45 protein-coding genes and 1 pseudogene (2 of these 46 running past the window's edge) are annotated in these 57,421 nt (G+C 63.2%); 21 read left to right on the top strand and 25 right to left on the bottom strand.

The window, feature by feature from the left end:
* Positions 1-539, top strand: the final stretch of a protein-coding gene (locus HHL22_RS05060; RefSeq protein WP_169529858.1) for a pyridoxal phosphate-dependent aminotransferase. 640 nt of this gene lie to the left of the window's left edge; the window shows 539 of its 1,179 coding nt (coding positions 641-1,179); its start codon lies beyond the left edge, outside the window; the stop codon is at positions 537-539.
* A gap of 148 nt (positions 540-687) precedes the next feature.
* Positions 688-1,683 (top strand): Hint domain-containing protein, encoded by a 996-nt coding sequence (locus tag HHL22_RS05055; RefSeq protein ID WP_169529857.1) that lies wholly within the window; start codon positions 688-690, stop codon positions 1,681-1,683.
* 202 nt (positions 1,684-1,885) lie between these two features.
* On the opposite strand, the gene HHL22_RS05050 is transcribed toward HHL22_RS05055, so the two are convergent.
* Positions 1,886-2,662, bottom strand: a complete 777-nt coding sequence (locus HHL22_RS05050; RefSeq protein WP_169529856.1) for an acyl-CoA desaturase — start codon at positions 2,660-2,662, stop codon at positions 1,886-1,888.
* Positions 2,663-2,922: 260 nt separating this feature from the next.
* Between HHL22_RS05050 and HHL22_RS05045 the strand changes: the two are divergent.
* Positions 2,923-3,849, top strand: a pseudogene (locus HHL22_RS05045) (DUF6624 domain-containing protein).
* 5 nt (positions 3,850-3,854) lie between these two features.
* Here the strand turns inward: HHL22_RS05045 and HHL22_RS05035 are convergent.
* From HHL22_RS05035 to panB, 4 genes are all read right to left on the bottom strand, one after another.
* Positions 3,855-4,571, bottom strand: coding sequence for an RluA family pseudouridine synthase (locus HHL22_RS05035; RefSeq protein WP_169529853.1), 717 nt, complete (start codon positions 4,569-4,571; stop codon positions 3,855-3,857).
* A 158-nt stretch (positions 4,572-4,729) separates the two neighbouring features.
* Positions 4,730-6,202, bottom strand: coding sequence for a cell envelope integrity protein CreD (gene creD, locus HHL22_RS05030; protein ID WP_169529852.1), 1,473 nt, complete (start codon positions 6,200-6,202; stop codon positions 4,730-4,732).
* 118 nt (positions 6,203-6,320) lie between these two features.
* On the bottom strand, positions 6,321-6,593 hold the full coding sequence (locus HHL22_RS05025) for a hypothetical protein (protein ID WP_169529851.1): 273 nt from the start codon (positions 6,591-6,593) through the stop codon (positions 6,321-6,323).
* A gap of 128 nt (positions 6,594-6,721) precedes the next feature.
* Entirely contained in the window at positions 6,722-7,537 is an 816-nt protein-coding gene (gene panB / locus HHL22_RS05020; protein WP_169529850.1) for a 3-methyl-2-oxobutanoate hydroxymethyltransferase, read from the bottom strand.
* A 144-nt stretch (positions 7,538-7,681) separates the two neighbouring features.
* On the opposite strand from panB, the gene HHL22_RS05015 reads away from it, so the two are divergent.
* Positions 7,682-9,163, top strand: coding sequence for a TlpA family protein disulfide reductase (locus tag HHL22_RS05015; protein WP_169529849.1), 1,482 nt, complete (start codon positions 7,682-7,684; stop codon positions 9,161-9,163).
* Between the two features lie 96 nt (positions 9,164-9,259).
* On the opposite strand, the gene HHL22_RS05010 is transcribed toward HHL22_RS05015, so the two are convergent.
* The 10 genes from HHL22_RS05010 to HHL22_RS04965 all read right to left on the bottom strand — a co-directional run bounded on the left by HHL22_RS05010 (position 9,260) and on the right by HHL22_RS04965 (position 24,180).
* Positions 9,260-10,600 (bottom strand): LysM peptidoglycan-binding domain-containing protein, encoded by a 1,341-nt coding sequence (locus HHL22_RS05010; RefSeq protein ID WP_169529848.1) that lies wholly within the window; start codon positions 10,598-10,600, stop codon positions 9,260-9,262.
* 96 nt (positions 10,601-10,696) lie between these two features.
* Positions 10,697-13,633, bottom strand: a complete 2,937-nt coding sequence (locus HHL22_RS05005) for an outer membrane beta-barrel protein (protein WP_169529847.1) — start codon at positions 13,631-13,633, stop codon at positions 10,697-10,699.
* 47 nt (positions 13,634-13,680) lie between these two features.
* The gene (locus HHL22_RS05000; RefSeq protein ID WP_169529846.1) at positions 13,681-14,325 is read right to left on the bottom strand and encodes an O-methyltransferase; all 645 of its coding nucleotides are present in this window, start codon (positions 14,323-14,325) and stop codon (positions 13,681-13,683) included.
* 107 nt (positions 14,326-14,432) lie between these two features.
* Entirely contained in the window at positions 14,433-14,888 is a 456-nt protein-coding gene (locus tag HHL22_RS04995) for a YDG/SRA domain-containing protein (RefSeq protein WP_169529845.1), read from the bottom strand.
* Complete coding sequence (locus HHL22_RS04990; RefSeq protein ID WP_169529844.1) at positions 14,885-15,787, bottom strand: YDG/SRA domain-containing protein; 903 nt, start codon at positions 15,785-15,787, stop codon at positions 14,885-14,887. Before HHL22_RS04990 ends, HHL22_RS04995 begins: the two co-directional genes overlap by 4 nt.
* Positions 15,780-16,331 (bottom strand): hypothetical protein, encoded by a 552-nt coding sequence (locus tag HHL22_RS04985; RefSeq protein ID WP_169529843.1) that lies wholly within the window; start codon positions 16,329-16,331, stop codon positions 15,780-15,782. Before HHL22_RS04985 ends, HHL22_RS04990 begins: the two co-directional genes overlap by 8 nt.
* A gap of 24 nt (positions 16,332-16,355) precedes the next feature.
* On the bottom strand, positions 16,356-17,591 hold the full coding sequence (locus HHL22_RS04980; RefSeq protein ID WP_169529842.1) for a M16 family metallopeptidase: 1,236 nt from the start codon (positions 17,589-17,591) through the stop codon (positions 16,356-16,358).
* A 208-nt stretch (positions 17,592-17,799) separates the two neighbouring features.
* Positions 17,800-20,370: a M1 family aminopeptidase gene (locus HHL22_RS04975; RefSeq protein ID WP_241737966.1), complete on the bottom strand. Its 2,571-nt coding sequence runs from the start codon at positions 20,368-20,370 to the stop codon at positions 17,800-17,802.
* A 175-nt stretch (positions 20,371-20,545) separates the two neighbouring features.
* Entirely contained in the window at positions 20,546-23,050 is a 2,505-nt protein-coding gene (locus HHL22_RS04970; RefSeq protein WP_169529840.1) for an excinuclease ABC subunit UvrA, read from the bottom strand.
* 53 nt (positions 23,051-23,103) lie between these two features.
* Positions 23,104-24,180 (bottom strand): glycosyltransferase family 9 protein, encoded by a 1,077-nt coding sequence (locus HHL22_RS04965; protein ID WP_169529839.1) that lies wholly within the window; start codon positions 24,178-24,180, stop codon positions 23,104-23,106.
* Between the two features lie 83 nt (positions 24,181-24,263).
* Between HHL22_RS04965 and HHL22_RS04960 the strand changes: the two genes are divergently transcribed.
* Both HHL22_RS04960 and HHL22_RS04955 read left to right on the top strand, forming a co-directional pair.
* Entirely contained in the window at positions 24,264-24,464 is a 201-nt protein-coding gene (locus tag HHL22_RS04960) for a hypothetical protein (RefSeq protein WP_169529838.1), read from the top strand.
* Positions 24,461-24,727: a type II toxin-antitoxin system RelE family toxin gene (locus HHL22_RS04955; protein WP_169529837.1), complete on the top strand. Its 267-nt coding sequence runs from the start codon at positions 24,461-24,463 to the stop codon at positions 24,725-24,727. Before HHL22_RS04960 ends, HHL22_RS04955 begins: the two co-directional genes overlap by 4 nt.
* 91 nt (positions 24,728-24,818) lie before the next feature.
* Here the strand turns inward: HHL22_RS04955 and HHL22_RS04950 are convergent, their stop codons facing one another.
* Positions 24,819-25,832, bottom strand: a complete 1,014-nt coding sequence (locus HHL22_RS04950) for a vWA domain-containing protein (RefSeq protein WP_169529836.1) — start codon at positions 25,830-25,832, stop codon at positions 24,819-24,821.
* Positions 25,833-25,996: 164 nt separating this feature from the next.
* Between HHL22_RS04950 and HHL22_RS04945 the strand changes: the two genes are divergently transcribed.
* A complete protein-coding gene (locus HHL22_RS04945; RefSeq protein WP_169529835.1) occupies positions 25,997-26,653 on the top strand; it encodes an HAD family hydrolase in 657 nt (218 codons plus the stop codon).
* A 139-nt stretch (positions 26,654-26,792) separates the two neighbouring features.
* On the opposite strand, the gene HHL22_RS04940 is transcribed toward HHL22_RS04945, so the two are convergent.
* The gene (locus HHL22_RS04940; RefSeq protein ID WP_169529834.1) at positions 26,793-27,623 is read right to left on the bottom strand and encodes a DUF4846 domain-containing protein; all 831 of its coding nucleotides are present in this window, start codon (positions 27,621-27,623) and stop codon (positions 26,793-26,795) included.
* A gap of 202 nt (positions 27,624-27,825) precedes the next feature.
* On the opposite strand from HHL22_RS04940, the gene HHL22_RS04935 reads away from it, so the two are divergent.
* The gene (locus HHL22_RS04935; protein WP_169529833.1) at positions 27,826-28,740 is read left to right on the top strand and encodes a DUF2167 domain-containing protein; all 915 of its coding nucleotides are present in this window, start codon (positions 27,826-27,828) and stop codon (positions 28,738-28,740) included.
* Positions 28,741-28,829: 89 nt separating this feature from the next.
* Here the strand turns inward: HHL22_RS04935 and topA are convergent, their stop codons facing one another.
* Positions 28,830-31,322, bottom strand: a complete 2,493-nt coding sequence (gene topA, locus HHL22_RS04930) for a type I DNA topoisomerase (RefSeq protein ID WP_169529832.1) — start codon at positions 31,320-31,322, stop codon at positions 28,830-28,832.
* A 279-nt stretch (positions 31,323-31,601) separates the two neighbouring features.
* Here topA and HHL22_RS04925 point away from each other — a divergent pair, with 279 nt between their 5' ends.
* The 7 genes from HHL22_RS04925 (at position 31,602) to HHL22_RS04895 (ending at position 40,691) form a co-directional block, all read left to right on the top strand.
* Entirely contained in the window at positions 31,602-35,429 is a 3,828-nt protein-coding gene (locus tag HHL22_RS04925; protein WP_169529831.1) for a methyl-accepting chemotaxis protein, read from the top strand.
* Between the two features lie 3 nt (positions 35,430-35,432).
* Positions 35,433-36,008, top strand: coding sequence for a chemotaxis protein CheW (locus tag HHL22_RS04920; protein WP_169529830.1), 576 nt, complete (start codon positions 35,433-35,435; stop codon positions 36,006-36,008).
* A 57-nt stretch (positions 36,009-36,065) separates the two neighbouring features.
* Positions 36,066-36,428 (top strand): response regulator, encoded by a 363-nt coding sequence (locus HHL22_RS04915; protein ID WP_169529829.1) that lies wholly within the window; start codon positions 36,066-36,068, stop codon positions 36,426-36,428.
* 173 nt (positions 36,429-36,601) lie between these two features.
* A complete protein-coding gene (locus HHL22_RS04910; protein WP_169529828.1) occupies positions 36,602-38,257 on the top strand; it encodes a chemotaxis protein CheA in 1,656 nt (551 codons plus the stop codon).
* A 67-nt stretch (positions 38,258-38,324) separates the two neighbouring features.
* Positions 38,325-38,963 carry a chemotaxis protein CheC gene (locus HHL22_RS04905; protein ID WP_241737965.1) on the top strand — a complete coding sequence of 213 codons (639 nt, stop codon included), beginning with the start codon at positions 38,325-38,327 and terminating at the stop codon, positions 38,961-38,963.
* Between the two features lie 175 nt (positions 38,964-39,138).
* Positions 39,139-40,236: an agmatinase family protein gene (locus tag HHL22_RS04900; protein ID WP_169529827.1), complete on the top strand. Its 1,098-nt coding sequence runs from the start codon at positions 39,139-39,141 to the stop codon at positions 40,234-40,236.
* A gap of 116 nt (positions 40,237-40,352) precedes the next feature.
* Complete coding sequence (locus HHL22_RS04895; RefSeq protein ID WP_169529826.1) at positions 40,353-40,691, top strand: phage holin family protein; 339 nt, start codon at positions 40,353-40,355, stop codon at positions 40,689-40,691.
* A gap of 75 nt (positions 40,692-40,766) precedes the next feature.
* On the opposite strand, the gene murA is transcribed toward HHL22_RS04895, so the two are convergent.
* The 3 genes from murA to HHL22_RS04880 form a co-directional block, all read right to left on the bottom strand.
* The gene (murA, locus tag HHL22_RS04890) at positions 40,767-42,071 is read right to left on the bottom strand and encodes a UDP-N-acetylglucosamine 1-carboxyvinyltransferase (protein WP_169529825.1); all 1,305 of its coding nucleotides are present in this window, start codon (positions 42,069-42,071) and stop codon (positions 40,767-40,769) included.
* 188 nt (positions 42,072-42,259) lie between these two features.
* A complete protein-coding gene (locus HHL22_RS04885; protein WP_169529824.1) occupies positions 42,260-42,982 on the bottom strand; it encodes a DUF4290 domain-containing protein in 723 nt (240 codons plus the stop codon).
* A gap of 108 nt (positions 42,983-43,090) precedes the next feature.
* The gene (locus HHL22_RS04880; protein ID WP_169529823.1) at positions 43,091-45,337 is read right to left on the bottom strand and encodes an ATP-dependent helicase; all 2,247 of its coding nucleotides are present in this window, start codon (positions 45,335-45,337) and stop codon (positions 43,091-43,093) included.
* A 224-nt stretch (positions 45,338-45,561) separates the two neighbouring features.
* Here HHL22_RS04880 and HHL22_RS04875 point away from each other — a divergent pair, with 224 nt between their 5' ends.
* Entirely contained in the window at positions 45,562-46,137 is a 576-nt protein-coding gene (locus tag HHL22_RS04875; protein WP_169529822.1) for a DUF3109 family protein, read from the top strand.
* 138 nt (positions 46,138-46,275) lie between these two features.
* Here the strand turns inward: HHL22_RS04875 and aspA are convergent, their stop codons facing one another.
* Together aspA and HHL22_RS04865 are read right to left on the bottom strand one after the other, a co-directional pair.
* Complete coding sequence (aspA, locus tag HHL22_RS04870) at positions 46,276-47,685, bottom strand: aspartate ammonia-lyase (protein WP_169529821.1); 1,410 nt, start codon at positions 47,683-47,685, stop codon at positions 46,276-46,278.
* A 155-nt stretch (positions 47,686-47,840) separates the two neighbouring features.
* Entirely contained in the window at positions 47,841-49,634 is a 1,794-nt protein-coding gene (locus HHL22_RS04865) for an alpha-amylase (RefSeq protein ID WP_169529820.1), read from the bottom strand.
* 353 nt (positions 49,635-49,987) lie between these two features.
* On the opposite strand from HHL22_RS04865, the gene HHL22_RS04860 reads away from it, so the two are divergent.
* From HHL22_RS04860 to HHL22_RS04840, 5 genes are all read left to right on the top strand, one after another.
* Positions 49,988-50,710 (top strand): pirin family protein, encoded by a 723-nt coding sequence (locus tag HHL22_RS04860; protein ID WP_169529819.1) that lies wholly within the window; start codon positions 49,988-49,990, stop codon positions 50,708-50,710.
* Between the two features lie 8 nt (positions 50,711-50,718).
* On the top strand, positions 50,719-51,426 hold the full coding sequence (locus tag HHL22_RS04855) for a GAF domain-containing protein (RefSeq protein WP_169529818.1): 708 nt from the start codon (positions 50,719-50,721) through the stop codon (positions 51,424-51,426).
* An 89-nt stretch (positions 51,427-51,515) separates the two neighbouring features.
* Complete coding sequence (locus tag HHL22_RS04850; RefSeq protein ID WP_169529817.1) at positions 51,516-52,454, top strand: alpha/beta hydrolase; 939 nt, start codon at positions 51,516-51,518, stop codon at positions 52,452-52,454.
* A gap of 68 nt (positions 52,455-52,522) precedes the next feature.
* On the top strand, positions 52,523-52,978 hold the full coding sequence (locus HHL22_RS04845) for a peroxiredoxin (protein ID WP_169529816.1): 456 nt from the start codon (positions 52,523-52,525) through the stop codon (positions 52,976-52,978).
* Positions 52,979-53,024: 46 nt separating this feature from the next.
* Positions 53,025-53,333, top strand: a complete 309-nt coding sequence (locus tag HHL22_RS04840; protein WP_169529815.1) for a SemiSWEET family sugar transporter — start codon at positions 53,025-53,027, stop codon at positions 53,331-53,333.
* Positions 53,334-54,405: 1,072 nt separating this feature from the next.
* On the opposite strand, the gene HHL22_RS04835 is transcribed toward HHL22_RS04840, so the two are convergent.
* Together HHL22_RS04835 and HHL22_RS04830 are read right to left on the bottom strand one after the other, a co-directional pair.
* A complete protein-coding gene (locus tag HHL22_RS04835; RefSeq protein ID WP_169529814.1) occupies positions 54,406-55,998 on the bottom strand; it encodes an efflux transporter outer membrane subunit in 1,593 nt (530 codons plus the stop codon).
* Positions 55,999-56,097: 99 nt separating this feature from the next.
* Positions 56,098-57,421, bottom strand: partial view of an efflux RND transporter permease subunit gene (locus HHL22_RS04830; protein ID WP_169529813.1) — the 3' portion only. 1,967 nt of this gene lie beyond the right edge of the window; 1,324 of the gene's 3,291 nt are visible here — the last part of the coding sequence; the start codon falls outside the window, past its right edge; it ends in the stop codon at positions 56,098-56,100.

The following is a 57,421-nucleotide window of genomic DNA, read 5'->3' as shown; positions in this document are numbered from 1 at the left end:
CGCCCAAGACGCCTATTTTCATTGATGAGGCCTACATCGATTACCTGCCCGACCCGCGCGGCGCCAGCATGATGGCCGCCGTGAAGCAGGGCCAGAACGTGCTGGTGGCCCGCACCTTCTCGAAGCTTTACGGCTTCGCGGGCCTGCGGGTAGGCTACGTGGTGGGCCAGCCCGACACCATCAAGCTGTTGAGCCAGTATGCGGTAGGTCCCATGAGTATTTCGGCCCCGGCCGTGCAGGCGGCCCTGGTTAGCTACCAAGACCAGACCTATATGCAGGAAGCGTTGCAAAAGACGCTGGCCTCTAGGCAATTCCTCTGCGACACGCTCAAGCGCGAGGGCTACGAGTACATTCCGTCGTCGGCCAATTTTGTGATGTTTCCGCTGAAAATGGACGGCAAGCGCTTCGTGGACGAGATGATGAAGCGCGGCGTGGGCGTGCGCAACTGGCAGTTTGCCGGCAAGCAGTGGTGCCGCGTCAGCATTGGCCGAATGGACGAGATGCAGGCCTTCGCCGCCGCCTTCGGGCAGGTGTCGTAGGGCCTCAAACCTTCTATGTAACAATCAAAAGAACGTCCTGCTGAGCTGGCCGAAGCATTTCTGCTGCGCCCCCAGGGGGATGTTTGGTAGAGATGCTTCGGCCAGCTCAGCAGAACGTTCTGATTTAGTAGTTATAACCAATTACTCCATGCGAAATACCTTACTAGCCGGCCTACTTCTGCTCGGCGGCAGCAGCGCGGCCCTCGGCCAAACTATCAATCCGCGTCCGCTTACGCTTGATGAGTATAAAAAAGCCAAAACCTTTGCCATCAAGGATTTGGATGCTGATAGCTACGTCAAGTTCGAGAATGCCTACATCCTAGACCGCTACGAGGCGCGCAAACCCTACTTCATCACGGGCGACGACGGGCTGAAAAAGCGCATCGACCTCTATAAGCTCCTGGCCAAGGATGGGATGCAGGAAATTGGCACGCTGGTGTTTTACACCAACGAAAAAGGCAAGCGCTACCAGGCGTTGCTGCCCGATTTCACGGCCGATGGCAAGGTGTGGGCGCAGTACTTCGAGGACATCCACGCCATCGACCGCGAGGAAAAGAATTTCGTGCTGAAGCTCTCTTACGTGCTGTCGAAGGAACTGGCTTACCAGCAATTTAAAGCCCTCAACCAGGGTAAGAATCTGTCGGCTGAGTCGGGTACCTATGGCAACGACATCTGCTTTCCGGGGGAGCAGCTGGTGGCGCTGGCGGCCGGCGGCCACCGCGCCTTGCACGCGGTGCAGCCCGGCGACCAAATTCTGGGCCTCAATGCCCGCACCGGGCAGCCGGCCGCCGCTACGGTGTGCGCCGTGCACGCCCACGCCGCTCAAAACTATGCGCTCACGCAGTTGCACGTAGTAGCCGTGCGCGAGCAGGCCAGCGCCCACGCCACCACGGCCCACCTGGCCAGCCGCGTGCTGGAAGCCACCCCCAACCACCCGCTGCAAACCCTAGCGGGGCCGAAACCAGCCGGCGAGGTAGCAGTCGGCGACCAGATTTTGTGCCTAAACCCTGCTACGCTGACCCTGGAGCCGCACATAGTGTTGCGCACGCAGGAGTATGCGGGCGGCGTGCAGCCGGTCTATAATCTCACTACTACTGCCGGCGACAATTTCCTGCTTAATGGCGTACTAGTGCTGCAGAAGTAGCCCTAGGGGTGTATGAATGACGCATATAACAGGCGGTCATGCTGAGCTTGCCGAAGCATTTTTACCACGCAGTACTGTTCGGGAGAGATGCTTCGCCAAGCTCAGCATGACCGCCTGTTAGTTCTTGATTTTCTATTGCGTTGAGCGTAAAAAAGCCCCGCTACCGAGTTGGTAGCGGGGCTTTTTTTTAGGTTAAGGCGGCCTAGGCGGCCTGCTTCAACTCCTTCTTAGTGCGCTGCTTCGGCTGCACATTTTTGCGCTTAATCTTAATGATGCGCGCCTTGTCGAGCGTCCAGATGGCGACGTAGGTGGGGTCAAACTCCCACCACTTTACGCCGAAGTTGACGCGCATGGGCAGCTTGTGGTGGTTGTTCTGGAACAGCTCGCCGAAAGCCAGGAAGTCCAGGGCCAGCGTGTTCTTGCTGTGGTCGTGATTGTCGAAATTCTGGTAGCCGTATTTGTGGCCGCCCCAGTTCACGATGGCGCCGTGAATGGGGCCCATCAGGAAGTGGATGGGCAGCAGCAGGTACATCCACCAGGCGGTGGCAAACTGGATGTAGAACAGCACGTAGAGCGTGCCCCAGCCCAGGCGCGAGTACCACTTATCGCCAAAATCCTCCACGGCCTGCCACACCGGGTAGTCGCCCTCGAAACGCTCGGCCAATTCGTACTTGTTGTTTAGTACGTCATTGTAAATGTTCTTCGTCTTCCACATCATGTCGAAGGCGTTGTTGGAGAACAGCGGCGAGTGCGGGTCCAGCTCCGTGTCGGAGTAGGCGTGGTGCATGCGGTGCAGCAGAGCATAGGCCCGCGGCGACAAAAACGAGCTGCCCTGGCAGATGTACGTGAACAGGAAGAAGAATTTCTCCCAAAACTTGTTCATCGTGAACATCTTATGCGCCGCGTAGCGGTGCAGGTAAAACGTCTGGGTGAACAGCGACAGGTAGTAGTGGGCAACGAAGAAAACCAGGATGGCCATTCGATGAATTTAGAACGTGAGTGGAGTGCCGCCCGCACTAAGGAAATCCCTTCGGGCTTGGTTCACCAGTAATACAAATTTACGGCCCTTGTTTAGCGTCTAGGCCCCTAGGGCTGCACAATGCCATAATGTTACACCGCCCCGCGCCCCGCACCCTGGTGGCGGCTGGTCTGCCGTGGGCACTAAAACTGTGCGCCGCCAGCAAGTGAAATGCAAGCTGAGCAGGTACTGCCAGCTAGGAGGCGGGCGTTAGGCTAGGTATGAAAAACTACTTACTCCTGGCCCTAGGGCTCGGCTACGGCTTGGTGGCGCAGGCGCAGGCATCCTTTGCTGCCTTGCGCACGCAGGCGCTGGCGGCCTACCACAACAAGCAATACCGCGAGTCGGGCCAGCGCTACGACGAAAGCTTTCGGCAGCCGGCGGCCCAGCCCGCGGCGGGCGACTTTTACAACGCCGCGTGCAGCTGGGCCCTGGCGGGCGAGCCGGCCAAGGCATTCCGGGACCTTGACCGCGCCACCCTGGCCGGCTGGGACGATGTGACGCACCTCAAAACGGATAGTGACCTGGCCGCACTGCACGCCGACAAGCGCTGGCAACCCATGCTGCGCAAGCTGGAAGCCCGCGTGGCCCAGGCCGAGGCCAACATCAACCAGCCCCTGAAGCGCGAACTGGCCGAAATCCTGGAGTCAGACCAGGGGCTGCGCCGCCAGATAAGGCCAATAATGAAGAAATTCGGCCTGAAGTCGCCACAAATGGATTCGCTGAACCAGGTGATTATGCAGGCCGACGCCCGCAACTTACCCCGCGTTACGGCCATTATCGACCAGTACGGTTGGCCGAGCAAAAGCCTGGTAGGCAGCGATGGCAGCCTGACGGCCTTTTTTGTCATTCAGCACTCCAACCTGGCCACAAGGCAGAAATACCTGCCCATCATGCGGTAAGCAGCGGCCAAGGGCGAGCTGGCCAAGCAAAACCTGGCGCTGACGGAAGACCGGGTGCTAACAGACCAAAACAAGCCCCAACTCTACGGTAGCCAGTACCACTATAACGCCGCAATGGGCAAGCCCGAGTTTTTCCCCATTGCCGACGAAGCCCACGTGGATGAGCGCCGCGCCAGCATGGGCCTCGGGCCGCTGGCCGACTACGCCAAAGGCTTCGGGCTGGAGTATAAGCCAGTGGCGAAGTAGCCGGCCTACTTGGTATCCATGAGCTGCCGGGCCGCATCCCAGTGCGGGGCGGCGGGCAGGGGCGCCACGAATTTCAGCTGCTCCTTGGTAACGGGGTGCTGAATTTCGAGCTGCCGCGCGTGCAGGGCAATGCTCACGTCGGGCAGCGGGTTGAGGAAGCCGTACTTCACGTCGCCCACGATGGGGGTACCCAGGCCGGTGGCCAATTGCACCCGAATCTGGTGGGGGCGGCCCGTTACGGGGTTCACTTGCAGCAGCTGGCGGTTGGCGGCGGGGCCCAGCACCTGGTAGCTCAGCTCGGAGCGCTGGCCCTGGGTGTGGCGCTCGGCGTACGCCTTGGTCACGTTGCGAATGGGGTCTTTCACCAGCCAGTGCACCAGCGTGCCGCTTTCAACCTGGGGCGGCTTGCCGGTGAGCGCCCAGTAGGTTTTCTTCACCAGGTTGTCGCGGAACAGCTCGTTGAGCCGGCTGAGCGCTTTGCTGGTTTTGGCCAGGATAACGATGCCCGACACCGGCCGGTCGATGCGGTGGCACACGCCCACGAAGGCCGCGCCGGGCTTCTTGTACTTGAATTTGAGGTATTCCTCGGCTTTTTTCGACAGCGGCTCGTCGCCGGTTTCGTCGCCCTGCACCAAAATGCCGGCGGGTTTATTGATGACGAGCAAATGGTTATCCTCGAACAAGATTTCTTCTTGTTCCGACCACAGGTTAGGACGGTTCACGCGCGGGGGCAAGGGGCCCTAGGGCCAGGCTACTACCAGAAATGAGAAAGCGGAGGCGAGAGCCAGCCGGCCCCAGGGCCCGCCAGCGGCACGTGCATCGGCAGAAATCATCCAATGGCCCGCGCTCCTTGCGAGCAAATATACACTGCCCCGCCGCACTACGCCACCTCCGGCGCCGGCTCGGTGGCGGTGTACCAGTCAATATTGCGCGAGAGGAACATGACGGCCGCCAGTACCACTACCAGCCCCAGGCTGCCCACCAGCAGGGCATAATCCTGCAGCTGCAGCACCACAAACACGAAGCCGTAGACCAGCGCCAGCACGCCGGCCGTAGCCAGCGCCGGTCGCCGCTGCCGCAGGCTGGCCGCCGCGTAGGCCGTCACCAGCCCCACAATGGTAAGCGTGGCCACGGCGTAGGCGGCATCGAAGGGCATGTGCTCGGCCAGGGCCAGCAGCAGCACGTAGAAAATGACCAGCGCTAATCCTACTAGTAGGTACTGGAAGGGATGGATGCGGCGCCGGTTCAGCACCTCGACGAAGAAAAAGACCAGGAATGTGAGCGCCAGCGGCAGCAGCGCGTACTTGGCGGCGCGCATGGTTTTTTGGTACTCATTGACTGGCACCAGCAGGCGCACGCCAAATGTGGAGGCGTCCACGCTGGGGCGGCTGTCTTCGGTGCGCCAGTGCTGCGGGTAGTTGCGGTTGAGGTGAAACACCCGCCAGTCGGCCGCGAACTGGCTTGCGCCCAAGGAGCGCCGCACCGGTAAAAAGGCGCCGATAAAGCTGGGGTCGGCCCAGGGCGCGCTCAGCTGCAGGGTGGTTTGGCGGCCTAGGGGCGCTTGCAGCAGGCCGTTGCTGCCGTTCAGGTCGAGGTCGAAGGCGAAGGTGTGGCGCTGGCCTAGGGCCGCCGCGTTGGGCAGCGGCACCAGGGCGTTGAGGCCGTTGGCAGTAGCGCCATTCTCGTTAGTGCCTTCCTCGTTGCCGCCCGCAAACTTGGCGTAGCGGTGGCGCTCCTCCACCACCGTATTTACCTGGGTGCTTACCGAGGGAGCCGAGCCGGCGGGCAGCACCTCGCCACTGGGCAGGCCGGGCTCGAAAGGATGCGCCTGCCCATCCCAGCGCAGATTCAGGCTGTTGCGAATGCCCTTGAGGTCGGAAATACCCAGGGCCACGAAGGCTTCGGGCCAGCGCACGGCCGCCGGGCTCACGCCCAGGTCGGCGAGCGGTGGCGCCTGAAAAACCCCCTGCACGTGCAGGCGGGCCCGGTACACCACCGCTTCGTAGATGCCCCGGTGGCGGCGCTCGGGCGTGAGCGTGCCGCGGCTGCTGAGCGTATCGGGCAGCAGGCAGAGGTAGCGCGTCACGGTTGTGGTTTGTCCCTGCTCTACTTGCGTGGCGGCGTAGGGCAGCACCAGCACCGGCCCTAGTAGCAGCTGCGGCCCGCCCCACTGCGCCCCGATGGCTTCGGTGGCTTCGTCGCGGCTGGCGGCGCGCTCCGTTATCAGCCCCTCTACCATATTGCTCGGAATGAGTAGCAGCAGCAGCAAAAAGCCAATGAGTAGTAGCTTCAGCGTCACGGAATTACGGGCCCAACTGCTGGCGCGAGCGGGTAGAGAGGCGAGGGGCTGCATAGTTTTTAGAAGAACTTTGAGATGCAAAGCAAATGTAGGTGCTAACATCGCTTTGCAGAAAACCACTACCAAAAAAATAAACGGTACTTCGAGTGCTACGCTGCCCGGCGCCGAGGGCCTAGGCGCCGGGCAGGTGCCGCCCGCCCGAAAAGACGATGGCGAAGTAGAAGTAGTTGACCAGCGTAACCCCTAGGGCTACGTAGAGCGCCGCCGGCACCGGCTGCTGCGCGCGCACGGCCCGGAAAATGCCTACCAGCGCCAGCAGCGTCCACAGCGCCGGCAGCTGGAAGCCCAGCAGCGCCTTGGCCCAGGCTTGCACGGGGGCGGCTACTACTAATAGCAGCAGGGTGAGGAGGGCGGCGGCGAGCAAAGCGAGGCTGAAAGGGCGCATGGTAAAGTAAATTTCCCGCAGAGGTACGCAGTGGTAGAGCGCCGAGGTTCGCTGAGTCGTTCAACAACCTCAGCGAACCTCGGCGCTTTACCACTGCGTACCTCTGCGAGAAATTCAACCCGCGCCGCCTAGTACGCTTCTTCGCTCGAAGGAAACTCGCGGCTTTTCACGTCGGCTACGTAGTGCTGGATGGCCTGGGTCATCACGTCGTGCAGTTCGGCATAGCGGCGTAGAAAGCGGGGCTGAAACTCTTTGGTGATGCCCAGCACGTCGTGCACTACCAGCACCTGGCCGTCCACGTCGGGGCCGGCGCCGATGCCGATAACGGGAATTGTCAACTCCTGGGCCACGCGCTTGGCCAAGGCGGCCGGTATTTTTTCGAGCACCAGCCCGAAGCAGCCTAGTTCCTGCAGCAAATGCGCGTCTTCGATAAGCTTGTTGGCTTCGGCTTCTTCCTTGGCCCGCACGTTATAAGTGCCAAATTTATAAATACTTTGGGGCGTCAGGCCGAGGTGGCCCATCACCGGAATGCCGGCCGTGAGAATGCGCGAAATAGATTCCTTAATCTCGGCGCCGCCTTCCACTTTCACCCCGTGGCCCCCGCTTTCCTTCATGATGCGAATGGCCGATTGCAGGGCGATGGACGAATTGCCCTGGTAGGAGCCGAAGGGTAAATCGACGACCACGAAAGCCCGCTTCACGGCCCGTACCACGCTCTGGGCGTGGTAAATCATCTGGTCGAGCGTGATGGGCAGGGTGGTTTCGTGGCCGGCCATCACGTTGGAAGCCGAGTCGCCCACGAGTAGCACGTCGATGCCGGCGCCATCCAGAATCTGGGCCATGGAATAGTCGTAGGCCGTGAGCATGGCGATTTTTTCGCCGCGCTGCTTCATGGCCAGCATCTGGTGGGTGGTAACGAGTTTAACTTCTTTGTGCTGCGACATGGAACGAAAAAATGGCACTTACGCCGGGTTGTAAGTGCAAAGCTGAGTACAATTTGGGAAACCTAGGGTGTATCTTGGGCGTTGCTAAGACTGCTGCCGTTGCTAAGCTCGGCTGTAGTTTATACTCTACCCAACTCAATAGGCATGAGAAACCCGATGCTGGGCCTGGCAGTAATGCTGCTAGCCCACACCGCGATTGCGCAATCTACGACCGGCGCCGAGCTGAGCGGGCGCCTCGACAACGCCCTCGGCGACCCACTGGTGATTAGCTGGCGCGCCCAGCCGCTGGCCATCCGCCAGCAGCAGCGCACGGTGCACCCCGATATGGATGGCAATTTTCGCCTTCGCATTCCGGTGCAGCAGCCCACGCTGGCTCAGCTCACGTTTGGCGATGAGGAAATGGCCGTTTTCTTAGAGCCTGGCGATGACCTTGAGCTGCGCGGCGACGCCATCGAGCTAACCAGCACGGCTAAGTTTGCGGCCGCCGGCGGGGCCTCGCAGCCGGCCGCCGCCGCCAACAACTACCTGGCCGAGCAGGGGCGCCGCTTCACCAACAACGAGGCCTACCAGGTACTGCCCGAAAATATTAAGCTGCTACCCACCGGCTTTCTGTCGTTTCTGAATTACCGGCGCGAGCACGAGGAAACGCTGCTGAAGCAAGCCAGCCGCCGGGGCCATTTTACGCCGGCTTTCGAGAGCTTTGCCCGTACCGACATCGCCTACACCTACGCCGGCGACCGCCTGAGCTACGCCGACCTGCGCGAGCAAACCGTGGATGGCCAGGCGCGCATCGAGCTACCCGCCGACTACTACGATTTTCTGCAGGACGTGAACCTGGTGCCGGGCCAGCAGAGCGCCGCTACCAGCACGCGCTACCAGGATTTTTTGCTTGACTACGTGCACTACCAGGCCCGCACCACGGGCCACCGCCCCACCGACCCTGACTACTTCCTGACGTGCTACCGCCTGGCCGACAAGCTGCTACCCACTGGCCCCATGCGCCCGGTTGTGCTGGGCCGAGTGGTGCGCGAAACCATTGAGCAGGGCCACGTGGCCCATGCCCAGTCTTTGCTCGCAACCTACGCTGCCTCCAACCAGGTGCCCGCCAGTTGGGTGGCCCTGCTGCGCAGCGATTTTGCCGACCACCAGTCGCTGGCCATTGGCAGCCCCGCCCCACCGCTCACGCTGCGCGCAACTGATGGGCGCAAGCTTACGCTGGCTGATTTTAAGGGTAAGCTGGTGTACATTACCTTCTGGGACAGCCGCTTCCCGGCCGGGCAGCGGCTGCTGCCCTTTGCCAAGGAGCTGGTGCAAAACCTGGCTGGCCAGCCCATCGTGGTGGTGATGGCGGCCCTCGATGATGCCCCTACCTACTGGCAGCAATCGGTAGCGGGGGCCACGCCCGGCCTGGGTGGGGTGCAGGCCTACGTGCCGCTGGCTGAGCAGCGCGCCGTGCGGCAGGCGTACAACCTCAACCGCCTGCCCAGCGCCGTGCTCATCGCCGAAGACGGCACCCTGCTCGACTTGCACCCGCGCGACCTCAGCAGCCGCCCCCTGCAAGATGACCTGCGCGCCGCCGTGGGCCGCGCCGCCGCTTATAAGGCCGTGGCGCTCAGTCAGCTGTAGCATTATTGCGTGCGCAAAACAGGGCGGGCCGCGCGGAGCAAGTTACTCCGAGCGGCCCGCCCTGTTTTGCGCAGCAGCCCTAGGGCTGCCGCCTGCTTAGTATAGAGGCACCCGAATGGTTTCGCCCACGCGCAGGGTGGGGGCGGGCCGGTCGTTGTGGGCCAGTAGGTCAGCCACGGTGCAGCGGTAGCGGCGCGCAATGTTGTAGAACGTATCGCCGGTAGCTACTACGTACTGGCCGGCCGAGGGAGCAGGCGGGGCAGTGGGCGGGCTCAGGCGCAGTAGCTGCCCAGCTTGCAGGCTGGCGTTGGCGGGCAGGTGGTTCCAGGCGGCCAGCACGGCGGGGCGCACGCCCTGGCGCCGGGCCAGGCTATACAGCGTTTCGTGCGGCGCCACCAGGTAGAGCGCCGGACTAGCCACTGCTACGGGCGCGGTGGGCCGGGCGGGGACCGGTGGGGCGGCCGGGCGCACTACCACTGGCACCGGGCGGGGCGCGGGGGCAGCGGGCACTACCACCGGCGCGGCAGCCACCACGGGGCGGCCGGCGGGCAGCTCGCGCACGGGCGGGCCGGGCACTTCGGTAGGTAGCTCGGCTGGCGCTGGCACGGGCGCGCTGGCCAGCGGGGCCGCCCCTAGGGGTACTAAAATGGTGTAGGGGCGGCCATCGTCGGGCACGGTGCTGGCTAGCAGCCAGGTGTTTAGCTGGGCTACGGCGGCGGGGTCGGCGCCGAGGGCGGCGGCGTGCTGGGCCAGGGTTTGGCCGGGGGTGGCGGGCACCTCGCGCCAGGGCGTAAAGGGCACGGTGCCCGCCGCCGTGGCGGGCTCGAACACCAGCTTCTGGGCCACGAAGTCGAGCAGGTAGGGGTTGGTATGGGCCGTGAAATTCATCTCGTCGGCGCCGGCGTCGCCGGGGGCGACGTAGGCCAGCGCGCCGGTGGGGCCCAGGTTGTAGCTCAGCAGGGCGTCGGCCCAGTTGCGCAGGTCGGCGTTGTTGCGGGTGAGGTAGCGGGCGGCGGCGCGGGTGCTGGCGGCCAGGTGGCGGCGCTCGTCTACCTGGCTGTTCACGGCCAGGCCCAGCCCTAGGGCCGTTTCGCGCTTTAGCTGCCAGTAGCCCACGGCGCCGTGGTTGCTCTCGGCGTCGCCCACCAGGGCACTTTCTTGCAGCACCAGGTAGCGAAAATCACCCGGCAGGCCTTCCTGCGCCAGCACCTGGTCGATGATGGGGAAGGCGGCCTCGGCCCGCGCCACGCGCTCATCCAGCGAGGGTTGGTGGCGGCACAGGCTGTTGACCTTGGCTTGCACCAGCTGGCGGGCATCCTCGTCGAGGGTTAGGTGCAGGCCCAGGGCGTCGAGGGCGGCGGGCACGGTGGGCGGCGTGGCCGCCCAAACTGGGCGGGTGGCCAGCCCCAGCAGCAAAACCGGGAGCAGGTGCTTCATAGGGTGGTGAGAGGCAGGGTATTGGCAAAAATGGGGGCAGCAAGATAGGTAGAAACGCAGCTAATCCGGGCAAGTTGCCCCCGCCCGCCGCCGGCCCTAGGCCCCCGGAGGGCCGCCAAAGCCCCCGCCGCCGGGGGGCGGCCCCCCGCCAGGAGGAGGACCATCGAAGCCGCCGCGCCCGCGCCGGCCGCCGCCGGGACCTTCGGGCGCTTCGGGCAGGGTCATGTTGGCCGAGCGGATGTTGTAGGTGAACATAAGCATGAAGTAGCGCTGCAGCACGGTGGTCTGCACATCCTCCACATAGGCCACGTTCACGTTGCGCTGGATGGCGCGGTTTTGCTGCAACAGGTCGAAGGCGTAGAGCTGGATTTCGCCGCGCTGCTTGAAGATTTTCTTGCCGATGCTGGCGTTCCAGAGGGCGTAGTTCTGGTTGTAGGCGCTGCTCAGGCCGCGGTAGAGCTGGTGGGCCACGTCGCTCTTGATGGAGATGCCCGGCCCCACTATCCAGCTTAATCTTAAGCGAGTCAACTGGTTGAAGTAGCGGCTATTGAGCTGCGTATTAAGTGTATTATACACGTAGCTCTGCGTCGAGTTGGAGGAGAGCGTGAAGTCCAGCCGCTCGCTGATGTTGCTGCTCAGCGTCAGGCCCCCCGTAAAAGCCGGCGTGCGGGCGTAGTTGAGGCCGAGGTTCACCAGGCCGGGGGTTTGGCTAAAGCTGGCCCCTAGGTTGACGTTGAGGTTCAGCTTCGAGCCGAACAGCGGCTGGCCGTAGCTGCCCAGCGTGCGCAGCGAGTACTGGTCCGAAAGGTTGGTGCTTTGGGTGAGCTGGCCGCCGGCGGGCAGGCGCACGGCCAGGTTGGTGCCCTCGGGCGTCACGGTGGTGTCGCGGGTGCCCAGCAGCGTGCGGTTGGCAATGGGGTTTTGGGTGAACGAGCCCGAGAGCAGGGCGAAGAAATTGCCCTTCTTCTCGGGGTTCGAGCCGCTGTAGCGGGCCACCAGGTTGTGGGCGTACTCCTGGCGCAGGGCCGGGTTGCCGATGGTGAGCTGCAGCGGGTTCGAGTTGTTCACCACGGCCTGCAACTGGTTGATGCTCGGCGCGTTGGTATTGGTGCGGTAGAACACGCGCAGGTTGTGCGTGCGGTCGATGCGGTACATCAGGTTGGCCTGGGGCAGCACGTTCACGAAGGTATAGCGCACGGGCCCGGCCACGGGAAAGGTCTGGTTGCCGCGCAGCTGGGCCACCTGCCCGGTGGCGCCCACCGAAAACTGAAACTGCCGCGTGTTGTAGCGGTAGCTCAGCCCGCCGCCCTGGGTGAGGTAGTAGTTGTCGAACACGTTGCTCAGGGCCGGGTTCAGCGTCTGCTGGTCGTTGCCGCTCAGGTCGTAGGTGTACTTTTCGGAGTTGTTGGGGGCGTAGTTGAGGGTGTAGTTGGCTTGCAGCTGGGCGTGCTGGCCCACGGGCTCGGTGTAGGCCAGGTTGCCCCCTAGGGTGCCGCTGTGCTGGGTAAGGTCGGCGCGCTGGTTGAGGTTGGTGCTGGTGCCCGTGCCGGTGCTGGTGGTGCGCAGCAGGCTGCTGCCGTTGCGGTTGTTGAGCGCGCCCGTGATATCGAGCGAGAGCGTGCGGCCGGCGCGCTTGCCCAGGCGGCGGCGCAGCAGCAGGTCGCCGGCCGGGTTGGCAGCCATGTTGTTGCTGTTATACAGCGTGTTGAGGTTGCTAAGTGCCGCGCCTTCGCTCGATGTAACGCCGGCCAGTACCTGGCTGGCGTTGTTTTGCTGCCACGACACCCTAGGCCGAAATAGCAGCGAGGTAGCCGAGTCAATGCGCTGCTCGAAGCGCAGGTTGGCCCGGTGGTTCTGGTTGATGCTGTTCGAGGCCGAGTTCTCCTGGTAGAGCGTGCCGTTGACGAACTGCCGGTTGGTGGTGCTGTTGAGCTGGTTGTTGGAGCGGTTGAAGAAGTAGCTGCCCGTCAGCTCGGTATGCTTGTTGTTCCACGAGTTGGAGTAGTTGAGCCCCGCCGCGTTGGTGGTGCTGATGCCCCCGTTCTGGCTGGTCAGGAAGTCGCCGGGGTTCGAGCCGCTGCCCCCGCCACCGCCGGCCCCGCCGCGGCCGCCGCCGCGCCCCCCGCCACCACCGCCCCCCGAGTTGCCAATGACGCCCAGCAGGTCGTCGGGCGAGAAATTCTGCTCATTCACGTTGTTGCTCTGGGCCAGCACCGTGGTGCGCCGGTTGTCGTGGAAGTCGTTGAGGTTCAGGCTGGCCTTGTAGCGGGTGCCGCTGCCGGTGCCGCCGCCGTCGGGCCCCGCGCCGGCCACCGCCCGTCCAAACTGCCCGTTGCGGAACTGCGGCTTGGTAATGATATTCAGCGTTTTCTGGGTATTGCCGTCGTTGAAGCCCGAGAAGCGGCTCTGCTCGCTCATCTGGTCGAAAATCTCCACCTTGTCGATGGCCTCGGCGGGCAGGTTTTTGAGCACCGCGTCGGGGTCGGTCCCAAAGAAGGGCTTGCCATCCACGAGCACCTGCTGCACCTGCTCGCCCTGGGCCTGGGTCTTGCCCTGGGCATCTACCTGAATGCCGGGCATCTTGCCGATGAGGTCGCCCGCCGTGGCGTCGGGGTTGACTTTGAAGGCCTTAGCATTGATGCTGGTGGTGTCGCCGCGCTGGGTTTGCTGCACGGCTTGGCCGGTCACGACCACCGTTTTCAGGGCCACGCCGCCCACGTTCAGGCGCACGGCCCCTAGGTCGAGGGGCGCACCGCCGGTAGGCACCGTCACGGGCTGGCGCTGGTCCTGGTAGCCGATGAACGAAGCCTGAAATAAGTAGCGGCCGGGCGCCACGCCGCTTATCTCGAAGCTGCCGTCGGTGCCCACGGCCGTGCCCGTCTTCACCGAGTCGGGTAGGTGGATGAGCACCGCGTTGGCCCCGATAAGCGGCGATTGGTCTTTGGCATCGAGCACCTTGCCGCGCACCGCGCTTTGGGCAAAAGCGCTAAAGGTCAAGAGCCAACCTAGGCCGGCAAGGAGTAAGAAACGCATGTTCGGGGTAGGTAAGTAGGCGTTAGGCAGTCTGGTAGGTAATCGCCTCAGACGCGGCGCAGCAGCAGCAGGCCGTCGCGCACGGGCAGCAGCAGCGGCACCACCCTAGGGTCGTGGCGCACCTGCTCGTTAAAGGCGATTACGGCGCGGGTATCGTGGTCGTTGGCTTTGAGCGGGTAGCCGGGCAGCACCTTGCCGCCCCACAGCACGTTATCGACGATGAGCAACCCGCCGGGACGCACCTGGTTGATTACAAGCTCAAAGTACCGGCCGTTATTGACCTTATCGGCATCGATAAAGACTAAGTCCCACACTTCACCGACCAACCCGGCTAGAATGCCGCCCGCGTCGCCCAGGTGCAGCTGCACGCGCCCTTCCAGGCCGGCCGCCGCCACATAGCGCCGGATGCGGCTCGCGCGCTCGGGGTTGATTTCGATAGTATGCAGCTGCCCGTCGGGGGCCAGCCCCTCGGCCAGGCACAAGGTAGCGTAGCCGGTGAAAGTGCCAATTTCGAGCACGCGCCGCGGCTGCAGCAGGTGCGAAAACATGCTCAGCAGGCGGCCCTGCCAGTGGCCGGTGGCCATGCGCGGCATCAGCAGCTGCAGGTGGGTTTCGCGCCAGAGCTGGTGCAGTAGCGGCGGCTCGGGCTCGGAGTAGCGGTCGGCGTAGGCCTGGGTTAGGTCGGCGGGCATGGCGGGCAAATGGATGCAAAGGTGCACCCTAGGGATGCCTGGCGCAGTAGCGTGGACTTGCAGCCCGCAAGTAAGAGCCGCTGAAAACGCGCGGGCTGCAGTCCGCGCTACCCGCGCCACGGCTCCAGCCGAAACCGGAATACCTGGAAGCCCGAGCGGCCCGGCCCGTAGGTGTGCGCCACCACGCGCCACAGCCCCTCGTAGCGGAACTGCCGCTCGCCAGCGGGCGCGATGCGCCAGAACACGCGCACCGGCTGGCCCGTCTGCTCGCTGCGCACAAGGCCTTGGTTGCGGTAATCGCTAGGGTCTTGGTCGGTTATCTGGCGGCCGGTTTTGGCGTCGCGCCCGCCGCTGCCCGCGTACCAGAAGTAGTCGTCGTGGTACTCATCGTCCTCGTAAGCCTCGGCCAGCACAATGCTCTCGGCCCCTAGGGCCGCCGTGGCTGCCACGCCCGCCCGCCGCGGCCGGTGCTGCCCGAGTAGCGATAGCTCCAGCCGCGAGTGGAACAAGTCGCCCGGCTGGGCCGTGCCCACGTGGCCGAAGCGGGGAGCTGGTGGCTTCACAGCTGGGGCTCGTAGAAGCGGGTGCGGTGGTAGGCCAGAAACTCCGGCCCTATGGGGTGCCGGGGGGCCACCAGCAGCCGGCCGGGCAGGCCCAGCAGCTCGCCGCTGTCGGCCACGGCGAAGCTGCCGTAGTCGAACAGCACGTGGTGGTTGGGGCAGAGGCAGAGCACGTTGGCCAGCACGTCGGGGCCGTGGTGGGGGGCGCCCAGGGGCTGCACGTGGGCGGCCTCGGCGTAGGGGCCGGCTGGGCTGCTCAGGCGCGTCTGGCACACCTGGCAGTGGTAGTCGTAGAGGGTTTTCACCTGCCGGGTCACGGCCGTGTCGCGCACCAGGCGCAGTACCGAGGCTGCCCGGCGCGGGGCTGGCCCGTAGCCGGCGGCCGGCGCCTGCACCAGCCCTAGGGGGGTGGGCTGGCTGGTAGCCGGCCCGGCTGCCGAGCTTTCGGCCAGCTCGGGCAGCGCCTCCAGCTGAAAGCGCCACACCCGATGCCCCGAGCGGCCCGACTCGGCCCAGTAGCGCACGATGCGGTAGAGGCCGGCGTAGCGGTAGAAGCTGCGGCTGCCCTCTGTGACTTTGCGCGTGACGCGCACGGGCAGGCCCAGCAGCACGTTGCGGGCCAGCTCCGCGTTGGCGCCGGTCAGGGTCTGGTCGGCTATCTGCTGCTGGCTCTCGGCGCTGCGCCCGCCCCGGCCGGTGTAGAGGATGGTGTCGCCCAGGTCCTCGTCGTCCTCGTAGCCGCCGCTCAGCACGATGCTCTCGGCCCCCTCGCCCTGACGAGCGCTGATGCCGGCCTGCGTCTGGCGGTGCACGCCCGCGCCCCACAACTCCAGCCGCGAGGCAAACTCGTGGCCGGGCCGGATGCCGGGGACGGGGCCGAACATGGCAGTCGATTTAGCCATTGAAAGAGGACGTGGGGCCCTCGTCGGCCGCGTCAAGCTGCCCGCTGTTGCGAGCAAGCACCGGGGGCATATTGAAGGTAACGGGAATATTAAATGGCGCGCCCAACAGATTGGTGCCGCCCAGAAAATCATTGTCCGTAATCACCACGGCGCTTTCATACCAACAATCAAAGAAATTGACGAAGCTAGCAAACCGACTATTTGTAATGCGTACCGGATTACCCAGCTGGTTGTGCCCTCCCGCCTGAAAATCCAGGTAGCTATCGAAGTAACAAGCGTCCACAATCAAACCGCCCAGAAAGTAGCTGAACGTAAACTGGCACTGCTGGAATCGGCAGTTGCGCAGTTCAACGCCCTTGCTGAAGCTGGTACATGGGCAGTAGAAGCGCTCGACCACGCAATTCTCCAAAACTACCTGCTGCTCCCAAGTTTCGCCAGGAGCAAGCGCCAGCTCGCCGCTGATGTAGCAGTCGGTTAGCGGCTGTCCAGTCTGCAATAGGGCAACGGCTTCTTCGGCAATCAGGCGACGAGTGGGCGTGTACATGCTACTGACCTACTACGCGAGCCGCTACTTCTCCGGCACGTATTGCAGGATGCTCAGGTTGTCCTCACTCAGCACGTCGTTGGCCATCTCGCGCAGCTGGCCGGCGGTGGTGCGCTCAATGCGGCCAAAAATCTCCGAGAGCGGCTCCACGCGGCCCAGGTCGAGGGTGCTCTTGCCCAGCAGCTGCATCAGGCCCGAGTTGCTTTCCTCGCTCATGGCCAGCTGGCCCATCAGCTGGTTTTTGGCTACGTGCAGCTGGCTGGTGGTCAGCTCCTTGTCGCGCAGCAGCTTCAGCTCCTTCTGCACCAGCCCTAGGGTGCGGTTCAGCTGCTTGGCCTCGGTGCCGAAGTAGATGCCGAACAAACCCGTGTCGGTGTAGGGCGAGTAGCTGCTGTCGATGGTGTAGACCAGGCCGTACTTCTCGCGCACGGCCAGGTTAAGGCGCGAGTTCATGCCGGGGCCGCCTAGAATGTTGTTGAGCATGAAAAACGGCACCCGGCGCTCGTCGGAGAGGGCGTAGGCCGGGCCGCCCACCAAGGCGTGCGCCTGCTGAATGGGGCGGTGCTCGGTGTGGTCGCGGCGCTGGTAGCCGGCGAAGGGCAGCCGCTCGTGCAACCCCAGCCGGGCCGGCAGCGGCGCCAGAAAGCGGTCGGCCAGCCGCTTCACCTCCTTAAACGGCAGGTTGCTGACCGAGCTGAACACCAGCCGGTCGGTGCGCACGTTCTCGTTGTAGAAGGCGTGGAAGTCCGCGCTTTGGAAGCCACCCACGCTCTCGCGGGTGCCCAGAATGTTGATGCCCAGGGGGTGCTGCCCGTACACCACGGCGTCGAAGTCGTCGATGATAGCGTCCTCGGGCGCGTCCTGGTACATGCTCATCTCCTCCAGAATTACGCCGCGCTCCTTTTCCACCTCGCGCTCCGGAAATACCGAGTTGAAGGTCAGGTCGGTGAGCAGCTCGAAGGCGCGCTCGAAGTGGGTGCTGAGCAGCGTGGCGTAGAAGCAGATTTTCTCCTTGGTGGTGTAGGCGTTCAGCTCACCGCCCACGGTTTCGAGGCGGTTGAGGATGTGAAACGACTTGCGCTTGTGGGTGCCCTTGAAGGCCATGTGCTCCCAAAAGTGGGCCAGGCCCTGCTGGTGCGTGCGCTCGTCGCGCGAGCCAATATCCAGTAAAAAACCGCAGTGGGCAATCTTGGTGTGCGGCACCTCCTTGTGTAAAAGCCGGATGCCGTTGGGGTACTCGAATTGATGATAATCAGCCATTGCAGCTATAACAAAATCTGGGCGCAAAGTTCGCCCGAAAGCCCGCGCCATTTGTCGAGGCGCGCTTAGTGGAGAGAATAGTAGCAAAAACGGTCATTCCGAGCTTGCCGAGGAATCTCGCTCGCGCCGCCTATGGGTCGTTGTGGCGATTACTTAAACGGCGCAAGCGAGATTCCTCGGCAAGCTCGGAATGACCGCCTATTATACGCTATTTCACCAGCTTCTCCGCCCGAAACAAGTCGTCGGCCGCTTGCAAAATCTTGCCCCGCAGCTGCGGGTTGTAGGTTTTGTGGGTGGCCAGGAAGTCGCGCACCACCTGGGCGGCGGCCGGCGACTGGTAGGGCCCTAGGGTGGCTTGCAGCCAGGCGGCGGGAAAAAAGATGTCGCCCGTCAGCTGGATTTCCTGCAGCAGCGCCAGGCTCTGGGGTAGGTATTTTTCGGAGGTGGCCTGGCGCAGTGGGTGGTGCAGGTAGCCCAGGGCCGAGGTCACCCAGGCTTCCTTCTCGCGGTTTTTCTCCTGCGCCAGCCCGGCGAAAAACTTGTCGCGCACGGCTACGTCGGGCGAGAGGGCGGGCATGAGGTACTCCAGGCGGGCGCGGCGGTCGGGGTTCTTCACGCGCGCTAGCTGCTGGGGTAAAATAGGCTGCGGGGCGGGGTAGTCGTGCACGGCCAGCGCCAGGGCCAGGCTGGTGTAGTCGTCCTCGGTCAGCTTCACTTGGGCCGGGGCCTGCTGGGTGTGCCACACCTCATAGAGGCGCCCTAGGGCCGCCGGGGTAAGCGCCACGCGCTGGTAGGCCTGGAAAAACAGCTTCTGCGCGCCCGGCGTGGCTGCCGCCTGCAGGGCCTGCCACAGCGCCGCCTCCACGGCCGGGGCCTGCGCCGCGCGCTCGGCGGGCGTGAGGAACTGCCAGTAGATGGCGCTGAGCTGGTTGGTTAGCAGCTTGATATTCAGCTCGGCATCTTCGTGGGGTAGCTGCGTTGCGTAGGCTGCCAGCAGCTGCCGGGGCGTATTATCTGCACCGCGCAGCATGTTCTCATAGAGGCTGATGTAGAGCGCGGCCCGCTGGCTGGGTTGGCCCCGCAGCCAGCCCTCGGCGGTGAAGGCGGGCAGCTGCTGCGCCAGCCCGGCCGATACCGAAAACAAGCCGTACCCCAGTCCATCGGCGTTCAGCACCACGTAGGCCGGGGCGGGCACGCCCACGGCCCACGGCAGCGGCGTAGCGCTGCCCTCGTCATGAACAGTACCCCGCGCCAGCACCTGCCCGGTGGCCGATAGCAGCACTGCCGAGTAGCGCTGGGGCAGTGGCTTCGAGCCGTTCTCTGAAAACTGCGCAACCGTTAACTCAGTAACCTTGCCGCCGGCCGTTTTTAGGGAATAATCCACTACCGGCCGGCCGGGCTCGTTCACCCACACCTGGTTCCAGGCGGCGAGGTCGGCGGGCGTGTGGGCATCCAAAATCGTGATGAGGTCGGGCCAGCTGGCGTTGCCGCCTGCGTACTTGGCCAGGTACTCGCGCACGCCGGCCCGGAAGTTTTCCTCGCCCATCAGCGTTTCCAGCTGGTGCATCATAATGGGCGCCTTGTGGTAGATGATATTGCCGTAGAGCGAGCCAGCATCCTGCAGGTTGTTAAGCGGTTGCCGGATAGGGTTGGCCCCTAGGGTCCGGTCCACGGCGTAGGCAGCGGGGTAGTGGTCGGTGAGGAACTTGAGCAGCTGGCCCTCAGCGTCTTCGGTGCCGGCGCTCAGCTTGTCGGCCATGAAGTTGGCGAATACCTCCTTCATCCACACGTCGTTAAACCAGCGCATCGTCACCAGGTCGCCAAACCACATGTGGGCCGTTTCGTGGCCGATGAGGTTTTGGCGGGCCACCAGCTGGTCTTTGGTGGCGCCCTGGTCCAGAAACAGGCTGCTGGCCTTGTAGTCGATGGCCCCCACGTGCTCCATACCGCCGTACTGAAAGTCGGGAATGGCCGCGAAATCAAGCTTTTGAAACGGGAATTTCAGGCCCGTATACTCCTCCATAAAAGCCAGCGCCCGACCGTGGGTTTCGAAAATAACGGGCGTGCTCAGGCGAATCTTGGCCGAGTCGGTTTCGCGGTGCAGCAGGGCCATGGTGCGGCCCCGCACCGGCTCGAAGGTGTGGGTAAACTTGCCGGCCACGAACGAGAACAGGTAGGTGCTCAGCGTATCGGAGGGCCGGAACTGCATGGTTTTGGTGAGGTCGCGCTCGATGTGGCCGGCGGGCTTGGCGTTGGCCAGCACCTGCCAGGCACGGGGCACGGTAAGCGTGAGCGTGAAGCTGGCCTTGAGGTCGGGCTGGTCGAAGCAGGGAAACACCGTGCGGGTGCGGTCGGGCACGAGCAGGGTGTAGAGGTAATCGGCGTTGCGGTTGAGCGACTGCTCGCCCAGGCGCAGCTGCAGGCGCACCACGTTGTCGCCCACCCGTAAGACCTTGGCCGGCAGCAGCAGGTGCTCGGCCCGGTGCTCGATGGGCACCGGCTGGCCGTTGAGGTTGAGGCTGTAGAGGTAGCCGGCCGGCGCCTTAAAATCGAGCTGCACCGGCTCGCGGGCGTCGCGTAGCCGGAAGCTCACGATTTCGCGGCCCACGATGGCCGAGTCCTGCTGCGCGGGCACCGTAACGTCCAGCTCGTAGCCCACCCGGCTGATGCGCGCCTTACGGGCCTCGGCCAGCGCCCGCGACACGCCGGGCACCACCGGCACGGGGCCGGGCGCGGGCCTAGGGGTAAGCAGGGCGGCGAGGAGAAGTGCAGGTAGCATAGGATTAAGTGGTAATGGGCCGCCCTCCGCGGGCGACCCCATCCCCGGCCCTTCCCCGAAAGGGAGGGGAGCCGGACGATTACCGCCTAGGGCCGCAGTGGCTCCCCTCCCATTCGGGGAGGGGCCGGGGGTGGGGTCGCCCGCGGAGGGCGATACCCTAGCAAATGTAGCTCGGCTATTCGCTCAGATAAGCCCGCAGATATTTCGCCAGCGCGCTTTTTTTGCTGCTGGCTACGGCGGCGGGCGGGCCGGCCACCACCACGCGGCCGCCCTCGTCGCCGGCGCCGGGACCGATGTCGAGCACCCAGTCGGCGGCGGCAATGACGGGCAGGTTGTGCTCGACCACGACCACCGAGTGGCCGGCCGCCACCAGGGCGCGCAGCTGCGTTAGCAGGCGCTCGACGTCGGCAGGGTGCAGGCCGGTGGTGGGCTCGTCGAGCACGTAGAGGGTGTGGCCGCGGGCGGCGCGCTGCAGCTCGGTGGCCAGCTTCACGCGCTGGGCCTCGCCGCCGCTCAGCTCGGTGGCAGGCTGGCCCAGGCGCAGGTACCCTAGGCCCACTTCGCGCAGCATGGTGAGGGCGCGGCGCACGGGCAGTTCGTCGGCAAAAAACTCCCAGGCCGCGTCCACCGTCAGGTCGAGCACCTGGGCGATGTTTTTCTCGCGGTAAGTGATTTCCAGCGTCTTAGGGTTGTAGCGGGTGCCGTGGCAAACGGGGCAGGGGGCGTACACGCTGGGTAGAAACAGCAGCTCTACCATCACCTGGCCCTCGCCCTGGCAGTGGGGGCAGCGGCCCTTAGCCACGTTGAAGGAGAAGCGGCCGGCGTCGTAGCGGCGCTGCCGGGCCAGTGGCGTGCTGGCAAACAGCGCTCGTACCGGGTCGAACAGCCCGGTATAGGTGGCCAGGTTGGAGCGCGGCGTGCGGCCAATGGGCTTCTGGTCTACTTGCACCAGCCGGCTGATGTCGCCGAGGCCGCCCGCGAGGTAGCCGCCGGTGGCTTCGGGGGCAGGCTGCTCCAGCGGGTCGGCCTCGTCGGCTTCGGGCAGCTGCTGGCCTAGGGCGTCGAGCACCAGCTCCACCAGCACCTGGCTGATGAGCGTGCTCTTGCCCGAGCCCGACACGCCCGTGACGGCCGTGAGCACGCCCAGCGGCACGTCCACGTCGAGGCCGCGGAGGTTGTGGCGGCTCACCTCGCGCAGCTGCAGGTAGCCGGCGGGTGGGTGCGGGGTGGGCTGGGCGGGTGGCTCGGCCGCAAACAAGTAGCGCCGGGTGGCCGACTCGGGCACGTCTTGCAAGCCTGCGGGCGGCCCGCTGTAGAGGATGCGCCCGCCGTGCACGCCGGCGGCCGGGCCCACGTCCACGAGCCAGTCGGCGCAGCGCACCACGTCGAGGTTGTGCTCCACCACAAACAGCGAGTTGCCGGCCGCTTTCAGGCCGTCGAGGGCCCGCAACAGGGCCTCGGTGTCGGCCGGGTGCAGGCCGGCCGAGGGCTCGTCGAGCACGTACACCACCCCGAATAGGTTGGAATAGAGCTGGGTAGCTAGCCGCAGGCGCTGCAGCTCGCCCGGCGAGAGAGTGGGCGTGCTGCGCTCCAGGTCGAGGTAGCCCAGGCCCAGCTCCAGCAGCACCGCCAGGCGGGCCACCAGGTCGGCGGCAATGCGCTGGGTCACAATGGCTTTTTCGGGCGCCTCGGCGTCGGTGGGCGCCCCTAGGGTGGCTTTAGCGGCGAAGGGCTGCAATAAGTCGGAGAGGCGCTTGAGGGGCAGGCGCTGCATTTCGGTGATGTCGAGGCCGGCGAACTTTACCCCTAGGGCCGCTTGCTGCAGGCGCTTGCCGTGGCAGGTGGGGCACTCGGTGCTGAGCAGAAACTGGGCTACCCGCTTCTTCATCAGCGCGCTCTGCGTGGTGGCAAAGGTGTGCAGCACGTAGCGCCGCACGCCCGTGAAGGTGCCCATGTAGTTGGGCGGCTCGCGGCGCTTGATGGCCCGCTGGGTTTCCTCGGGCGAGTAGCCAGGGTACACTGGCACCTGCGGCTGCTCGTCGGTGAAGAGTATCCAGTCGCGCGTTTTTTGGGGTAAGTTCTGCCAGGGTACGTCCACGTCGTAGCCCAGGCTCACCAGGATGTCGCGCTGATTTTGGCCGCCCCAGGCCTGGGGCCAAGCCTCGATGGCCCGCTCGCGGATGGTGCGCGTGGGGTCGGGCACCATGCTGGCTTCGGTGGCCTCGTACACCCGGCCCAGGCCGTGGCAGGTGGGGCAGGCGCCCTCGGGCGTGTTGGGCGAGAAGCCCTCGGCGTACACAATGCCTTGGCCCCTAGGGTAGTCGCCGGCCCGCGAGTACAGCATCCGCAGCAGGTTGGCCAGGGTCGTGACGCTGCCCACCGACGAGCGGGTGCTGGCCGCGCCGCGCTGCTGCTGCAGGGCCACGGCCGGCGGCAGACCCTCGATGCTGTCCACCTCGGGCACGCTCATCTGGTTGAATAGCCGCCGGGCGTAGGGCGACACCGATTCGAGGTAGCGGCGCTGGGCCTCGGCGTAGAGCGTGCCAAAGGCCAGGCTGCTCTTACCCGAGCCCGAAATGCCGGTGAACACCACCAGCGCGTCGCGGGGAATATCGACGTCAATATTTTGCAGGTTGTGCTCGCGGGCACCCCGCACCTGCACGAAGTTGTTTTTAGCCATGTGCGGGGCATACGTTTTTGCCGGGCGGCGCGGACGACGGTTCCCGCAGAGGTTTACGCAGAGGTACGCAGAGCGCGGGCGTCCGCGAACGCCGCTAGCAGCTGCATGGTGTCAATCTCCAACGCGCAGCGGAAATGCCCCAGGGGGCAGCGGGCGTGGCCGTGCAGGCCGCAGGGCCGGCAGGTCAGGCCGGGGGCGTGCTGCACGAGGCGCGAAAATGTGCTCAGCGGCCCAAACCCAAACGCGGGCACTGTGGAGCAAAATATGGCGCACACCGGCGCATCCACGGCCGAGCACAAATGCAGCGGCGCCGAGTCGTTGACGTAATTCAGCACCGCCCCGCGCAGCAGCGCCGCCGAGGCCAGCAAATTCAGCCGGCCCGCCAGGTTCACCAGCCCTGGCCGGTTGGCGGCGGCGGCCAGGCGCTCGCAGGCGGCCGCGTCGGGCGGGCCGCCCAGCACGTACACCGGCAGCCCAGCCGGCAGCGCCGCCAGCAGCTCCAGCCACTTGGCCTCGGGGTACTGCTTGGTAAACCACACCGACGTAGGCGCCAGGCACACGTACTCGCCCACAGCGGCGTAGGGCTCGGCCGCTGCCTCATCGGCTGGGGTGGGGTAGAGGTGGGGCCGAGGCAGGTTTGTATGCACGGCCACGTAGGGCGCCTCCTGGCCCGGCGGGACGCTTGCCGGCCCTAGGGCATCCTCACCCAGCAGCGCCAGGTTGCGTTGCACCTCGTGCGTGCCGTCGCCGATGACGTGCGGCACCCGGCTCGTGAAAAACCGGCTGAACGGGTTTTCGGCAAATCCCACCCGCTCAGGCGCCCCCGAAAACGCCGTGAGGAACCCCGTGCTGGCAAAGCGCTGCAAGTTGATGACGCGCCCGTAGCGCGCCCGCCGAATCTGGCCGAGCAGCCGCAGCAGGTTAGGGTATTTCCGGGTTTTCTTATCCCAGATAAGCACCTGCCGAATGTGCGGGTTGCCCGCCAGCAGCCCCTCGTTGCCGCGCCGCACCAGCACATCCAGCGGCGCTTCAGGCGCAGTGCGGGCCAGCTCCTCCACCAGCGCCGTGGCCAGGATTACATCGCCAATAAAGGCGGTTTGGATGAGGAGGATGGGGCTAAGGGGAGGCATAACAGGCTGCAAAGGTAGAGGGCACTAAAAAAGGGCTATGCGGCTTGTGGTATCTTTGGCTGCTAGCCTAGCCCTGCCTGCCCATGGATTCTTTGCTCATTACGCCCGCCTCGGCTGCCGACCTCAAACTAGTGGCCGCTTTGTTGAAAAAAATGAATATTGCGGCCAAGGTGCTCTCCGATGAGGAGAAAGAGGACCTTGGCTTAGCCATGCTCATCCGCGAAGCGGCCGGCGCGCCCTCCGTATCGCGCGCCGCCGTGATGCGTAAGCTGGGTCAGGTGTGAAGACGACTTTTAATCGCTACTTCCTCAAAGACTTAGGCAAGCTAACCTCTGCCGCTGTTAAAGCAGAAGTGGCCGGCGTAATCATTGCCGTTGAACAAGCCACGAGCCTAGCGGCCATCGCCAACCTGAAAAAGCTCAAGGGATATAAAACTGCCTATCGCATCCGCGTCGGTGATTTTCGCATTGGGCTGGTGGTAGAAAACGGCAACGTCGAATTTGTGCGCATAGCCAACCGCAAGGATATCTATAAGCTATTTCCCTAGCCGAGCCAAGCCAGTAAATAATAATTTCGCTGCCAGCATCGCGTCGCCGAAGAGCGGTTCGACTGAGTTGAGCAGGAGAAATGATGCCTTTTCAATCCTCCAGCACGTTGCTCATAAACGTGCTTTTCAGTGCCAGCCATAAGAACCAGAAGAATATCCCTAGGCCCAGGTAGGGGCGGTAGAAATCCTGCACGCTGCGGTAGCGCTGGGTGCGGATGTCGGATTTTTCGAGGCGGTTGATGGCGGCGAATACTTCGCCTAGCGCCGCGTTGTCGGTGGCGCGGAAGAAGCGGCCGTCCGTCGCTTGCGCTAATTGCCGCATGGTTGTTTCGTCGAGGCGGGTTTCCACGTAGCGGGTTTTGCCGGTGGTGCTGTCGCGGCCGAAGGGCACGAAGCCATCCTGCCCCAGCCCGATGGTGTAGAGCCGGATGCCGTAGGCGTGGGCCAGCTGGGCGGCCAGCAGCGGGTCGAGGCTGCCGGCGTTGCTTTCGCCATCCGAGAGCAACAGGCATACCTTGGAGCTAGCCCGCGAGTCGCGCAGGCGGTTGATAGCGGTGCCAATAGCGGTACCGATGGCCGTGCCATCGTCGGCGATGAGGCCGGGGCGCAGGCTGGCCAGGTTGTCGAGCAGCAGGTCGTAATCGGTGGTGAGGGGCGTGAGCGAGTAGGCCTGCCCGGCGAAGGCCACCAGCCCCAGGCGGTCGCCGGTGCGGCCCAGCACGAAGCGGCGGGCCAGGCGCTTGGCGGCGGCCAGGCGGGTGGGCTTCAGGTCCTCCAGCTCCATGCTGCCGCTCACGTCGAGGGCCAGCACGATGTCGATGCCGCGCCCGGTTTGGGTGAGGTGCTCGTCGGCGCGCTGAGGGCGGGCGGCGGCCAGCACCAGCAGCGCCAGGCTAGCGCTCAGCACGATGGGTGGCACGAAGCGCAGCAGCGCCCGCCAGTTACTGCGCAGCCCGCCCGGCCCTAGGGCCACCACCACTTGCCGCCGCCGGCGGGCCAGCAGCGCCCGCAGTAGCGGCAGCAGCGGCACCAGCGCCAGCAGCAGCAGCAGGCGCGGGTGCGCCCACTCGTAGCCCGAGAGCGTGGCGTAGGAAAATAAATTCATGCGGGAAAGCAGCGAAACGCACAAATTAACAGTACAACGGCGGGGTACCCGCCGACGCTGGCCTGCTAGCCCCTAGGGCCCCGGCGGCGCCGGGCGCCCGGGCGGGGCCGCTGGTTGGCCGCCGCCCGGGCGCCACCTTTGTTTTTTCTCCGCCAGCCCCGCGCATGATTCGTACCGTCATTTTCGACATGGACGGCGTCATTATCGACACCGAGCCCATCCACCACGCCGCCTTTTACAAGCTCTTCGACGAGCTGGGCATCCAGGTTTCCGCCGCCGAATACGCCAGCTTCCTGGGCTCCTCCACTCGCAACGTGATGCAGCAGCTCCAGCGTCTCTACAGCCTGCCGCAAGACCCCGAAGCCCTGGTGCTGCGCAAGCGCGAGCTGTTCAACGAGATTTTCGACACCGACCCGTCCCTGGATTTGCTGCCCGGTGTGCGGCCCTTGCTCGATGATATCCGCCGGGCGGGCCTAGGGCTGGTGCTGGCTTCCAGCGCCTCCAAGGCCACCATCAAGCGCGTGTTCGACCGCTTCGGGCTGGCGCCGTACTTCGCCCACGTCGTCAGCGGCGAGGACTTCGCGCGCTCCAAGCCCGACCCGGCCATTTTCCTGCACGCCGCCGAGCTGGCCGCCACGCCCGTAGCCGAGTGCGTCGTCATCGAGGATAGCAGCAACGGCATGGCCGCCGCCCACGCCGCCGGCATCTACTGCATCGGCTACGCCAGCCCCCACTCTGAAGGCCAGGACTTGCAACTGGCCGATAGGGTCATCCGTGATTTTAGTGAGCTGTCGGCCGCCAAAATTGCCGCCCTGCCTTAGCATAGTTGCTAAAAAAAGAACGTCATGCTGAGCGTAGCCGAAGCATCTCTACCGCGCCCCCTAGGGTGTTATTCTGTAGAGATGATTCGACAGGCTCAGCATGATGTTCTTTTACTGCTAACTAGCAACTGCCAACCACTCACTCAAACCGCCCCAGCTCCTGCGTACCGAACGTCCACTCGGGCGTAGCTAACTCGGTGGCTTCGGGCCCTGGCACGGCAAACCAAGCCCCTAGGGCCGGCGCGTCCAGGTTGCGCAGCAGGTGGATGTTCTGGGCTGGCATGTAGCTCTGAGCCAGCAGCAAATAGCGCTGGCCGGTGCGCGGGTTTTCGGCCACATCGGCCACCAGCACGGCGTGGCCGGGGCGCCCGCCGTGCAGCAGCACGTCGCCGGGCTGCACCTCGGCCAGCGGCACCGGGCGCAGGTCGCGGCGCAGCGAGAGCGTACCCGCGTAGCCAAACGTGGGCAGCAGGTAGCGCTTGAAAGCGGCGTAAGTGGGTGCCTCGGCAGGCTTGGCGGCGGGGAGCACTTCCTCATTTTTCACCCGAAACGTGTGCCCCGCCGCGTAGTCCAAAAACCAGAAGTCGTAGCCCGTGGTGAGGTGGAAATGCACCCTGTTGGGGTTCTGGCTGAACAGGTACTCGGCCCGCAGCCGAATCACGGCGTCGGCGCACTGCTGCAAGTCTTGGGTGCCCACGTCGATGTTCACCACGGCCGCCACCACGTCCTGCCGGTCTTTCAGCTGCCCGTTGTAGAGCCGCGCCGGCGTACCGGCTGGGCGTAGCGGCAGCCCCCGCAGCCATTCGCCCCACGAGCCGGCCGCTACCGGCACCCGGCGGCACCCGAGGGGCGGCGCGAAACGGGCGGCCACGGTGTGGGCGGCCGCCGGCGCGGCCGGTAGCCAGGGGTAAGTAGGCGTGGTAGCGGGCGCGGCCAGCAAGCTAAGCACTAAAAGAAATAAGTAGTTCACGGTAAGGCGAAAGCTGCTAAACGAAATAGTGCCAATTTGTTGTGCGCAGCAGCCCTAGGGCCAAGTTGCCCGTCAACGCCGGTTGCTAACTGATTCGCCAAGTACCGGCCGCTGCTTTTTCTCTGTGGTGAAGAAATAATGAGGCATTCCAGCATATCACTTAGTACATTAGGCGCCTCATTCTATGTTCGTTGCGGAGTTTATGAAAAAAACGCTACTGCCTCTCTTTTTTCTACTGCTAAGTACTGCGGGCCTGGCCGCCAAGCCCAAACCCACTCCACCGCCCAAGCCTGCGGTGGCCGTCGATTCAGCCGCGCTCTACCGGGCGTTCGCCGACTCGGTAAATAGCTCCTTCCACTACCAGCAGGGGCACGTGGCCCTGCCCGGCGGCCTGGGCGAGTTGACCGTGCCGAAAGGCTTCCGCTACCTCGACTCGACGCAGAGCGGCTACGTGCTGCACAAGCTCTGGCACAACCCGCCCCAAACCAATCTCGGAATGCTGTTTCCGGTCAACAAGGGGCCGCTGAGCGAGAGCAATTGGGGCTACATCATTCAGTACGAGGCCCTAGGGTATGTGAAGGATGATGACGCCGACGACATCGACTACGACGAGCTGCTGGAAACCATGCAGAAGGAAAGCGAAGAGGAAAACCCCGCCCGCGAAGAGGCCGGCTACGAGGCCGTGCACGTCTACGGCTGGGGCGCCAAGCCCTACTACGACAAGCAGCAGCACACGCTGCACTGGGCCAAGCTGCTGCGCTTCGGCAGCGGCCTCGAGCAAACCCTCAATTACAACGTGCGCATCCTGGGTCGCAAGGGCGTGCTGATTTTCAACGCCGTAGCCGACCCGGCCCAGCTGCCCGAAATCAAGCAGAGCATCCCCGGCCTGCTGGCCAACGTGCAGTTCGTGCGCGGCGAGCAGTACCGCGACTTCAACCCCAAACTGGATGAAGTAGCCGCCTATTCCATCGGCGGCCTGGTGGCGGGCAAGGTACTGGCCAAAGTCGGCGCCTTCGCGCTCATTGCCAAGTTCTGGAAAGTGATAATCCTGGCCATAGGGGGTGCCTGGGCCGCCATCAAGCGCTTCTTCGGCTTCGGCAGCAAAGAAGAGTCATAGGGGTGTGGCCATAAAAAAGGAGTGGTAACCGGGCTCAGCCTGGTTGCCACTCCTTTTTTTGTGGGGCCTGCTGCGTCAGGGGCGGCCGTCTACTTGCTGGCCGCCGTTTTTTTAGTGCCAGCGGCTTTTTTGGCCGGTTCCTTCTTTTTAGCCGTAGTGGTCGCTTTCTTCTTGGCCGGCACTGCCTCCTTGGCGGCCTTTTTCGTGGGCGCGTCGGCTTCCTTCTCCGGCTTCTCGGCGGCGGCTTTCTTGCCGAAGCGGCCGCCTTTGGCAGGCTTGTCGGGGGTGGCGGCGGCTAGTTCCAGGCAGCGCTCCAGGGTGAGGTCAGCGGGCTCCTCGCCCTTCGGAATCTTCACGTTCTTCTTGCCCACCACGATGTAGGGGCCAAAGCGGCCGTTGAGCACCTGCACCTCGGGGTTTTCGGGGAAGGCCTTGATGAGGCGCTCGGCATCAGCTTTGCGCTTGTTCTCAATCAGCTGCACGCCTTCTTCGGCCGTGATGCTCATCGGGTCCTGCTCCTTGGTGAGCGAGTAGAACTTGCTGTCGTGGCGGATGTAGGGGCCGAAGCGGCCTAGGTTAGCCTGCATCTCCTTGCCCTCAAACTCGCCCACTACCCTAGGCAGCTTAAACAAGTCGAGTGCCTCATCCAGGGTAATGCTCTCAATAAACTGGCCTTTGCGCAGGTTGGCGTAGGCCGGCTTCACGTTGGGGTCGGTGGTGTCGCCCAGAGCTACGTAGGGGCCGTACTTACCCAGGCGGGCCGTGATTTTCTCGCCCGTTTCGGGGTGCACGCCGATTTCGCGGGTGCTGCTCAAGGTGCTGCGCTCAATGTCCTGGCCGCGCTCCACGCTCTGGTGGAAGGGCTCGTAGAAGCCGGCCAGCATGTGCCCCCAGTCCTCGCGGCCGTTGGCAATCTGGTCAAACTCGTCCTCCACCTTGGCCGTGAACTGGTAGTCTACGATGGCCGGGAAGTGCTCCACCAGGAAATCATTGACTACCAGCGCGGTGTCAGTCGGGAAGAGCTTGGCTTTGTCGGCGCCGTAAGTTTCGGTGCGCTGCTCGGTTTTCACCGCGCCATCGGTTAGGCTCAGCACGTAAAACTTGCGCTCCTTGCCCTCGCGCGAGTCTTTCTCCACGTAGCCGCGCTTCTGCACGATGCTGATGGTGGGGGCGTAGGTGCTGGGGCGGCCGATGCCCATCTCCTCCAGCTTCTTCACCAGCGAGGCCTCGGTGTAGCGGGCGGGCGGGGCCGAGAAGCGCTCGGTGGCCGTCAGCGTCTGCAAAGGAAGCTGCTGGCCCACGCGCAGCGGCGGCAGGCCCCGCGAGAAGCTGCTCTCGCCATCGGCCGGCTGGTCGTCGTCGTCCTTGCTTTCGGCGTAGGCCTTCAGAAAGCCTTCAAACGTAATGACTTCGCCCGTGGCCGAGAACGTGGTACCCGGCTGGGTGCTGATGCCAATCACGGCCGTGGTACGCTCTATCTGGGCGTCGGCCATCTGCGAGCCCATAGCCCGCTTGCGAATCAGCTCGTAGAGGCGCTGCTCCTGGCCGTCGGCACCGGCTTTCAACTTCTCGAAATGCGTGGGCCGGATGGCTTCGTGCGCCTCCTGGGCGCTGGCCGACTTGGTCTTGAACTGCCGCTCGTGGGCGTACTCAGCCCCGTAGGCGGCCTCAATGGCGGCCCTAGCCCCGGCCCGCGCCTCCTGGCTCAGGTTCACCGAGTCGGTACGCATGTAGCTGATGTGGCCGGCCTCGTAGAGCTTCTGGGCCACGCTCATGGTCTGGGCCACCGAGAAGCTGAGCTTGCGCGAGGCCTCCTGCTGCAAGGTGCTGGTGGTGAAGGGCGGCGCGGGCGTGCGCTTGCCGGGCTTCTTGTCCAGGCTCTCGATGCTGTAGGTAGCCCCTAGGCAGCGCTCCAAAAAGGCCTCGGCCTCTTCGCGAGTTTTGTAGCGGGTGGGCAGGTCGGCTTCCAGCGTCGTGCCCTGGCCGGCGTCGAAGCGGGCTACTACGCGGTAGGCGCTGGCGGTTTTGAAGTGGCTGATTTCGCGCTCGCGGTCCACCACCAGGCGCACGGCCACGCTTTGCACGCGGCCCGCGCTCAAGCCGGCTTTCACCTTGCGCCACAGCACCGGGCTCAGCTCGAAGCCCACGAGGCGGTCGAGCACGCGGCGGGCCTGCTGGGCGTTCACCAAATTCAAGTCGATAGCCCTAGGGTTGTCGATGGCGCTGAGAATGGCCGGCTTGGTAATCTCGCGAAACACGATGCGCTTCGTCTTCTCGTCCTTTAGGTTAAGCGTCTCGGCCAAGTGCCAGCTGATGGCCTCACCCTCGCGGTCGTCGTCGCTCGCTAGCCACACCATTTCCGCCTCTTTGGCCAATTTCTTCAGTTGTGAAATTAGCTCGCGCTTGTCGGCATCCACCACGTAGGTGGGCTTGAAGCCGTTGGCGATGTCGATGGCGTTGTTGTCCTTGGGCAAGTCGCGCACGTGGCCGTAGCTGCTGCGCACCACGTAATCCTGGCCGAGGTAGCCCTCTATGGTTTTGGCCTTGGCGGGCGACTCGACAATTACTAGATTCTTGACCATGCGAAGGGCGGGAGGGGCGGGTACAGTTTTCTCGAACCGAGAGAACGCAAGTACCTTCCGAAAAGTTGAAAGCGGGCACAAAGATGCACTAGTTAGCCCGATGGCGCTCGCCCAGGTGCCCTAGGGCTCTGGCGCGGCCCGGTGGCCTTTGGCCCTCGGTTTGGGAGTTGCCGGGCCCTAGGCGCCACCCCGCTGGCAACCCGCGCCCTTGTTATACATTTGCTATTCCCCACTGGTGCGGCCCTCAGGCTGCTTTCCGTTTCCACCTCTCCGCATACTATGGCTACTGCCAAACACCCTGCTGCTGCGCCGGCGGCCGATGCCGCCGCTGCGCTGCCCGCCGACCAGGGCCGCCCCGACCAAACCCGCAAGCGCGGTGCCCGCCGGGCCGAACTCGACCCCACCACCGACAGCGACTACGTGAACGAGCAGCTCAACCGCGTGCTCTTCGCCCTCGATGCCTTTAAGAAGGGTGACGTGAGTGTGCGCCTGACCAAGCAAAACGACGATATCTTCTCGGAAATCGCCGAGGCCTACAACTCGATGGTGGAGATGATAGGCGGGGTGGGGGGCGAGGTGTCGCGCATTTCGAAGGTGGCGGGCGTGGAAGGCAACCTCAAGGCCCGCGCCTCCTCGGAAGGGGCCAGCGGCTTCTGGCGCGACATGCTCAACAACATCAACGGCCTGGTGGACAGCATTGCGGTGCCGGTGCTGGAAGTGGGCAAGGTGCTCAAGAACATCAGCAAGGGCAACCTCGACGAGAGCTTCCAGATACCCGTGTCGGGCGACTTTAAGGTGATGGCCGAAACCATCAACCAGACCATCGACAACCTCAACGTGTTTGCGGGCGAGGTGAGCCGGGTGGCGCAGGAAGTGGGCACCGAGGGTAAGCTGGGCGGCCAGGCCGTGGTGCCCAACGTGGGCGGCGTGTGGAAGGAGCTGACCGAGAATGTGAACACGATGGCCGCCGCCTTCACCAGCCAGGTGCGCGACATTGCCAACGTGACGACGGCCGTAGCCCGCGGCGACCTCAGCCAGAAGATGACGGTGGACGTGAAGGGCGAGCTGCTGCAGCTCAAGCAGAACCTCAATCAGATGCTGGATTCGCTGAATTTGTTTGCCGGTGAGGTAACGCGCGTGGCCCTCGACGTGGGCACCGAGGGCAAACTCGGCGGCCAGGCCAGCGTGCCGGGCGTGTCGGGCATTTGGAAAGACCTGACGGACAACGTGAACAACATGGCCGCCAACCTCACCGACCAGGTGCGCGACATCGCCAACGTGGCTACTGCCGTAGCTAGGGGTGACCTAGGGCAGAAGATGACGGTGAACGTGAAGGGCGAGATTCTGGAGCTGAAAAACATCCTGAATCAGATGGTGGACTCCCTGAACATCTTCGGCGACGAGGTAACGCGCGTGGCCCGCGAGGTGGGCACCGAGGGCAAGCTCGGCGGCCAGGCCGTGGTGCCGGGCGTGGGCGGCACCTGGAAGGAGCTGACCGACAACGTGAACACGATGGCTAGCAATCTCACTGACCAGGTGCGCGACATCGCCAACGTGGCGACCGCCGTGGCCCGCGGCGACCTGGGGCAGAAGATGACCGTGGATGTGCAGGGCGAGATTCTCGACCTCAAAAACATCCTGAATCAGATGGTGGACTCCCTGAATATTTTCGCTGGCGAGGTGACGCGCGTGGCCCGCGAGGTGGGCACCGAGGGCATCCTGGGCGGCCAGGCCAACGTGCCTAGGGTAGGGGGCGTGTGGAAGGAGCTGACCGACAACGTGAACACGATGGCCAGCAACCTAACCAGCCAGGTGCGCGACATCGCCAACGTGGCCACTGCTGTGGCTAGGGGCGACCTCAGCCAGCGCGTGACGGTGAACGTGCGCGGCGAGTTGCTGCAGCTCAAGGAAAACCTCAACCAAATGGTGGACTCCTTGAACATCTTCGGCGACGAGGTGACGCGCGTGGCCCGCGAGGTGGGCACCGAAGGGCGCCTAGGGGGCCAGGCCGTGGTGCCGGGCGTGAAAGGCACCTGGAAAGACTTGACGGACAACGTGAACACGATGGCCTCGTCGCTGACCAGCCAGGTGCGCGACATTGCCAACGTGACGACGGCCGTGGCCCGCGGCGACCTCAGCCAGAAGGTATCGGTGGACGTGCGCGGCGAGCTGCTCGACCTCAAGGACAACATCAACCAAATGGTGGACTCGCTCAACATCTTCGCCGGCGAGGTAACCCGCGTGGCCCTGGAGGTGGGCACCGAGGGCAAGCTCGGCGGCCAGGCCAGCGTGCCCGGCGTAAGCGGCGTGTGGAAAGACCTGACCAACAACGTGAACGTGATGGCCGCCAACCTCACCACGCAGGTGCGGGGGCTGGTGAAGGTGGTGACGGCCGTGAGTCAGGGCGACTTGACGCAGAAACTGACTCTAGAGACGGCCGGCGAGGTAGCCGACTTGGCGCAGACCATCAACAGCATGGTGGACGACCTCAACCGCCTGGCCTCGGAAGTGAGCCGCGTGGCCCGCGTGGCCGGCGCCGAGGGCAAGCTTACCGAGCGCGCCAGCGTGGGCGGCGTGTCGGGCTCGTGGAAGGAGCTGGTGGACACCCTCAACGCCTTGATTGAGAGCATTGCCCTGCCGGTGCTGGAAGTCAGCCGCGTGGTGCAGGCTATCTCGGAGGGCGACCTGACGCAGATGGTGGAGCTGCAAACGGCCGGCGACATCACGGCCATGTCGAACTCCTTGAACCTAGCGGTGGAGAACCTCAACGCACTGCTCGGTGAAATCAACGACTCGGCCCAGGTGGTGGGCACCAACTCGGAGGAGATGGTGGACAAAGGCCAGGAAATGAGCCGCGTAACGGTGGACGTGGCCCTGGCGATGCAGCAAATGGCCGAGGGCGCTCAAAACCAGGCCCTCAAAACCGACCAGGCGTTCAAGCTGATTGAGGAGATTATGACGGCCACCAAGGAAACGGCCAACAAGGCCGACGTGGTGAACAAGGCCGCCATTATGGGTGAGCAGACGTCGCAGCAGGGCCTGAAAACGGTGGCCGAGGTGGTGAAGAACATGGAGGAAATCTCCGGTGCCGCCACCCAAACCTCGCGCACCATCGAGGTGCTCAGCACCCGCTCGGGCGAAATCAGCAAGTCCCTAGGGGTGATTACCGACATTGCCTCGCAAACCAACCTGCTGGCCCTCAACGCCGCTATTGAGGCCGCCCGCGCCGGCGAGGCGGGCCGCGGCTTCGCGGTGGTAGCCGAGGAAATCCGCAAGCTGGCCGAGGGCTCGCGCAAGTCGGCCAACGAAATTGCCACTTTGGTAGAGGATGTGCGCAAGGACACGACCAGCGCCGCCGCGGCCATCTCGGCCATGGAAAGCCGGGTGTCGAAGGGCAAGAACGCCACCTTTGAGGCCAGCGCGGCCTTTAAGAACATTGCCACCAGCAGCGGCGAAACGCTGCGCACTTCGCGCGATATTCTCACGGCCACCGAGGTGCAGCAGAACTCGATTTCGGACGTGGTGAAGTACGTGGAGGAAGTGGTGGCCATTGCCGAGCAGACGGCCACCGGCACCCAGCAGGTGGCCGGCACCGCCCGCCAGCTCTCCACCAGCATGCAGGAGCTGACCAGCTCGTCGCAGCGCCTCTCCGACATTGCCGACGACCTGCAGGGCGGCCTCGAAACCTTCCGCCTCTTCGAGTATTACGAGGAGCCGGAGCCCGAACCCGAGCCCATCCCGGAGCCCCCGCGCCGCCTGATGCGCCGCGCCGTAGCGGCCGGCACCAACGGCCCCGCCAGCAGTGCCAACGGTAGTTCGGCTGCCCCCGCCCGCCCCAGCAGCTACCCAGCCGCTAGTGCCAACGGCCACAGCAACGGCAGCCGCAATGGCCACGGCGGCACTAAGAGCACGGGCAATAGCAGTGGGCGTCCGGCCACCACGGCGGCCGCCCCCGCCCGGCGCGCCAGCCCCGCGGCTGCCCCTAGCCCCGCGCCAGCGGCCGAGCCAGCTGCCCCGGTGCGGCGCGCCAAGGCCAAGCCCACTGCCCCATCTCAGGAGGCCGCGCCCGCTGCCTCTGCCCGCACCCGCAAACCCCGCTCGAAATAAGCCATGCCTGACGCTACCACGGTCGCGCTGGGCCGCCCGGCGCCCGCCCCGCCCGAAGCCACAGTGCAACTCATTGTGTTTCAGCTTGGCGATGAAGAATACGGCATTCGCATCGAGCAAGTGAAGGAAGTTACCATCACGCCCGAAGTGGTGAAGATGCCCAAGACGCCGCCCTTCATTAAGGGCATTGCCAACCTGCGGGGCGACATCATCGCCATCGTCGATTTGGAGGAGCGCTTTCAACTGCGGCCGGCCGGCCGGCCCGTGCCCGCCATGTCGTACACGCTGGCCGTGGAGGCGCCCGACTACACCTTGGGGCTGCTGGTGCGCGAAGTGCCTAGGCCCCTCACGCTGCCCGTAAGCCTGATTGAGCCCGCGCCCGAATTTGTGCAGGACAGCGGCCAGAAGGAAAAATACCTCGAGGGCATTGCCAAGCTACCCAATGGGGGCGGTGTTATCATCGTGCTCGACATGCCGAAGCTGCTGACGCCCGCCGAAATCATGCGCTTGCCCGGCCGCACCGCCGAGGCCAGCACTAAATCCACCCAAACCACACCCAATGACGCTCAAAAGCCGTAGAGGGCTAAGCGCTTGCCGCTAGCTGTAGCTTACCTTCCATTTCTCCTTTGATTATCAATGAATAAGCGCATTCTCATCGTCGACGACTCGTTCTATATGCGGACGATGCTCAAGAATATGCTCACCGACGCGGGCTACGACGTAGTGGGCGAGGCGGCCAACGGCCAGCAGGCCCTCGAAATGGCCGTAGCCACCACCCCCGACCTGATTACGCTCGACGTGATTCTGCCCGACAACACCGGCCTCGATGTGCTCAAGGGCATTCGCGAGCAGCAGCCCGATGCCAAGGTGGTCATGTGCTCGGCCGTGGGCCAGGAAACTATTGTGAACGAGGCCATTGAGAACGGCGCCCTGGCTTACATCGTGAAGCCTTTCTCGGAAGAGCAGGTGCTCGACATCGTGGGCGGCGCCCTCAGCTAAGCCCCTAGGGCCCTACCCGCGGCCCAAGGCCACCACCGCGGGTGGTTGCCGCTACTCGCTTTTTCCCTTTTTGCCATGCTCCCGTCCCCGTACCTACTCTGCGCACCCCTCCCGGTTTGGGTTGGCGGCTGGGTGCGCCCGGTGCTGGCCTGCTTCCTGACGCCCACTGCGCTATGAAATCACGCGAGCAGGAATACCGGGAGCTGTTTATGGCCGAGGCGCTCGAGTACTACGACGCCATGTCGCGGCACTTGAGCGAGTTGGAGCGCAATCCGCAGGAGGTTAACGCGCTCAATGAGCTGTTCCGGCTCATGCACAACCTCAAGGCCAATGCCCGCGCTATGGGCTTTGTGGAGATGGGCGAGGTAGCGCACAAGATGGAAACCCTCTTCGGCCAGATTCGCGGGCAGGAGCGGAGCTTTACCGGGGCGCTGGTGGGCATGACTTTCCAGGCCGTAGACACCCTAGGGGGAATGATTCGGGCCGTGGGCTCGGACCAGCAAACGGTGGATGCGCAGGCCTTGCTCGACAACCTGGACCTTTTAATCAAGGGCGAGGAGCCCGTGCAGGCCCAGACCGAGCCTACCGACGAGCAGGCCGATGCCGACGCCGCTCGCAAGCTGGAGCTGTCGGACCTGGTGTCGATACCAGTAAAGAAGCTTGATAACCTACTGAACCTGGTGGGCGAGCTGGTCATTGACCGCGACCGCATTCTGACGCTGGCTACCGAGCTGGGCAGCCCCGCCCTGCAAGCCACCGCCCGCCACCTGTTCCGCATTTCCGATGACTTGCAGTACTCGGTGATGGACGTGCGCCTGGTAGGGGCGGGCGTACTGCTCAATAAGTTTCCGCGGGTAGTGCGCGACGTGGCCAGCGCCGAAAGCAAGCAGGTGGAGCTGACGCTGAGCGGCCAGGACGTGCAAATTGACCGTAACGTGCTGCAGCTGATTACCGACGCGCTGCTGCACATTGTGCGCAACGCCGTGAGCCACGGCATCGAAAACCCCGCCGACCGGCAGGCGGCCGGCAAGCCCGCCGTGGGCCGCCTCAGCATCTCGGCCCTCACCGAGCGCGACGATGTGCTGCTGCAAGTGCAGGATGATGGCCGCGGCATCAATACCGAGGCGGTGCGCAAGAAAGCGGTGCGCCAAAACATGCTTTCGGCCGAAGCAGCCGCCGCCCTCGACGAGCAAGCCGTGTGGGCGCTGCTCTTTGAGCCAGGCTTCTCGATGGCTGAGCAGATTACCGACATTTCGGGCCGGGGCGTGGGCCTCGACGTAGTGAAGCTAGCCATCGATAGCCTAGGGGGGCGGCTGCGCGTCAACTCCGAACTGGGCAAGGGCACCACCTTTACCCTGGTGCTGCCCACCAGCATCGCCGTAAAAGGCTCGCTGCTGGTGGAGCTAGACGAGCGTGCCTACGCCGTGCCGCTGCTGCACACCGACGTGGTGCTGTCCTTGCGCAGCGACGAGATTTTTGCCGTGGGCGGCCTGCTGATGACCCGCGTGCAGGACGAAAACGTGCCCCTGGTGCCCCTGCGCCAGCTGCTGTACCTGGAGGGCGACGAGCCGCTGCCCCGCGCCACCCGCGCCGATTTGCCCGCTGCCGACGTGCAGCAGCAGGTACTGGTGGTGAGCTACAATGGTCGCCGCCTGGGGCTGGTGGTGGACCGCTTTCTGCGCCAGCAAAATATCGTGGTGAAGCAGCTGAGCAAGCCGCTCGACACGATTGACCTGTTTGGCGGCGTGACGCTGCTTGGCAGCGGGCAGCTGTGCCTGGTGCTGGATGTGCCCGCCCTCACGCGGCTATTTTTAGCGAAACGACCCTGATGCGGGCCGGTTCTTACCTTTTTTCGTACTACTTTGCCGGCCCTGGCCGCCTTCGCACTGAGTAATTATGAATCTATCCATGAGTGAGCTGGAGCGCGACATTATCCGCGAGATTTTGAATATTGGCCTGGCGCGGGCCGCGGATAGCTTCGCCGTCATTGCCCAGGAGCGGGTGATGCTGGAAGTGCCCAACCTGGACTTGCTGCCCAGCAGCAGCATCATCGAGCGGGTGCGCGAATACCAGGCCAGCTACGTGGCTATTCAGAGCGACATCCGGGGCGATTTTAACGGCTCCACGTTCATGTTCTTCTCGGGCCAGCACGTGCAGCGCCTCTCCAAAGTGTGCCTGCGGATGCAGGTGACCGATGCGCTCAAGCTCAACGAGCTGCAAGAGTCGCTGCTACTCGAAATCAGTAACATCATCACCGGCGCGCTAGTAACACAGTTGGCCAACATTCTGAAGGCCAATATCTACGGCGCGCCGCCCCAGGCGCCAACCGGTGACTTGGGCGCCGCCCTGCACGCCCTCATGCCCGACCAGGAGGCCCTGCAGCCGCTCATCTTTTCGGTCATCACCCAGTTTTCGGATAAGGATAACTCGGTGGAGCTGCCGCTGATGCTGTTTTTCGACCGCGCCACCTTCGTCAAGATTCTCGACATCATCCGCACCTATGAGTTTCTGGGTAAAACCCAGGCTTCGCGCTAAGCAGGTGTCGCTAAGTTTAAGTTAAAAAGCACGTCATGCTGAGCTTGTCGAAGCATCTCTACTGCGTCCCTAGGGGGTTGTTTAGGAGAGATGCTTCGACAAGCTCAGCATGACGTGCTTTCTTTAAGTATATTCTAACCTGGTTACCAACTGGTAGCCCTAATGTTTCTTGCCAGTGTCAGCCGAAAGCCGCGCGCAAAAAATTGCCAACTTTGACCCCAACGCCCCCGGCGACGCCGCCGAGGGGGGCTTATTTGGCCTGCCTTTTTCTCCCGATGACGCCCAGGTGGTGGTGGTGCCCGTGCCCTGGGAAGTGACCGTGAGTTACCGCGCTGGCACCGCCCTAGGCCCCGAAGCCATCCGGGAGGCCTCGCTGCAGGTAGACCTTTACGACCCCGACCTGCCCGACGCCTGGAAGCTGGGCCTGGCCATGGAAGACCCCGACGAGCACATTGCCGCCACCAGCCGCGAGCTGCGCCCCGCCGCCGCCGACTACATTGGCTGGGTAGAGCAGGGCCGGCCGGCCGAGGACGCCAGCCAGCACAGCGCCGTGCTGGGCCGCGTGACGCAGGCGGGCAACCAACTGACCAACTGGCTGAAAGAAAAGACCGGCGCCCTGCTCGACGCGGGCAAGGCCGTGGGCGTGCTGGGCGGCGACCACAGCACCCCCCTAGGGTATATCCAAGCCCTGGCCGAGCGCCACCCTGATGGCTTCGGCATCCTGCAGTTTGACGCGCACTGCGACTTGCGCCCCGCCTACGAGGGCTTCCAGTACTCGCACGCCAGCATCATGTACAACGCCCTGCAGCTGCCCCAGGTGAAGAAGCTGGTGCAGGTGGGCATCCGCGACCTGTGCCAGCAGGAGGCCGACCTTATCGAGCACTCCAACGGCCGGGTGGCGATGTTCGGGCAGCGCTTTCTGAGCGACGAGAAATTTGCCAAGAAATCGTGGAAAAAAGTGTGCGGCAAGATTATCGCCCAGCTGCCACCTAAGGTCTACATCAGCTTCGACATCGACGGGCTCGACCCCAAGCTGTGCCCCGGCACCGGCACGCCCGTGCCCGGCGGCCTCGAATACGAAGAAGCCACCTACCTGCTGCGCCAAGTGGTGCGCTCTGGCCGTCAGGTTATCGGCTTCGACCTCAACGAGGTAGCGCCTGGCGACACCGAGTGGAACGCCATCGTGGGCGCCCGCCTGCTCTACCAGCTCTGCAACTGGATGGCCGCCTCGCAGGGTCGCCTAGGGGCCAGGGGCGTCGAAACGGCCGCCTAAAGCACCGCCGGAGTAACCAATCCGTCGAAAAGCACGTCATGCCGAATCAAAGGTTTGGCGTGCTTTTAGTTTGCTGGCCTACGCACCTTCGTTTCTTTCACACACCTTTTTTTTACATGGGTAAGTTTCTCATCAAATTCCTGCTCACGGCCGCGCTCACCTACGGCCTGGCCCAAGTGCTGCCCAACGTGCACCTCAACGGCTTTGGCAGCGCCATCATTCTGGTTATCGTACTGGGCTTGCTGAACGCCACCGTAAAGCCAATTCTGAAGATTATCGGCTTTCCCATCACGGTCATTACCCTAGGCATTTTCCTGCTGGTTATCAACGTTATCATCATCAAGCTGGCCGATTATCTGATGAGCAGCTTCTCGGTAGAAGGCTTTTTCAGCGCCCTTATTCTGAGTCTGGCCCTGTCGCTGGTATCGAGCGTAGTCGACTCGCTAGTAGACTAAACCCCTGGCTCACTAAAAAAGCCCCGCGTCCAGTCCGGACGCGGGGCTTTTTTAGTGAGCCAGGGCCCTAGGCCGCTACAGGCGCCGGATGTCGGCCCCGAGGGCGTTGAGGCGCTCGTCGATATGCTGGTAGCCGCGGTCAATCTGCTCCACGTTCAGAATCCGGCTGGTGCCTTCGGCCGAGAGCGCGGCGATGAGCAGGGCCACCCCCGCCCGGATGTCGGGCGACGACATGGTGATGCCGTGCAACTGTTTTTGGTTGTCGAGGCCGATGACGGTGGCGCGGTGCGGGTCGCAGAGGATAATCTGGGCGCCCATGTCGATGAGCTTGTCCACGAAGAACAGGCGCGATTCAAACATCTTCTGGTGGATGAGCACCGTGCCCTTGGCCTGGGTGGCTACTACCAGGATAATGCTCAGTAAGTCAGGCGTGAAGCCCGGCCAGGTGTGGTCGCTCACCGTTAGGATGGAGCCGTCGAGGTAGGTAGCCAACTCGTAGTGCTCCTGGGCCGGAATGTGAATGTCATCACCCCGGAACTCCAGCTGAATGCCCAGCTTGCGGAAAGTATCGGGAATGATGCCCAGCTCCGGAATCTGGCAGTCCTTGATGGTGATTTCCGAGCCCGTCATGGCCGCCAGGCCGATGAACGAGCCAATCTCAATCATGTCGGGCAGCATGCGGTGCTCGGTGCCCCCTAGGCGCTCTACGCCCTCAATGGTGAGCAAATTGGAGCCAATGCCTTGAATGTTAGCACCCATGCGCACCAGCATACGGCAGAGTTGCTGCAGGTAGGGCTCGCAGGCGGCGTTGTAAATGGTGGTGGTGCCCTCGGCCAGCACGGCGGCCATCACAATGTTGGCCGTACCCGTCACGCTGGCCTCGTCGAGCAGCATGTGGGCGCCGCGCAGCTTGCCCTCGGTGTGTAAGCGGTAGAAGTCGGTGCCCTCCACGGTGAGCTGGGCACCGAGCTTTTCAAGGCCTACAAAGTGCGTGTCGAGCGGGCGGCGGCCGATTTTGTCGCCGCCCGGCTTGGGCAACTGGGCGCGGCCGTAGCGCGCCAGCAGGGGCCCGAGCAGCATCACCGAGCCGCGCAGCTCGCGGGCCTGGGCCACGAAGGCAGGCGTGTCGAGGTAGTCGAGGCGCACGTCCTCGGCCTGAAACACGTAGGTGTCGGGCGCCACCTGGCCCACCTTCACGCCCATATCGCGCAGCAGCTCGATGAGCTTATTCACGTCGCGGATGTTGGGCACGTTGCCGATGGTAACCGGCTCGCCGGTGAGCAGCACGGCGCACAAAATCTGGAGCGCCTCGTTTTTAGCGCCTTGCGGCACAATCTCGCCTTGCAGCTTACGCCCCCCGCGCACTTCAAAAACAGCCATCTACTTCAAGTATCAGTTATCAGTGAGCAATAATCAATAAGCCAACGGCGCCCCGTGGGGCCGATTGGGGGGTGCAAAGCTAGCTGCCAGGCGCCTAGGGTTGCTAAAAAAGCGGCCCCGCCCAGTGGGCGGGGCCGCCAGCCCAGCAGGACTTGAGGCCGAGTACAGGCCCTAGGGGTGGCCGCACCCTACTGCGGGGGCTGCTGCGGCTCGTTGCGAAATTTCTTGCGCTTCTTCCCATTTTTCTTGTTGCCCTTATCGCCACCGAAGCTGCCTTCCGGGCGGCGCTCACTGCGCTCGGGACGGCTGGCTCCGGAGGCGGGCTGGTTGCTGGCCGCAGCAGTAGCGGGCAGCTCAAACAAGCCTTGGTCGGCCACCACTTGCGCGTCCAGCTTGAGTTGCCCGCCGCTCAGCTCGGCCAGATGCCGGATAATGGTGGTATCCTTGGCGTTTTCTTTGTTGTGCTGCCGAAACAGAAACTTCATGGTGCGGCCAATCTGCACGGCGGCCTGCTCACGCTCGGTGTCGCTGGGCAGCGTCAGGGCCTTGGCCACCAGCGCCTCTACGCCCCGGCCGTAGGCCTTGAGCTTGGGCGCCTGCCTAGGGTATTCCACGCGCTTGGGCCGGGCGGTATAGAGGCGCGGCGGCGATAGCGGCACGGGCGCATCCAGGGCCACGTCTTCGCCGGCCAGCGCGTGCAGGTGGTTCCAGAGGCGGGTTTGCACGTCGGGCACCTCGCGCAGGCTGGGGCGCAGGCGCAGCATCAGCTGCACGATGCCGGCAGCGCGGCGCGTGCGCTCGGCCACGTCCTCAATCTGGGCCAGGCTCTGGATGAGCTGGTAGGTGCTGTGCCCGTATTCACGCACCAGCAGTTGCAGGTGAAAGGGCAGTTGGGTGGGTATTTCTTGCATTTAAGTATACTTGTTTTTAGCGCGCAGTTTCGCAGGGTTGGCAGAGTTTCGCAAAGGCGAATGGTTGAAAAACTCTGCGAAACTTCGCCAACTTTGCGCAACTCCGCGCTACAGCACCCGCAGCTTGGCGAAGCTGAGCAGCAAAGTTTTCTCGCCCACCTCCTCAAATTGGATGATGGCCTTGACGGTGCCCTGCTGCTTTTCGATGGTAGCCACCTGGCCAAAGCCGAACTTGGGGTGCTCTACGCGCTGGCCGGCCTGCAAGTTAGTGGTGTCCGAGGGTTTGAAGTCGGCCGGGGCCACGTACTTGGTGGCCACGGTCTTGCGCGGCGGGGCGGCCACCAGGTTCGAGCGGCGTTCAAACACGTGCTGGAAGGGCTGCTCGCGCTCGGCCGGGCCGGCCGCAAACTTCACGTTCAGGAACTGCGGGTCAATCTCATCCAGGAAGCGCGACTTCTCGCAGCTGCGCAAATTGCCCCACTGGTAGCGAGAGGTAGCGTAGCTGAGCGTCAGCTTCTTCTCAGCCCGCGTGATGGCCACGTAAAACAAGCGGCGCTCCTCCTCCAGGTCGGCCCTAGAGGTTATCATCATCTGGCTGGGGAAGAGGTTTTCCTCCAGGCCCACGATGTACACGTTGCGAAATTCCAGGCCCTTGGCCGAGTGAATCGTCATCATCGTCACGGCCTCGCCTTCTTGGGCGGCGTCCTTCACGTCGGAGTCCGTCACGAGGGCAATATCCTGCAAAAAGGCCCCTAGCGACTTGTCTTCGCGCTCGGGGTCGTCCACGTACTCCTTCACGCCGTTCAGCAATTCCTGAATGTTCTCGTAGCGCGATAGGCCTTCAATGCTTTTGTCGGCGTACAGCTCCTCAATCATGCCCGAGTTCTTGGCGATGAACTTGGCCGCTTCGAAGGCATCTTCCTTGGCCGCCACCACAGTGTAGCTCTTGATTTTTTCGGCAAAGCCTACCACCGGATTGCTCACCCGGGCCGGCATAAACTGGTCGGCGTTGCTCACCACTTCCCACAGGGTGTGGTTGCTTTCCTCGGCCACGTTTATCAGCTTGCTGATGGTGGTGTCGCCGATGCCGCGCTTGGGGTAGTTAATTACCCGGCGCAGCGCCTGCTCGTCGTTGGGATTCACCGTGAGGCGCAGATACGCCACTAAATCCTTGATTTCCTTGCGCTGGTAAAAGCTCAGGCCACCCACAATCTTGTAGCGCACGTTGAGCTTGCGCAGCGATTCTTCCATGGCCCGGCTTTGGGCGTTGGTGCGGTAAAGGATGGCGAAGTCGTCGTAGCTGAGGCGCTGGTTCATCTTGTCCTCGTAGATGCTCTGCGCCACCAGCTTGCCCTCCTCGTTGTCGCTGGCCGCCTTAATCACCTCAATCAGGTTGCCGTCCTCGTTTTCTGAGAACACGTTTTTGCGCAGCTGCTCCTGGTTGTTCTTAATCACCGAGTTAGCGGCCCACACGATGTTCTTAGTCGAGCGGTAGTTCTGCTCCAGCTTGAACACGTTCAGCTCGGGGTAGTCCTTCTCAAAATTGAGAATATTGCTTATATCGGCCCCGCGGAAGGCGTAAATGCTCTGCGCGTCGTCGCCCACCACGCAGATATTGCGCTCCTTGGCCGCCAGCTTGCGCGTTATCAGGTACTGCGAGTAGTTGGTATCCTGATACTCGTCCACCATCACGTACCGAAACTTGTTCTGGTACTTGTTCAGTACGTCGGGGTGGTCCCGAAACAGCACGTTGGTTTGGTAGAGTAGGTCGTCAAAGTCCATGGCGCCGGCCTTGAAGCAACGCTGCTGGTACTGCTGGTAAATGACGCCAATCTTGGGTCGCAACGCCGCCTCGTCGTCCTGCCGAATTACGGGGTCGTTGAGGTACTGGGCCACGCTCACCAGCTTGTTCTTGGCCGCCGAAATGCGCCCTAGGACCGTGCTGGCCTTGTAAAGCTTGTCGTCCAGCTCCAGCTCCTTCACAATCTGGCTTACCAGCGTGCGCGAGTCCTGGGTGTCGTAGATGGTGAACGAGCGCGGGAAACCAATCTTGTCGGCCTCCGAGCGCAGGATTTTGGCAAACACTGAGTGGAAAGTGCCCATCCACAGGTTCTTGGCGTTGGGGCCCACCACCTTCTCAATGCGGGCGCGCATCTCCTTGGCTGCCTTGTTGGTGAAGGTGAGGGCTAGGATATTAAACGGGTCCACGCCTTTTTCGAGCAGGTGGGCAATGCGGTAGGTGAGCACCCGCGTTTTGCCCGAGCCGGCGCCGGCGATAATCATGCAGGGGCCCTCGGTTTGGAGCACGGCGGCGGCCTGCGAGGGGTTCAGTAGCGCGTTATAATCTAAAGCCATGTAAGTGAGCTGCTAGCTATTAGCCACTAGCCGTTAGCTTTTACAAAATACGTGAGCGGGATAGCCGGGCCGGAAGAGCACGCCGCGGCTAGTCGGCAAAGATAAGTTCTTGGGGGCGCGGGGCGGTATCTTTGTGCTAGCCAAATTAGCCCTAGGTGGTGGTTGCCCACGCTAGCCACGCCCGCTTACTAACCGCATTTGCCCGCCGATAAATTCGCTGCCTGATGATAGTTATCCAGAATACCGTTATTTCCGACGACGTGGCCGAGAACTTCTTCGTCTGCAACCTCGACGCCTGCAAGGGTGCTTGCTGCGTGGAAGGCGACTTAGGCGCGCCGCTCGAAACCGAGGAGCTGGCCATCTTGCAGCAAGAATATCCCAAGATTGAGCCCTTCTTGAACGACGCGGGCCGGGCGGCCATCGCCGCACAAGGGCTATATATCGAGGACTGGGAGGGCGACTACAGCACGCCCACCATCAACGACCGGGAGTGCGCCTATGCGCTCTACGACGGCAAAGGCATCCTGAAATGCGGCATTGAGGAGGCGTACCTAGCGGGCGCTACCACGTTTAAAAAGCCCATTAGCTGCCATCTGTATCCGATTCGCGTCACGAAGTACGAGGGCTTCGAGGCGCTCAACTACGACCGCTGGGATATTTGCTCGCCGGCCTGCTCGTTCGGGGCCAAGCTGGGCGTGCCAGTCTACAAGTTCTTGCAGGAGCCCCTAGAGCGCCGCTACGGGGCCGCGTGGTACGCCGAGCTGGCGCGCGAAATTGAAAACCCGACGCCGGAGGCCTAGGGCCCCGCCAAAACTAAAAAGGCGGTCATGCTGAGCTTGCCGAAGCATCTCTATCACGCCATTGGGATACCCCTAGGCGGCGCGGTAGAGATGCTTCGGCAAGCTCAGCATGACCGCCTTTTATATCCCTAGGGCCGCCTATTGCATAAACACTGGCCGAATCAGATTCTCAAACGTGAAAATCTCGTCCCACTTGGCTTGCGTTAGCAGTTGGCGCTCGGTTACGGCGATGTCGTGCACCGACTTGCCGGTGGCCAGGGCCTCCTTGGCGATGCTGGCGCTGGCTTCGTAGCCCAGCACCGGGTTAAGCTGCGTCACGATGCCAATACTGTTGTACACCAGGTTGGCGGCGTGCTCCACGTTGGCCGTAATGCCCACCACGCACTTCTCGCGCAGGGTGCGGCAGGCGTTGGTGAGGTAGCTGATGCTGGTGAACAGGGCAAAGGAAATGACCGGCTCCATCACGTTGAGCTGCAGCTGGCCGGCCTCGGCGGCCATGGTCACGGTGGTATCGGCCCCGATGACGTAGAACGCCGTTTGGTTGACGACCTCCGGGATAACCGGGTTCACCTTGCCGGGCATGATGCTGCTACCGGGCTGCAGGGCAGGCAGGTTTATTTCGTTGATGCCGCACCGAGGACCGCTGCTGAGTAGGCGCAAGTCGTTACATATCTTGCTCAGCTTCACGGCCGTGCGCTTGAGCACGCCGCTCAGCTGCACGTAGGCGCCGGTGTCGTAAGTAGCCTCAATGAGGTCGCCGGCCAAACTAAGGTCGAGGCCCGTAATCTGGCGCAGGTGCTTAGTAACCAGACCCGCGTAGCCGGGCGGCGTGTTCACGCCGGTGCCGATGGCGGTGGCGCCCATGTTGATTTCGGCAATCAGCCGGCGCGAGTCGTCGATACGCAGCAGCTCCTCGCGCAGGTTGGTGGCAAAGGCGTGAAACTCGTCGCCCATGCTCATGGGCACGGCGTCTTGCAGCTGGGTGCGGCCCATCTTCAGCACGTTGCGAAACTCCTCGCCCTTGGCGGCGAAGGCGTCGGCCAGCTCGCGTAGGGTATCGCGGTAGCCCACTAGCTTGTTGTTCAGCGCAATGCGAAAGGCCGTGGGGTAGGCGTCGTTGGTGCTTTGCGAGCAGTTGACGTGGTTGTTGGGGTGGCAATACTGGTACTCGCCCTTGTGGTGGCCCATCAGCTCCAGGGCCACGTTGGCAATTACTTCGTTGGCGTTCATATTGACACTGGTGCCCGCGCCGCCCTGAATCATGTCGGTCAGGAACTGGTCGTCGAACTCGCCGCCGGCCACCCGGTCGCAGGCCTGCCCGATGTAGTCGGCAATAGCCGGGTCGAGCACGCCCAGCTCCTTATTAGTGAGCGCCGCTCCCTTCTTCACGTAAGCCAGCGCCTGCACAAACAGCGGCTCGGCCTTGATGGGAATGCCCGTGATGTGGAAGTTTTCCAGCGCCCGCAGCGTCTGAATGCCGTAGTAAGCTGAGGCGGGAATGGGCATTTCGCCCAGGAAATCGTGTTCGAGGCGGGTGGGTTCAGTCATGGAAAGAGAGAAGTGGGTAAAGACCAGCATACGGACGTCCCCAAAAGAACGTCGTGCCGGGCTCGCCGAAATGCTCGCCTAAACAACCCCTAGGGGGCGGGAGCGCAGCTTCGGCAAGCCCGGCACGGCGGACTAGGGGGCAGCAGCTATGCCGGTTAGTGCCAGGTATCGTTCACCGTCTGGGTGGTGCCGCTGGGCGTCAGCGTGTTATTGGGGTCGCCTTCCCACAGGATATTGCCCGATTGGTCGCGGCGGAAGTACTTGTAGCTTACGCCGATGCCGGCCGTCAGCGGCACGGTCACCGTCCACTTCGGGTAGGCGGCGCCGCTCAGCTTAAGGGCGTTGCTGGTGTTCCAAGCCCCAAGCTGCCCGGTGCTGCCCACGATGTACAAATCCTGGCCGCTTACCGTGTTGCTATACGTGATGTTGAACGTGACGCTGGTGGTGGGCTTGGGTACCCACACGGCATACGAGCGCGAGTTCACGGCGAAGGTGCCGGTGCCGTTGGCATCGGTCGTGACGGTGCCGCTGGTGTTGCCAGTCAAGTCAGTCAGGGTCGCGTTCTTGAAGGGGGTGGTCAGCGTTTTGGTGGCGTTGCTGCCGCCGTCGTTCAGCATGGTCAGCAGGCCGGTGTGGCTGGCGTCGCCGGCCCGCGAGTAGGCGTACACGTCGGCGTCGTCTTGGTTGGTGTACTCGTAGCCCGCCCCGTAGGCGTGCGCTTGGCGCAGCAGGTTCAGGGTCTTAATCTGGGGCCCTAGGCCGTAAGTATAGTAGTCCTTGTAGAACACGCAGGGGTAGCCTTTTTCGCGGGTCAGAATGTAGGCATAGGCCAACAGCTTGAGGTTAACGACCGGCGAGTTGAGCCCGCCCGGCGTGTCAGTATCGTGGTTGTCTACGAACGATACCGACAGTGGCCCGTTGGCTTCGGTGAAGCCGGCAAACTCCAGCCCGCGCATGTCCCAACTGCCATTGCCGTCGCTCATGGCCTTAAAAAGGTAGTGCAGCGGCACGTCAAACAAGCTGGTGCGCCCGCCCGTGGCCGAGGCGTAGTCATTTAGCTCGCTCACGCTGTTAAACCATACCTCGCTCACGGCAAAGCGGGTGCCCTTCACCTTGTCCAGCCAGTTGTTGAGGAAGGGCGTGTACATGTGCTTAGCCGCGTCGATGCGGTAGCCGTCTAGATTAAGCTTGGTGGTCAGCCAGTTGCCCCAGTTAATGGTTTCGTTGACCTGGTTTTGGTCGGAGTAGCGGATTTCGCAGCCCAGTAGGTTGTCGTAGGCGTCGCCATTGTCGTAGGGCTGAAAATCCCAGGGGTTCCACTGCAGCCAGCTGTTATTGGCGCCCTGCTGCGCGCCGTTGAAGTTGTAGTAGTGCCACTGGTAGCTGCTGTAGGTGGTGCCGCGGCCGGGATAGTTGAAACCCGTGTAAACGTTAAAATTCTGGCCGTTGTAGGTAAAGCTTTCCTGGTAGTCGGCGCCCGTCAGGTGGTTCATCACCACGTCCTCGTATACCTGAATGCCCTGGCCGTGCAGGCTGCTGATGCAGCTTTGCAGCTGCCCTAGGGTGCCGTAGTGCGTGGCCACGGTGCCCTTCTGGTTGAACTCGCCCAGGTCGTAGCGGTCGTACACGCCGTAGCCTACGTCGTAGCCGCCGGCGCTGCCCTTGTAGGCCGGCGGCAGCCACATGGCCGTAATGCCCGCCTGGCTCAGCTCGGTGGCCTGGCTGCCCAGCAGCTGCCACCAGGTTTGGTTGTTGGTAGTGGCGGGCACGTCCCAGTAAAAGCCCTGCATCATGGTGCCAGGCACGGTGCTGGTGGCGTTGGCCGCCGTGGTGGCATTGGCTGGCGCCGGGCCGGCGGTGGGGCCAAGAGTGTCGTGGGCGCAGCTGGTGGCTAGCAGTAGCGTAGCGGCGGCGCCAAGCCGCCCGGCACCCCGAAAGAAAGGTAGCATAGGTAGGAGGGTAGAGGTGGGAAATGGGTGCCGCAATGTTACAACGACCACGCGCATGGTTGAGCATATAATTTGGATTATTTAAGCTGAATAAGTGTTGTTGCTGAGCTACTTAATCAAAAATTCACCTCCTTTTCCTAAAGGCAATAGGGCGCTTATGTCTCGCGCAAAATATTGTTAAAAAGCGCGTTAACGTATTGAGTAATTTTCAAACGTTTGGGATTCAACAAGGCTCGAAATAATGGCTGGTGAATAGGATTAAAGACGGTTGCTAACCGTGCGGGCGCGTTTTCGTAAGAATAGCCACAGGGTGCGCTACTGGCGGCTACCTTGCCGCCTTCCCCCTTTTACTTATGCTTGCTTACATCCCTGCCGCCGACCGGCACCACGCGGCTCCCGCTCCCTGGCTCAGCTCCTATTTCCTGTTTTCGTTTGCCGATTACTACGATAAGGGCAACGTGCACTTCGGCCCGCTGCGGGTGTTCAACGACGACTCCATCGCGCCTCAAAACGGCTTTCCGCAGCACCCGCACTCCGAGATGGAAATTATCACCCTCGTGCTGGAAGGCGAAGTGACGCACGAAGACACCCTAGGCAACCGCACCACCACGCAGGCCGGCGAGGTGCAGCGCCTGACGGCCGGCACCGGCGTGGCGCACTCCGAGATGAACCGCCAGGACAAAGCCCTGCAGCTCTACCAGCTCTGGTTCATGCCGAGTCAGTCGGGCCTAGCTCCCAGCTACGAGCAAAAGGACCCCGGCTTTCTGAAAGGCCCGAGCAACGAGCTGATTCCGCTGGCCACCGGGCAGCGCGTGCTGGAAGACGTGGTGTACCTGAACTCGAACAGCACCGTTTACTGGGCGAATCTTGACTGCGGCAAGAGTATTCTGTTTAAAACCTTTCCGCTGCGCTTCAGCTTCCTCTACGTGCGGCAGGGCTGCGTGCGCGTGCTGGGCCAGGAGCTGGGCCCCGGCGACCAGGCCCGCATCAGCAACGAGGATGTGCTGGAGATAACGGCCACCAAGGACGCCCAATTTATGTTGCTTGACTTGCCCAGCGACGAAGCCAACTATTAAGTTAAGTAATGCCCCCCACCTTCCCCGCAACGCTGCTGCCCGCCGACGATGCCGTGCGCCTGCGCACGCTGCACCAGTTTCAGCTTATCAACACCACGCCCGAGTTAATTTTCGATAACTTTTCGACCTGGGCAGCCCAGCTTTTTGGCACGCCCATCGCCCTTATCTCGCTGGTCGATGCCGATTTCGTGTGGTTTAAGGCCATTGTGGGGGCCGAAGTGCCGCAGCTGGTGCGCGAGGAAAGCATGTGCGCGGCCGCCATTCTGGTCAGCGAGCGGGTAGTAGTGTCGGACTACCAGCCCGCTAGCTGCACCCTGATTAAGCCCGACGTGGCCCAGGCCATAGGGTTGAATTTTTATGCCGGCGCGCAGCTGCACGCCCGCAACGGCGCCCGCCTGGGCATGCTGGCCATCATTGACAAGCAGCAGCGGACATTTTCGGAGGAGCAGGCCGCGGTACTCACGCGCTTGGCCGATTTGGTGAGCGGCACCATTGAGCTACGTCACCAATACTTGGCGGCCAGCCAACCCGCCGAGTGGGACGATGCGCAGCAGGAGCTAGCCCAGGCGCTCGACGATAATGCGGCCCTCACGCGCTACCTAGCTTCGCGCAGCTCGCACCTCGACCTGGCCGACCCCGCCACCAGCCAGCTTATTGGCCGCCGCCTAGCCGAGGTGGCGCAGGTGCTGGCCCGGCGCCTAGGGGTGGCCGCCTGAGCAAAGCCGCTTAACCGAAAAGGGTGGCATTACGTTGTTGGAGGGCACGCCGGCGGCCTTTCCCGTATTCAATCAGCCGGTGCCTTCGCATGAAAATTACTTTCTCACTGCTGGCAGCCGGGCTACTGGCGCTCGCACTACCCGCCGCCGTGTTGGCCCAGGATATTCAGCACCCCGTGCTCCCGCTCTACGCGGGTTCGGTGCCCGACTCTAAGCCCAGCCAGGTACAGGAAACCAGTACCACCGAGGGCAACCGCATCACGGTAGCCAACGTGGTGCAGCCCACTCTGACGGTGTATTTGCCCGCCCCCAACCAAGCCACCGGCACGGCCGTTATCATTTGCCCCGGTGGGGGCTACGCCCGGCTGGCTATGGGCCACGAGGGCTACGACGTGGCCAAGCGCCTCAACGAAATGGGCGTGGCGGCCTTCGTGCTGAAGTACCGCCTGCCTAATACCCGCTCGCAGCCCGACCCCAGTATTGCCCCGCTGCTGGATGCGCAGCAGGCCCTGCGCCTGGTGCGGGCGCAAGCCAGCCAGTACCATATCAACCCCGAGCGCATCGGGATAATGGGTTTCTCGGCCGGGGGGCACCTGGCGGCTACGGCGGCCACCCACTTTGCGCGGCCCGTGGGCAGCAACCCCGGCCCCGAGTCGGTGCGGCCGGCCTTTGCGGTGCTGCTCTACCCGGTTATTAGCTTCTCGGACAGCCTCATGCACAAAGGCTCGCGCGATAACCTGCTGGGGGCTACGGCCAGCGCCGCCCAAATTCGGGAGTATTCCAACGAGCTGCAAGTGACAAGCCAAACGCCGCCCGTGTTTCTGGTGCACGCCGAAGACGACACCGTAGTGCCGGTAGGCAATAGCCTGGCGTTTTATCAGGCGCTGGCCCGCCACAAAGTGCCGGCCGAGATGCATCTCTACCCCAAAGGCGGCCACGGCTTCGGCATGAACAACTCGACCACCCAAGACCAGTGGATAGAGCGCCTGCGCGAGTGGCTGGCCGCCAACGGCTGGCTAACAAAGTAATAGTTAGTGATTAGCGCTTGAGCTATCAGCCACTACTCACTGAGCCCTAATCGCTATTCACTAAGAGCATGCTTCAATTTGGCGACCTAGCCCTCTATTTTTCGCTGCCCACTGGCAGCGGCGACACTTTCCACCTAGCCGATTTGCGGGGCCAGCCAGTGGTGCTTTACTTCTATCCTAAGGACGATACGCCAGGCTGCACGGCCGAGGCCTGCGCCTTTCGCGACCAGTACGAGGATTTTCTGGCCCTAGAGGCGCAGGTGGTAGGCATCAGTTCCGACAGCGAAACCTCGCACCAGAAGTTTGCCCAGAAGCACCGCCTGCCGTTTCCGCTGCTGGCCGACGCGGGCGGGCGGGTGCGCAAGCTCTACGAGGTGCCCAAGGCGTTTTTGGGGCTGTTGCCGGGCCGTGTCACGTTCGTACTTGATGCGGTGGGCAAAATTGTCTACATCTTCAACTCTATGACCGGGGCCACCGACCACGTTAGCAAAGCCAAAGAGGTGCTGCGCCAACTGGCGTCTTAGCGGCCAGCCGAGGCCCTAGGGGTAGGTTTAGGTTTAACGCGTACGTATGGCACTTTCAGCAGCAGTTTTTAGCGATGTAGGTTTGGTAGCGGCTGGATTCTCGGCGCTCACCTTCTTTCCGCAGGTGGTGCACACCTGGAGCACCCGCTCGGCCAACGGCCTGAGCGGGCCCATGCTGGCCGTGGGCGCCATTAGCTGCATGCTGTGGCTGGTGTACGGCGTGTACTTCCACAACCTACCCATCTTGTTCGGCAACAGCATCAACTTGTTTTTTACGCTGCTATTGGTGTTCTTCAAGCACCATTTCCGGCTGCTGGGCGAGCCAACAAAGCCGGTGCCCGCGCCGAAAGGGTAGCTGCGAGCGCGTTTGATGCAGGTTATGGATAGGTACCTGTAGTTAGCTATAGTTATGGCGAAAAACGGCCTTGCCAGTGGCGTAGAGAACCAGTGCATTTAGTGAAAACTGAAGCGGCAAGTAAGCCTTTTAATAGACACAAGATTTTGCCAGCCAAACTTTTAACTCGCTACTGGGTCGAAGTAGAAAATCCGATGAGCAGCTTTCCGGCAACTCGGTATTTTGGCGTGACCGGCTACTCATTTAACGACGTGTTAGCTATTCTGCAGAATTCCGAATTCTATTCGCCCGGCCAAGCGCCCATCGTAGTCAGCAGTATCGTTGATGTAGATGTAAGCACGCTAGACCCGCTACACGTGCGTCCTAATATGGGCGTACCAAGCTGGCGAGGTATATGGTTTCCTCATATTTAAATGGGACACCTGCTCATTTCAACTCAATTGAGACTTTGCCAGCCTCTGTGCTGCTAGTTGAGGCGCCCAAGCCAGTGCCCGCCCCCGACCCGGCGCGATAGGGTCAGCGCTTTATAGTAGTATCTTTAAAAACTATGGAAGCCGCCACCACCCCAAACTAGCTGCCTTTTCGGGCTCAACTGCATGAGCTCATCGACCAAATTCAGGACCTGGAAATACTGCGGACGGCGCTGCTGGCACCCCAAGTAGCCACCGCGCCCGAGCTGAGCCCGGCCTGGCAGACCCGGCTAGACCAGGCAACGCAAGAGCTGGATGAAGGCAAAGGCATTCCGGCAGCTGAAGTACTTGCCCGTCTGCTGGCCACCCCCGCATGAGCCTGCCAGTCATTTTTGCGCCGCAAGCTGTCGCCCAGCTGGAAGCTCTAGATAGGCAGCCGGACAATATTCAACTCGCGCCCGCACCAACCTACTTGTCGCTATTGCGGAAAAAATCCAGCTGATTGGATTGCAACCGGAAAGTACCCGGTGTTGGTGCTGCGGCCAGCGTTGCGGCCGTTAGCTTGTATTACTGGCTGACGCCGAACGTTACCGAAGTAGCGGGCGTGGTAGATGCTCGCCGCGACCCCACCACTCTGGGTTTACGCTAGTCTTCCTGCCCATTTACCGCCAGCCGCCCCCTAGGGCGTGGTAGAGGTCGGTAACGGCTTGGCGCTGCTGCAGCTGGTCGTTCACGCCGTTGAGCTGGGCTTGCAGCTGGGCCTGCTGGGCGGTGAGCACCTCGGTGTAGTTGGCGAAGCCGGCGCGGAGCAACTCGTGGGTGTAATCTACTGATTTTTGCAGCGCGTCGAGCTGCTGGGCCCGGATGCGCATCTTATCCTGGGCGCTTTGGTAGGCGAAGAGGGCGTTGCTCACCTCCTGGCCGGCCGTGAACATCGTTTGCTGGTAGGTGGCCAAGTACTCCTGCTGCAAGCCCTCGGCCCGGCGCAGGCGCGCGCGGTTGATGCCCTGGTTAAAGATGGGCTGGGCCAGGCCGCCCACGATGCTGGCAAACACGGCCGTGGGCGAAAACAGGTTCTCAATGGTGGTGCTAGTGAGGCCCGCGTTGGCCGAGATGGTGAAGCTGGGGTAGAAGTAGGCGCGGGCTGCGTTGGTGCTCTCAAAGGCGCTTTCGAAGGCGTACTCGGCCTGCTGCACGTCGGGGCGGTTGCGCAGCAGCTGGCTGGGGATGCCGGTGAGCAGCTCGGGCGGCGCGGCCTGGGCGGCCAGCGTGCCGCGCTCAATGGGACCGGGCACGCGGCCCAGCAGCGTAGCCAGCAGGTTCTCGGTTTCCCGAATGCTGCGCTGCAAGTCGGGGATGGTGACTTCGGCGGCGTAGCGCTGGGCTTCGCTTTGCACCACGGCCGCGCCTGTCACCACGTCGCCTTCCAGCAGCAGCTTCATCACCTCCACGTCCTGAATGCGGTTCTGCACCGTTTGCTGCGTGATTTGCAGTTGCGCATCGAGGGCCAGCAGGCCGTAGTAGTTGTCGGCAATGTCGGCAATGAGCTGGGTGAGCACCACGCGGCGGTAGGCCTCACTTTGCAGCACGGCAGCGTAATATGAGCGGCGGTTGCTGCGCAGCTTGCCCCACACGTCAGCTTCCCAGCTGCTGCTGAGGCCTAGCAAGTACTGGTGGGCCGCCCCGCCCGTCACGATGGTCGATTGGTCGGTGGTAGTGGTGGTGCCCGTGCTGCCCGTGCCCGTAGTGGTGCCGGTACCCGTAGTGCCGCCCGTGCCCGTAGTACCACCCGTACCAGTACCTGTGCCGGTGGTGCCACCAGTGCCGGTAGTGCCACCGGTGCCGGTAGTGCCGCCCACAGTGCCGCCGGTAGTGGTAGTGCCACCGCCTACGCCGGTGCTCACAAAGGCGCCGCCCGTGCGGGTAAGCGTGGTGGTGGCGCGCCCGCTGAGGCTGGGCAGAAACTGCGCCCGGCTCTGGGCCAGCAGGGCTTGGGCCTGGGCAATGCGCGCATCGGCTACCTGCAGGTTGCGGTTGTTGGCAATGCCTTCGGCGATAAGCTTTTGCAGCTGCGGGTCGGTGAAAAGCTGCTGCCAGGGACGGTTGGCCAGGGTGGTGGTATCAGCCGTGGCCACGTCGCGGTACAGGCCGGTGGTGGCCGTGTCGGGCCGCCCGTAGGGGTGTAGCAGGCCGCACCCGCTGGCCGCCAGCAGCAGGAGAGGAGTAAGTAGCTTATAACTAGCTTGAAAACGCATTGCGTTGAGTTTAATGCTTATACGAAGCGCGGCGGCGCAGGGGCGTTCCCTAGGGCCTTTCCCACAGCAGCAGAGGCCCCTAGGGCAACTTGCGCCGGCTTAGTGGTTTACCAGTTCCTCGGCCGGCTCGGGGCGCGCCTGCTTGTTTTCCTTCGCCTGCTTTTGCTCGTCGTTCTGGGGGCCTTTGGGGCCGCCCTCCTGCTCTTCCTTATCAAGTTGCTCCTGGGTTTTGGGCGGCCCGCTGATGCGCTCCTGCAAGCCCTCAAACACCATGTAGAGCACCGGCACGAAAAACACGCCCACCAGCGTGCCAAACAGCATGCCGCCAATGGCCCCGGTGCCAATGCTGCGGTTGCCGTTGGCGCCGGCGCCGTGGGCAAAAAGCAGCGGCAACAAACCCGCTACAAAAGCCAGCGAGGTCATCAGGATGGGGCGCAGGCGGGCCTTAGCGCCCTCCAGCGCCGCTTCGGCTACCCCTAGGCCGTGCAGGCGGCGCTGGGCGGCAAACTCCACGATGAGGATAGCGTTCTTGGCCAGCAGGCCGATGAGCATAATCACCGAAATCTGGAGGTAGATGTTGTTATCCACCCCCAGTAGCTTAGCAAATAAGTAGGTGCCCGTGAGGCCGATGGGCAGCGAGAGCAGCACCGCGAACGGCAGCAAGTAGCTCTCGTACTGCGCGCTCAGCAGCAAATACACGAAAATGAGCGAAAGCCCGAAAATGTAGAGTGACTGCCGCCCCGAGCCTTCTTCCTCGCGGCTGATGCCCGAGAACTCGAAGCCGTAGCCGGCCGGCAGCTTCTGGGCCGCCACTTCCTGAATGGCCACCAGCGCCTGCCCCGAGCTGACGCCTTCCTTGGGCGAGCCGTTCACCGAGATGGCCGTGAAGAGGTTGAAGCGGTTGAGCGTTTCGGGGCCGTAGATGCGCGTCAGCGTCACAAACTCCGAGATGGGCGCCATCTCGCTGGTGTTGGTGCGCACGAATATCTTGCTCAGGCCGGCCGGGCTGGCGCGGTAGCTGGTGTCGGCCTGCACCATTACGCGGTACTGCTTGCCAAACTCGTTGAAGTTGGTGGCGTACAGCCCGCCGTAGTACACCTGCATGGCGTTCAAGATGTTGGCTTCCGTCAGGCCTGCTTCCTTCACCTTAGCCACGTTCACGGCCAGCTGATACTGCGGGAAGCCGGGGTTGAAGGCCGTGGTAGCAAACTGAATTTCGGACCGCTGGTTGAGAGCCGCCAAAAAGTCCTGCGCCACCTTGTAAAACTGGGCGATGCTGTGCCCGCCCTGGTCCTGAATCTGGAAGGTGAAGCCGCTGGTAGCCCCGAAGCCCGTGATGGTAGGCTGCGAGATGCTACGAATATCGGCCCCCCGAATGCCGCTGGTGAGCTTATTAATCTGGTCGATAACCTGCACGTTGTCC

It is taken from the genome of Hymenobacter polaris (assembly GCF_012927305.1).
GTDB classification, from domain to species: Bacteria; Bacteroidota; Bacteroidia; order Cytophagales; family Hymenobacteraceae; genus Hymenobacter; species Hymenobacter polaris.
The sequence above is the reverse complement of the archived record's forward strand: the minus strand, read 5'-3'. Positions and strand labels throughout refer to the sequence as shown.

Bases quoted from the DNA above. Each gene is read 5' to 3' on its own strand.
- HHL22_RS05025 (WP_169529851.1), bottom strand. From the start codon at position 6,593: ATGCGCCCTTTCAGCCTCGCTTTGCTCGCCGCCGCCCTCCTCACCCTG.
- murA (WP_169529825.1), bottom strand. From the start codon at position 42,071: ATGGCTGTTTTTGAAGTGCGCGGGGGGCGTAAGCTGCAAGGCGAGATT.
- HHL22_RS04965 (WP_169529839.1), bottom strand. From the start codon at position 24,180: ATGCCTCCCCTTAGCCCCATCCTCCTCATCCAAACCGCCTTTATTGGC.
- panB (WP_169529850.1), bottom strand. From the start codon at position 7,537: ATGTCGCAGCACAAAGAAGTTAAACTCGTTACCACCCACCAGATGCTG.
- HHL22_RS04845 (WP_169529816.1), top strand. From the start codon at position 52,523: ATGCTTCAATTTGGCGACCTAGCCCTCTATTTTTCGCTGCCCACTGGC.
- HHL22_RS04865 (WP_169529820.1), bottom strand. From the start codon at position 49,634: ATGCTACCTTTCTTTCGGGGTGCCGGGCGGCTTGGCGCCGCCGCTACG.
- HHL22_RS04985 (WP_169529843.1), bottom strand. From the start codon at position 16,331: ATGTACACGCCCACTCGTCGCCTGATTGCCGAAGAAGCCGTTGCCCTA.
- HHL22_RS05055 (WP_169529857.1), top strand. From the start codon at position 688: ATGCGAAATACCTTACTAGCCGGCCTACTTCTGCTCGGCGGCAGCAGC.
- HHL22_RS04855 (WP_169529818.1), top strand. From the start codon at position 50,719: ATGCCCCCCACCTTCCCCGCAACGCTGCTGCCCGCCGACGATGCCGTG.
- HHL22_RS04840 (WP_169529815.1), top strand. From the start codon at position 53,025: ATGGCACTTTCAGCAGCAGTTTTTAGCGATGTAGGTTTGGTAGCGGCT.
- HHL22_RS04835 (WP_169529814.1), bottom strand. From the start codon at position 55,998: ATGCGTTTTCAAGCTAGTTATAAGCTACTTACTCCTCTCCTGCTGCTG.
- HHL22_RS04850 (WP_169529817.1), top strand. From the start codon at position 51,516: ATGAAAATTACTTTCTCACTGCTGGCAGCCGGGCTACTGGCGCTCGCA.
- HHL22_RS05050 (WP_169529856.1), bottom strand. From the start codon at position 2,662: ATGGCCATCCTGGTTTTCTTCGTTGCCCACTACTACCTGTCGCTGTTC.
- HHL22_RS04925 (WP_169529831.1), top strand. From the start codon at position 31,602: ATGGCTACTGCCAAACACCCTGCTGCTGCGCCGGCGGCCGATGCCGCC.
- HHL22_RS04860 (WP_169529819.1), top strand. From the start codon at position 49,988: ATGCTTGCTTACATCCCTGCCGCCGACCGGCACCACGCGGCTCCCGCT.
- HHL22_RS05000 (WP_169529846.1), bottom strand. From the start codon at position 14,325: ATGCCCGCCGACCTAACCCAGGCCTACGCCGACCGCTACTCCGAGCCC.
- HHL22_RS04980 (WP_169529842.1), bottom strand. From the start codon at position 17,591: ATGGCTGATTATCATCAATTCGAGTACCCCAACGGCATCCGGCTTTTA.
- HHL22_RS04950 (WP_169529836.1), bottom strand. From the start codon at position 25,832: ATGAATTTATTTTCCTACGCCACGCTCTCGGGCTACGAGTGGGCGCAC.
- aspA (WP_169529821.1), bottom strand. From the start codon at position 47,685: ATGACTGAACCCACCCGCCTCGAACACGATTTCCTGGGCGAAATGCCC.
- HHL22_RS04875 (WP_169529822.1), top strand. From the start codon at position 45,562: ATGATAGTTATCCAGAATACCGTTATTTCCGACGACGTGGCCGAGAAC.
- HHL22_RS05015 (WP_169529849.1), top strand. From the start codon at position 7,682: ATGAGAAACCCGATGCTGGGCCTGGCAGTAATGCTGCTAGCCCACACC.
- HHL22_RS04935 (WP_169529833.1), top strand. From the start codon at position 27,826: ATGAAAAAAACGCTACTGCCTCTCTTTTTTCTACTGCTAAGTACTGCG.
- HHL22_RS04920 (WP_169529830.1), top strand. From the start codon at position 35,433: ATGCCTGACGCTACCACGGTCGCGCTGGGCCGCCCGGCGCCCGCCCCG.
- HHL22_RS04945 (WP_169529835.1), top strand. From the start codon at position 25,997: ATGATTCGTACCGTCATTTTCGACATGGACGGCGTCATTATCGACACC.
- creD (WP_169529852.1), bottom strand. From the start codon at position 6,202: ATGCAGCCCCTCGCCTCTCTACCCGCTCGCGCCAGCAGTTGGGCCCGT.
- HHL22_RS04915 (WP_169529829.1), top strand. From the start codon at position 36,066: ATGAATAAGCGCATTCTCATCGTCGACGACTCGTTCTATATGCGGACG.
- HHL22_RS04975 (WP_241737966.1), bottom strand. From the start codon at position 20,370: ATGCTACCTGCACTTCTCCTCGCCGCCCTGCTTACCCCTAGGCCCGCG.
- HHL22_RS05010 (WP_169529848.1), bottom strand. From the start codon at position 10,600: ATGAAGCACCTGCTCCCGGTTTTGCTGCTGGGGCTGGCCACCCGCCCA.
- HHL22_RS04880 (WP_169529823.1), bottom strand. From the start codon at position 45,337: ATGGCTTTAGATTATAACGCGCTACTGAACCCCTCGCAGGCCGCCGCC.
- HHL22_RS04990 (WP_169529844.1), bottom strand. From the start codon at position 15,787: ATGGCTAAATCGACTGCCATGTTCGGCCCCGTCCCCGGCATCCGGCCC.
- HHL22_RS04960 (WP_169529838.1), top strand. From the start codon at position 24,264: ATGGATTCTTTGCTCATTACGCCCGCCTCGGCTGCCGACCTCAAACTA.
- HHL22_RS04910 (WP_169529828.1), top strand. From the start codon at position 36,602: ATGAAATCACGCGAGCAGGAATACCGGGAGCTGTTTATGGCCGAGGCG.
- HHL22_RS04905 (WP_241737965.1), top strand. From the start codon at position 38,325: ATGAATCTATCCATGAGTGAGCTGGAGCGCGACATTATCCGCGAGATT.
- HHL22_RS05005 (WP_169529847.1), bottom strand. From the start codon at position 13,633: ATGCGTTTCTTACTCCTTGCCGGCCTAGGTTGGCTCTTGACCTTTAGC.
- topA (WP_169529832.1), bottom strand. From the start codon at position 31,322: ATGGTCAAGAATCTAGTAATTGTCGAGTCGCCCGCCAAGGCCAAAACC.
- HHL22_RS04885 (WP_169529824.1), bottom strand. From the start codon at position 42,982: ATGCAAGAAATACCCACCCAACTGCCCTTTCACCTGCAACTGCTGGTG.
- HHL22_RS04895 (WP_169529826.1), top strand. From the start codon at position 40,353: ATGGGTAAGTTTCTCATCAAATTCCTGCTCACGGCCGCGCTCACCTAC.
- HHL22_RS04970 (WP_169529840.1), bottom strand. From the start codon at position 23,050: ATGGCTAAAAACAACTTCGTGCAGGTGCGGGGTGCCCGCGAGCACAAC.